55 protein-coding genes, 1 pseudogene and 1 riboswitch (1 of these 57 running past the window's edge) are annotated in these 55,901 nt (G+C 71.8%); of the genes and pseudogenes, 32 read left to right on the plus strand and 24 right to left on the minus strand.

Translation table 11 applies throughout. The features are described from left to right. Positions 1 to 276: 276 nt before the first annotated feature. Positions 277 to 990, plus strand: a complete 714-nt coding sequence (locus DY218_RS21560) for a TetR family transcriptional regulator (protein WP_128557815.1) — start codon at positions 277 to 279, stop codon at positions 988 to 990. Positions 991 to 1,104: 114 nt separating this feature from the next. Continuing rightward, a complete protein-coding gene (locus DY218_RS21565) occupies positions 1,105 to 1,482 on the plus strand; it encodes a Zn-ribbon domain-containing OB-fold protein (protein WP_233521775.1) in 378 nt (125 codons plus the stop codon). Between the two features lie 45 nt (positions 1,483 to 1,527). Here DY218_RS21565 and DY218_RS21570 read toward each other — a convergent pair whose 3' ends face one another. From DY218_RS21570 to ligD, 3 genes are all read right to left on the minus strand, one after another. Beyond that, positions 1,528 to 1,995 carry a universal stress protein gene (locus DY218_RS21570; protein ID WP_128557763.1) on the minus strand — a complete coding sequence of 156 codons (468 nt, stop codon included), beginning with the start codon at positions 1,993 to 1,995 and terminating at the stop codon, positions 1,528 to 1,530. A gap of 83 nt (positions 1,996 to 2,078) precedes the next feature. Further along, positions 2,079 to 2,282 carry a DUF2180 family protein gene (locus DY218_RS21575; protein WP_128557764.1) on the minus strand — a complete coding sequence of 68 codons (204 nt, stop codon included), beginning with the start codon at positions 2,280 to 2,282 and terminating at the stop codon, positions 2,079 to 2,081. 100 nt (positions 2,283 to 2,382) lie between these two features. Beyond that, positions 2,383 to 3,309: a non-homologous end-joining DNA ligase gene (gene ligD / locus DY218_RS21580; protein WP_128557765.1), complete on the minus strand. Its 927-nt coding sequence runs from the start codon at positions 3,307 to 3,309 to the stop codon at positions 2,383 to 2,385. Between the two features lie 173 nt (positions 3,310 to 3,482). On the opposite strand from ligD, the gene DY218_RS21585 reads away from it, so the two are divergent. Then, a complete protein-coding gene (locus DY218_RS21585; protein WP_128557766.1) occupies positions 3,483 to 4,961 on the plus strand; it encodes an aminotransferase class I/II-fold pyridoxal phosphate-dependent enzyme in 1,479 nt (492 codons plus the stop codon). Between the two features lie 13 nt (positions 4,962 to 4,974). On the opposite strand, the gene DY218_RS21590 is transcribed toward DY218_RS21585, so the two are convergent. From DY218_RS21590 to DY218_RS21630, 9 genes and pseudogenes are all read right to left on the minus strand, one after another. Next, positions 4,975 to 5,238 carry a hypothetical protein gene (locus tag DY218_RS21590; RefSeq protein ID WP_128557767.1) on the minus strand — a complete coding sequence of 88 codons (264 nt, stop codon included), beginning with the start codon at positions 5,236 to 5,238 and terminating at the stop codon, positions 4,975 to 4,977. A 41-nt stretch (positions 5,239 to 5,279) separates the two neighbouring features. Then, positions 5,280 to 5,462 carry a hypothetical protein gene (locus DY218_RS21595; RefSeq protein WP_128557768.1) on the minus strand — a complete coding sequence of 61 codons (183 nt, stop codon included), beginning with the start codon at positions 5,460 to 5,462 and terminating at the stop codon, positions 5,280 to 5,282. A 64-nt stretch (positions 5,463 to 5,526) separates the two neighbouring features. Continuing rightward, positions 5,527 to 5,853, minus strand: a complete 327-nt coding sequence (locus DY218_RS21600; RefSeq protein WP_128557769.1) for a plasmid stabilization protein — start codon at positions 5,851 to 5,853, stop codon at positions 5,527 to 5,529. Between the two features lie 94 nt (positions 5,854 to 5,947). After that, positions 5,948 to 6,961 carry an iron-containing redox enzyme family protein gene (locus DY218_RS21605; RefSeq protein ID WP_233521776.1) on the minus strand — a complete coding sequence of 338 codons (1,014 nt, stop codon included), beginning with the start codon at positions 6,959 to 6,961 and terminating at the stop codon, positions 5,948 to 5,950. 3 nt (positions 6,962 to 6,964) lie between these two features. Further along, the gene (locus tag DY218_RS21610) at positions 6,965 to 7,225 is read right to left on the minus strand and encodes a CDGSH iron-sulfur domain-containing protein (RefSeq protein WP_407703670.1); all 261 of its coding nucleotides are present in this window, start codon (positions 7,223 to 7,225) and stop codon (positions 6,965 to 6,967) included. After that, positions 7,209 to 7,933 (minus strand): annotated as a pseudogene (locus tag DY218_RS21615) (HemK2/MTQ2 family protein methyltransferase). Before DY218_RS21615 ends, DY218_RS21610 begins: the two are co-directional and overlap by 17 nt. 42 nt (positions 7,934 to 7,975) lie before the next feature. After that, positions 7,976 to 8,377: a DUF6479 family protein gene (locus tag DY218_RS21620; protein ID WP_128557770.1), complete on the minus strand. Its 402-nt coding sequence runs from the start codon at positions 8,375 to 8,377 to the stop codon at positions 7,976 to 7,978. Between the two features lie 28 nt (positions 8,378 to 8,405). Further along, positions 8,406 to 9,254: a SigB/SigF/SigG family RNA polymerase sigma factor gene (locus DY218_RS21625; RefSeq protein WP_128557771.1), complete on the minus strand. Its 849-nt coding sequence runs from the start codon at positions 9,252 to 9,254 to the stop codon at positions 8,406 to 8,408. Positions 9,255 to 9,406: 152 nt separating this feature from the next. Beyond that, positions 9,407 to 10,063, minus strand: coding sequence for an endonuclease (locus DY218_RS21630; RefSeq protein WP_128557772.1), 657 nt, complete (start codon positions 10,061 to 10,063; stop codon positions 9,407 to 9,409). A 289-nt stretch (positions 10,064 to 10,352) separates the two neighbouring features. Here DY218_RS21630 and DY218_RS21635 point away from each other — a divergent pair, with 289 nt between their 5' ends. From DY218_RS21635 to DY218_RS21660, 6 genes are all read left to right on the plus strand, one after another. Further along, a complete protein-coding gene (locus DY218_RS21635; RefSeq protein WP_128557773.1) occupies positions 10,353 to 11,537 on the plus strand; it encodes an alcohol dehydrogenase catalytic domain-containing protein in 1,185 nt (394 codons plus the stop codon). 75 nt (positions 11,538 to 11,612) lie between these two features. Next, on the plus strand, positions 11,613 to 12,500 hold the full coding sequence (locus DY218_RS21640) for an SDR family oxidoreductase (protein WP_128557774.1): 888 nt from the start codon (positions 11,613 to 11,615) through the stop codon (positions 12,498 to 12,500). 38 nt (positions 12,501 to 12,538) lie between these two features. After that, a complete protein-coding gene (locus DY218_RS21645) occupies positions 12,539 to 13,780 on the plus strand; it encodes a cytochrome P450 (RefSeq protein ID WP_128557775.1) in 1,242 nt (413 codons plus the stop codon). 119 nt (positions 13,781 to 13,899) lie between these two features. Continuing rightward, positions 13,900 to 14,910: a helix-turn-helix domain-containing protein gene (locus DY218_RS21650; RefSeq protein ID WP_128557818.1), complete on the plus strand. Its 1,011-nt coding sequence runs from the start codon at positions 13,900 to 13,902 to the stop codon at positions 14,908 to 14,910. A 275-nt stretch (positions 14,911 to 15,185) separates the two neighbouring features. After that, positions 15,186 to 15,869, plus strand: a complete 684-nt coding sequence (locus DY218_RS21655; protein ID WP_128557776.1) for a peptidoglycan-binding protein — start codon at positions 15,186 to 15,188, stop codon at positions 15,867 to 15,869. Between the two features lie 52 nt (positions 15,870 to 15,921). Beyond that, positions 15,922 to 16,635, plus strand: coding sequence for a C39 family peptidase (locus DY218_RS21660; protein WP_128557777.1), 714 nt, complete (start codon positions 15,922 to 15,924; stop codon positions 16,633 to 16,635). A gap of 85 nt (positions 16,636 to 16,720) precedes the next feature. Here the strand turns inward: DY218_RS21660 and DY218_RS21665 are convergent, their stop codons facing one another. Continuing rightward, a complete protein-coding gene (locus DY218_RS21665) occupies positions 16,721 to 18,262 on the minus strand; it encodes a serine/threonine-protein kinase (protein ID WP_233521790.1) in 1,542 nt (513 codons plus the stop codon). 401 nt (positions 18,263 to 18,663) lie between these two features. Here DY218_RS21665 and DY218_RS21670 point away from each other — a divergent pair, with 401 nt between their 5' ends. Continuing rightward, the gene (locus DY218_RS21670; RefSeq protein WP_128557779.1) at positions 18,664 to 19,728 is read left to right on the plus strand and encodes an enoyl-CoA hydratase/isomerase family protein; all 1,065 of its coding nucleotides are present in this window, start codon (positions 18,664 to 18,666) and stop codon (positions 19,726 to 19,728) included. On the opposite strand, the gene meaB is transcribed toward DY218_RS21670, so the two are convergent. The 3 genes from meaB to DY218_RS21685 are packed head-to-tail and all read right to left on the minus strand — an operon-like array spanning position 19,729 to position 24,705. Continuing rightward, on the minus strand, positions 19,729 to 20,709 hold the full coding sequence (gene meaB / locus DY218_RS21675; protein ID WP_128557819.1) for a methylmalonyl Co-A mutase-associated GTPase MeaB: 981 nt from the start codon (positions 20,707 to 20,709) through the stop codon (positions 19,729 to 19,731). 10 nt (positions 20,710 to 20,719) lie between these two features. After that, complete coding sequence (gene scpA, locus DY218_RS21680) at positions 20,720 to 22,897, minus strand: methylmalonyl-CoA mutase (protein WP_128557780.1); 2,178 nt, start codon at positions 22,895 to 22,897, stop codon at positions 20,720 to 20,722. Further along, positions 22,897 to 24,705: a methylmalonyl-CoA mutase subunit beta gene (locus DY218_RS21685; RefSeq protein WP_128557781.1), complete on the minus strand. Its 1,809-nt coding sequence runs from the start codon at positions 24,703 to 24,705 to the stop codon at positions 22,897 to 22,899. Before DY218_RS21685 ends, scpA begins: the two co-directional genes overlap by 1 nt. 245 nt (positions 24,706 to 24,950) lie before the next feature. After that, positions 24,951 to 25,081: riboswitch (cobalamin riboswitch) on the plus strand. Between the two features lie 62 nt (positions 25,082 to 25,143). Between DY218_RS21685 and DY218_RS21690 the strand changes: the two genes are divergently transcribed. Continuing rightward, the gene (locus DY218_RS21690) at positions 25,144 to 25,554 is read left to right on the plus strand and encodes a (2Fe-2S) ferredoxin domain-containing protein (RefSeq protein ID WP_128557782.1); all 411 of its coding nucleotides are present in this window, start codon (positions 25,144 to 25,146) and stop codon (positions 25,552 to 25,554) included. An 86-nt stretch (positions 25,555 to 25,640) separates the two neighbouring features. Here DY218_RS21690 and DY218_RS21695 read toward each other — a convergent pair whose 3' ends face one another. Beyond that, entirely contained in the window at positions 25,641 to 27,194 is a 1,554-nt protein-coding gene (locus DY218_RS21695) for a peptidoglycan-binding protein (protein WP_128557783.1), read from the minus strand. Between the two features lie 301 nt (positions 27,195 to 27,495). Here DY218_RS21695 and DY218_RS21700 point away from each other — a divergent pair, with 301 nt between their 5' ends. Then, positions 27,496 to 27,903, plus strand: a complete 408-nt coding sequence (locus tag DY218_RS21700) for an STAS domain-containing protein (protein WP_128557784.1) — start codon at positions 27,496 to 27,498, stop codon at positions 27,901 to 27,903. Between the two features lie 33 nt (positions 27,904 to 27,936). Here the strand turns inward: DY218_RS21700 and DY218_RS21705 are convergent, their stop codons facing one another. The 3 genes from DY218_RS21705 to DY218_RS21715 form a co-directional block, all read right to left on the minus strand. After that, positions 27,937 to 28,845, minus strand: coding sequence for a TIGR03619 family F420-dependent LLM class oxidoreductase (locus DY218_RS21705; RefSeq protein ID WP_128557785.1), 909 nt, complete (start codon positions 28,843 to 28,845; stop codon positions 27,937 to 27,939). Positions 28,846 to 28,987: 142 nt separating this feature from the next. Beyond that, complete coding sequence (locus tag DY218_RS21710; protein ID WP_325052015.1) at positions 28,988 to 29,761, minus strand: enoyl-CoA hydratase-related protein; 774 nt, start codon at positions 29,759 to 29,761, stop codon at positions 28,988 to 28,990. Between the two features lie 147 nt (positions 29,762 to 29,908). Continuing rightward, on the minus strand, positions 29,909 to 31,174 hold the full coding sequence (locus DY218_RS21715; protein ID WP_128557820.1) for a hypothetical protein: 1,266 nt from the start codon (positions 31,172 to 31,174) through the stop codon (positions 29,909 to 29,911). Between the two features lie 563 nt (positions 31,175 to 31,737). On the opposite strand from DY218_RS21715, the gene DY218_RS21720 reads away from it, so the two are divergent. From DY218_RS21720 to DY218_RS21730, 3 genes are read left to right on the plus strand one after another with little or no spacing between them, the layout of a single operon-like run. After that, the gene (locus DY218_RS21720) at positions 31,738 to 32,409 is read left to right on the plus strand and encodes an ABC transporter permease (RefSeq protein ID WP_128557787.1); all 672 of its coding nucleotides are present in this window, start codon (positions 31,738 to 31,740) and stop codon (positions 32,407 to 32,409) included. After that, positions 32,406 to 33,083 (plus strand): ABC transporter permease, encoded by a 678-nt coding sequence (locus DY218_RS21725; RefSeq protein WP_128557788.1) that lies wholly within the window; start codon positions 32,406 to 32,408, stop codon positions 33,081 to 33,083. The genes DY218_RS21720 and DY218_RS21725 overlap by 4 nt, the downstream gene beginning before the upstream one ends. Further along, on the plus strand, positions 33,080 to 34,021 hold the full coding sequence (locus tag DY218_RS21730) for an ABC transporter substrate-binding protein (RefSeq protein WP_128557789.1): 942 nt from the start codon (positions 33,080 to 33,082) through the stop codon (positions 34,019 to 34,021). The genes DY218_RS21725 and DY218_RS21730 overlap by 4 nt, the downstream gene beginning before the upstream one ends. Here the strand turns inward: DY218_RS21730 and DY218_RS21735 are convergent. Beyond that, the gene (locus DY218_RS21735) at positions 33,994 to 34,551 is read right to left on the minus strand and encodes an anthrone oxygenase family protein (protein WP_128557790.1); all 558 of its coding nucleotides are present in this window, start codon (positions 34,549 to 34,551) and stop codon (positions 33,994 to 33,996) included. The two genes, DY218_RS21730 and DY218_RS21735, sit on opposite strands and share 28 nt — an antisense overlap. Positions 34,552 to 34,661: 110 nt before the next feature. Beyond that, a complete protein-coding gene (locus DY218_RS21740) occupies positions 34,662 to 35,825 on the minus strand; it encodes an ABC transporter ATP-binding protein (protein WP_128557791.1) in 1,164 nt (387 codons plus the stop codon). 142 nt (positions 35,826 to 35,967) lie between these two features. Between DY218_RS21740 and DY218_RS21745 the strand changes: the two genes are divergently transcribed. The 3 genes from DY218_RS21745 (at position 35,968) to DY218_RS21755 (ending at position 38,950) form a co-directional block, all read left to right on the plus strand. Beyond that, positions 35,968 to 37,266 (plus strand): alpha/beta fold hydrolase, encoded by a 1,299-nt coding sequence (locus DY218_RS21745; RefSeq protein ID WP_128557792.1) that lies wholly within the window; start codon positions 35,968 to 35,970, stop codon positions 37,264 to 37,266. 71 nt (positions 37,267 to 37,337) lie between these two features. Further along, complete coding sequence (locus DY218_RS21750) at positions 37,338 to 38,069, plus strand: PIG-L deacetylase family protein (protein ID WP_128557793.1); 732 nt, start codon at positions 37,338 to 37,340, stop codon at positions 38,067 to 38,069. 47 nt (positions 38,070 to 38,116) lie between these two features. Beyond that, complete coding sequence (locus tag DY218_RS21755) at positions 38,117 to 38,950, plus strand: enoyl-CoA hydratase/isomerase family protein (protein WP_128557794.1); 834 nt, start codon at positions 38,117 to 38,119, stop codon at positions 38,948 to 38,950. Positions 38,951 to 38,993: 43 nt separating this feature from the next. Here the strand turns inward: DY218_RS21755 and DY218_RS21760 are convergent, their stop codons facing one another. Then, positions 38,994 to 39,899: an SDR family oxidoreductase gene (locus DY218_RS21760; protein WP_128557795.1), complete on the minus strand. Its 906-nt coding sequence runs from the start codon at positions 39,897 to 39,899 to the stop codon at positions 38,994 to 38,996. Positions 39,900 to 40,073: 174 nt separating this feature from the next. Here DY218_RS21760 and DY218_RS21765 point away from each other — a divergent pair, with 174 nt between their 5' ends. The 7 genes from DY218_RS21765 to DY218_RS21795 all read left to right on the plus strand — a co-directional run bounded on the left by DY218_RS21765 (position 40,074) and on the right by DY218_RS21795 (position 47,010). Then, the gene (locus DY218_RS21765; RefSeq protein WP_128557796.1) at positions 40,074 to 40,613 is read left to right on the plus strand and encodes a PH domain-containing protein; all 540 of its coding nucleotides are present in this window, start codon (positions 40,074 to 40,076) and stop codon (positions 40,611 to 40,613) included. After that, complete coding sequence (locus DY218_RS21770; RefSeq protein WP_128557797.1) at positions 40,610 to 42,307, plus strand: PH domain-containing protein; 1,698 nt, start codon at positions 40,610 to 40,612, stop codon at positions 42,305 to 42,307. The genes DY218_RS21765 and DY218_RS21770 overlap by 4 nt, the downstream gene beginning before the upstream one ends. Before the next feature lie 2 nt (positions 42,308 to 42,309). After that, the gene (locus DY218_RS21775; RefSeq protein ID WP_158574080.1) at positions 42,310 to 42,921 is read left to right on the plus strand and encodes a TetR/AcrR family transcriptional regulator; all 612 of its coding nucleotides are present in this window, start codon (positions 42,310 to 42,312) and stop codon (positions 42,919 to 42,921) included. 63 nt (positions 42,922 to 42,984) lie between these two features. Further along, complete coding sequence (locus DY218_RS21780; RefSeq protein WP_128557799.1) at positions 42,985 to 43,641, plus strand: helix-turn-helix domain-containing protein; 657 nt, start codon at positions 42,985 to 42,987, stop codon at positions 43,639 to 43,641. 95 nt (positions 43,642 to 43,736) lie between these two features. Beyond that, a complete protein-coding gene (locus DY218_RS21785; protein ID WP_128557800.1) occupies positions 43,737 to 44,705 on the plus strand; it encodes an NADPH:quinone oxidoreductase family protein in 969 nt (322 codons plus the stop codon). After that, positions 44,702 to 45,892, plus strand: coding sequence for an acyl-CoA dehydrogenase family protein (locus DY218_RS21790; protein ID WP_128557801.1), 1,191 nt, complete (start codon positions 44,702 to 44,704; stop codon positions 45,890 to 45,892). Before DY218_RS21785 ends, DY218_RS21790 begins: the two co-directional genes overlap by 4 nt. Then, a complete protein-coding gene (locus DY218_RS21795; RefSeq protein ID WP_128557802.1) occupies positions 45,889 to 47,010 on the plus strand; it encodes an acyl-CoA dehydrogenase family protein in 1,122 nt (373 codons plus the stop codon). The genes DY218_RS21790 and DY218_RS21795 overlap by 4 nt, the downstream gene beginning before the upstream one ends. A 37-nt stretch (positions 47,011 to 47,047) precedes the next feature. Here DY218_RS21795 and DY218_RS21800 read toward each other — a convergent pair whose 3' ends face one another. After that, positions 47,048 to 48,178: a glycoside hydrolase family 43 protein gene (locus tag DY218_RS21800; protein ID WP_128557803.1), complete on the minus strand. Its 1,131-nt coding sequence runs from the start codon at positions 48,176 to 48,178 to the stop codon at positions 47,048 to 47,050. Between the two features lie 247 nt (positions 48,179 to 48,425). On the opposite strand from DY218_RS21800, the gene DY218_RS21805 reads away from it, so the two are divergent. From DY218_RS21805 to DY218_RS21835, 7 genes are all read left to right on the plus strand, one after another. Beyond that, complete coding sequence (locus tag DY218_RS21805) at positions 48,426 to 50,021, plus strand: ABC transporter substrate-binding protein (RefSeq protein ID WP_128557804.1); 1,596 nt, start codon at positions 48,426 to 48,428, stop codon at positions 50,019 to 50,021. 35 nt (positions 50,022 to 50,056) lie between these two features. Further along, the gene (locus tag DY218_RS21810; protein ID WP_128557822.1) at positions 50,057 to 51,022 is read left to right on the plus strand and encodes an ABC transporter permease; all 966 of its coding nucleotides are present in this window, start codon (positions 50,057 to 50,059) and stop codon (positions 51,020 to 51,022) included. Next, on the plus strand, positions 51,015 to 51,881 hold the full coding sequence (locus DY218_RS21815) for an ABC transporter permease (RefSeq protein ID WP_128557805.1): 867 nt from the start codon (positions 51,015 to 51,017) through the stop codon (positions 51,879 to 51,881). The genes DY218_RS21810 and DY218_RS21815 overlap by 8 nt, the downstream gene beginning before the upstream one ends. After that, the gene (locus DY218_RS21820; RefSeq protein WP_233521779.1) at positions 51,878 to 52,846 is read left to right on the plus strand and encodes an ABC transporter ATP-binding protein; all 969 of its coding nucleotides are present in this window, start codon (positions 51,878 to 51,880) and stop codon (positions 52,844 to 52,846) included. The genes DY218_RS21815 and DY218_RS21820 overlap by 4 nt, the downstream gene beginning before the upstream one ends. After that, positions 52,839 to 53,558, plus strand: a complete 720-nt coding sequence (locus DY218_RS21825; protein WP_128557806.1) for an ABC transporter ATP-binding protein — start codon at positions 52,839 to 52,841, stop codon at positions 53,556 to 53,558. The genes DY218_RS21820 and DY218_RS21825 overlap by 8 nt, the downstream gene beginning before the upstream one ends. Before the next feature lie 170 nt (positions 53,559 to 53,728). After that, on the plus strand, positions 53,729 to 55,177 hold the full coding sequence (locus DY218_RS21830) for a basic amino acid/polyamine antiporter (RefSeq protein ID WP_128557807.1): 1,449 nt from the start codon (positions 53,729 to 53,731) through the stop codon (positions 55,175 to 55,177). Between the two features lie 67 nt (positions 55,178 to 55,244). Next, positions 55,245 to 55,901, plus strand: partial view of an arginine deiminase gene (locus tag DY218_RS21835; protein ID WP_128557808.1) — the 5' portion only. 603 nt of this gene lie beyond the right edge of the window; 657 of the gene's 1,260 nt are visible here — the first part of the coding sequence; the start codon lies at positions 55,245 to 55,247; the stop codon falls past the right edge of the window.

The following is a 55,901-nucleotide window of genomic DNA, read 5'->3' on the forward strand; positions in this document are numbered from 1 at the left end:
CGTCAGATCATCCGCGAACTGACGGTCACCGGTGGCGTCCGGCACATACTTCACACAGACAACGATCCTCAAGCTCACGCCGGTACTCCCTGCTCACTGGACGGTCCCACCTCGTGCGAGTGGCTCGCCGGATCAGGCTATGGCACTCAGTACCCTGTGTAAAGGTACCCAGTGCCAAAACCCTGCTTCCGGTGCTACGGTCCCGGCATGACTGAGGTGCGCAGACGGCGTGGGACGGGCGTCGGAAAGGCAGGTGCCGAACCGGTCAAACTGCCCATGCGGGAGGCGCTCGCGCAAGCCGCGTTCGAGCTCTTCACGGAGCGCGGGTACGAGCAGACGACGGTCGACGACATCGTGGCGCGGGCCGGGGTGGGCCGGCGCTCGTTCTTCCGCTACTTCCCGTCGAAGGAGGACGCGGTCTTCCCCGACCACGACCGCTGCCTGGACGACATGACCGCCTTCCTGAAGGCCAATCCGGGTGACGATCCGGTGGCCGCGGTCTGCGACGCGGCCCGCATCGTGCTGCGGATGTACACCGCGAATCCGGACTTCTCGGTGCAGCGCTACCGCCTCACCCGGGAGGTCCCGGGCCTCAGGACGTACGAACTCTCCGTGGTCCGGCGCTATGAACGCGCCCTCGCCGGCTATCTGCGCCGCCGGTTCGCGGACGCCCCGGACGGCTCGCTGCGCGCCGAGGTGATCGCTGCCGCGGTGGTCGCCGCGCACAACAACGGCCTGCGCTCCTGGCTGCGTTCGGGCGGTGAGGAGGATCCGGAGGCCGAGGTCGACCGGGCGCTGTCGTTCGTCCGGGACGTGTGGGCCGATGCGGCGAACGGCGACGGAGTGGGGCCGTCCGGATCCGGAACGGGCGTGCTGCGCAAGGGGGTTGGCGACGGTGCGGACGGCGAGGTGATCGTGATGGTCGCGCCGCGCAACGCCCCGATGTGGCGGGTCATCCAGAGCATCGAGTCGACCCTGTCGGAGAACTGACGGAACGAAGTGGCACCCGGTACCTTTACGTCCTGGCACTGAGTGCCATATGGTGCTTGCGCGGCGATGCAGTGGGCGTCGCGCAATCCGGGCCGAGTGCAGGGGAGTCGAGACGTGTCCCAGACGAAAGCCGGCGCCGCGCCGACGGCGCAGGACGAAACCGGACTCATCTTCCAGCGCTGCCGCTGGTGCGCCACTCCGTCCTTCCGACGACTGCTCTGTCCGGTGTGCGCCTCCAGCGACCTGGACGCCGAACGCAGCACGGGAGAAGGCGTGGTGGTCGAGTCGCACGTCGTGCACCGCTACACCTCCGTGGCGCGCAACGAATCGCTCGTCCGCTTCCCCGAAGGCTTCGTGTACCGCTGCCGGGTGATCGGCACCGACCCGCAGCGCGTCTACGTCGGTGCCCGGGTGCGGCCCGCGACCGACGCGGACCCCGGCGCGGGCGAGGTGGTCGTGGAGATCTGCGACGAGATCTGGGGCACCGTCTGACACGCCCCGAGACGACGCCGTGCGTATCCCGCGCCAGTGCGCTCCTCAGCCCTCGGGTTCGTGATCCGGACGCACCACGACGACCGGGCACGAGGCGTGCTGGGCGCAGCGCTGACTGACCGAGCCCAACAGGGCTCGGGTGAAGGCGCCCCGGCCGCGGCGCCCGACCACCAGCAGCTCGGCGTCCTCGGCGGCCCGGATCAGTACGTCGGAGGGGTCGCCCTCGACGAGATGCTCGCGCACCTCCACCGGAGGAGGGTCCGCCAGTGCCGCCCGCAGTTCCGCCGCGAACTGCTCCCGCGCCTGCTCGAGATCGAAGGTCGGGTCCACGGCGGGCCCGGCCCAGCCCACTGCCGAAGGCGTGTCCCAGGCATACACGACGTCCACCGCACCGCCGATCAGTTCGGCCTGCCGGACGGCCCAGCGCACAGCAGCGTACGAAGAGGAAGATCCGTCCACGCCCACGACCACGCGGGGCGCAGCTGCTGAAGACGTCATGGTCACCTCACCCATCGGTCCAGGTTGTTGTCTCCACGCTGCCCGTGTCCGGGGCGGCGCGCCAGCGGAGGCGGGTCGGGACGGCCCACCGGGCCTGCTCAGCTGAGCTCGGCGGCGTGACAGAGCTTGCAGGTGAGCCGGCGGGCCGGGTCGGGGCGGGCGGCGGTCCCCGTACCGGTCACCTCATGCACCTCACGCGGCCCCTCGTGGAGATGCCCGGGACAGACCCCTGCTCCGCAGTAGGTGCATACGGCCACGGCCGGTGTGACGGTGCCGGCCCGGTGACAGTCGTAGCAGTTCATCGGTGCTTCCTTCCTGTCGTGCACGCGTACGCCGAGTCGTTCGCGAACACGCGGACCGGGTCCCCCGGCCGGGCCGCGGCAAACAGCGCCGAGTCCCGGCTCACCGCGTCCGGTTCTTGCGCCGCAGTCTGCGGCGGGCCGCGTCCAGGGAACGGCCCCGGCCGAGCAGCCCGGCCCACGGCTCGGTACGTGCCTGGTCGAGTGCGTCCGTGACGGTCCAGCGGCGTGAGGTGAGCGCCGGGTCGTCGAGCTGCTCCCAGGACACCGGGGCTGCCACCGGGCCGCCGGGTTTCGCACGCACCGAGTAGGGAGCGACCGACGTCTGCGCGTACGCGTTGCGCTGGATGTCCAGATAGAGGCGTGCACCGCGCTCCTTCTTGCGTGCGGCGGTGGTCAGTTCGTCCGGGTGGGCTGCTGCCAGGCTCTCCGCGATCTCCCCTGCGAAGGCGCGTACGCCGTCGAAACCGGTGCGCCGGTCGAGCGGCACCAGGACATGCAGTCCGCGCGATCCCGTGGTCATCGCCGCGCACGGCAGGCCTGCCTCGTCGAGCAGCTCACGCACCTGCAGGGCGGCCCGCCGCACCGTGCCGAAGTCCGCACCGTCGGGCGGGTCCAGGTCGAAGACGAGGCGGTCCGGGTGGTCGGGCCGGTCGGTGCGGGACTCCCAGCGATGCAGTGTGATGCAGGCCTGATCGGCCAGGAACACCAAGGTGGCGGTGGAGTCGCAGACGGTGTGCAGGACCGTGCCGCCCTCCTTGGGCACCTCGACCCGGGTGATCCACTCCGGGTAGTGGTCGGGTGTGTTCTTCTGCATGAAGCGCGGTCCGTCGGTGCCGTCCGGATGCCGCTCCAGCATCAGCGGCCGGTCACGCAGATGCGGCAGCATGTACGGCGCGATCCGCCGGTGGTACGCGACGAGTTCGCCCTTGGTCACGGCGCCACCGCCGTCCCCCGGGAGCAGCGCCTTGCCGGTCCGATGCACTTCCACGGACCGCCGCCCCACACGGAGGGTCTCGGTGCCGGTCATGGTCGTCACCCTCCCTCGGTTCCTCGCGGCGCGGTCGGCTGCATGCGCACGGGCAGGTGCATGGCACCGAGTACCCAGGACGGCGGCGGGCATCCGCGGCGATCGAGTGTCCCGGCAGCCGGACGGATCACCCCTGGAGTTTTCGCCCGCGCCGTGCCGGGAACCGGCACAGAATGGATCATTCGAGGGCGCCGGTACTCGAAGCGCTGACGGCCTACCACAGGCAGGGGCACCTGCCCTTCACCCCGCCCGGACACAAGCAGGGCCGTGGCGCGGATCCCCGGGTGGTGGAGGTGCTCGGCGAGGCCGTGTTCGCCGCGGACGTGCTCGCGGTGGCCGGACTCGACGACCGTACGCTGGCCGGACAAGTCCTCGCCCGGGCCGAGGAGTTGATGGCCGACGCGGTGCGCGCCGAGCACACCTTCTTCTCCACCTGCGGCAGTTCGCTGTCGGTCAAGGCCGCGATGCTCGCCGTCGCCGGACCGCACGAGAAGCTGCTCGTCGGACGCGACGTCCACAAGTCCGTGGTGTCCGGGCTGATCCTCGCCGGCATCCATCCTGTATGGGTCGAACCCCAGTGGGACACCGACCGGCATCTGGCCCACCCGCCGTCCGCCGAGGCGTACCGCGCCGAGTTCGAGGCCCATCCGGATGCTCGGGGTGCCCTCCTCACCAGCCCCACTCCGTACGGCGCCTGCGCCGATATCGCAGCGGTCGCGCGAGCGTGTCACGACCGAGGCCTGCCGCTGATCGTCGACGAGGCCTGGGGTGCACATCTTCCCTTCCACCCGGATCTTCCCACCTGGGCCATGGACGCCGGCGCCGATGTCTGCGTGACGTCCGTGCACAAGATGGGTTCGGGCCTCGAGCAGGGCTCGGTGTTCCACCTGCAGGGAGACCTTGTCACCGCCGACACCCTGGCCTCCCGGGCCGATCTGCTCGGTACCACCAGTCCGTCCGTCCTCGTCTACGCGGCCCTGGACGGCTGGCGTCGCCAGATGGTCCAACAGGGCCGCCGGTTGATGGACCGTGCCCTGGCAACGGCAGAGCGCGTCCGACGCACAGTCGAGGAGATCGACGGTCTGCACGTGGAGGACCGAGCGGACTTCTGCGGCCCGGGACGCGCCCACGATCTCGACCCGCTGCAGATCTTCGTCGATCTCCAGGACCTGCCGTTCAGCGGCTACGACGCGGCGGACTGGATGCGCCGGCAGCATCGCATCAACCTGCACACCAGTGACCACCGGCGCATCAACGCCCAGATCACGCACGCCGACGACGCCGGCACCACGGACCGGCTGATCGCGGGACTGCGCGACCTCGCAGCGCACGCGAACTCGCTGCCCACCGCACCGCACATCGCCGTCCCCGATCCGGGCGAACTCCGGCTGCCACAGGTGATGCTGCCGCGGGACGCCTACTTCGGGCAGGTCGAGCGGATTCCGGTGGAACAGGCGGCCGGACGGGTCTGTGCCGAGATGCTCACCCCCTACCCGCCCGGGATCCCGGCAGCCCTGCCGGGTGAGCGACTAGACGGGGCGGTCCTCGACTACCTGCGTACGGGTGTGCGTGCGGGCATGCTCGTCCCGGACGCGGCGGACGGCCGCATCGACACGGTCCGCGTGGCCGTGCAGGAGGCGGGCGCCGACTGAGACCGACCGGCGGTCAGCCCGGTGACTCGTCGGGTTCCGGGTTGGCCGGTGGAGCCTCGGTGGCAGGTCGCGAGCCGCGGCGGGCCGTGCCGGCCTCGTCGGTCTCGGGTACGTCGTCCTCCTGCGGCGCATCGGAGCCCCGGCCGTCGGGCTCGGGGATGTCCACTTCCCAGGGGTCCTCACCGTTCTGCTCGGTGCCGGCCTGCTGATCGGGCGGGTCGTGCGGGACGGGCCCAACCTCGTTGTCGTCAGCACCGGTTCGGCGATCGGCAGCCATAGAGGGCTCCTTTCCTGCGGGCCGGGCGGCACATCGGTCTGTCACCGCCCGCGGGACTCCCGGCGCGCGGACTTCGCGCGCTCCTCCGCGCTGCGCGCGGCCTCTCCCTCGCGGCGGCCCTCGTCCCTGAGGCGCTCGCGTCCGAGCGCCTCGCCGTCCGTCTTCTTCTTCGCGGCCTTCAGCCGGGCGAGCTTCGCTTTCAGGACGTCCTTCTGGCTGGTCATCGTGTCCATGGCTCCTTCGTGCGCCGACCCCTGCGGCCCGCCGCACGCGTCGGCTCTCCGTCGGTCAGTAGCCGAGCGCGCGGCGCAGCTCCTGCTTGTTCATTCCGGAGCGCCCTTCGACGTTCTTCTTCCGGGCCTCGGCGTACAGCTGGTCCTTGGTGGGACCCTCGGCTCCCGAGTGCGAGCGTCGCCCGCCGCGTTCCGGAGCGGACTTCGGGTCCTTGGTGGACGTGCGGCTCGCGCTGCGGGACTCGCCGGTACGGGCGCGCTCCTTGTTGACCGTGCGCGCGGCGATCTCCTTCGCGCGACGCTCGGAGGTGCCGCGCTTCTCGGCCCCCTCCTTGATGTACTCGTACTGGCGCTCTCGCTTGGCGTTCGATCCGGCAGGCATCTGGGTCTGCCCCTTCCGTGCGGTGACGGACGCCCCGTGCGGCACGGTGCGTCCGGTGTACGGGAAGCCGGGTACCCGTGACGTGGTGGGTGAATCACACCGGAAGGACGGGGCCGCGCAGCGCGCTCCCGCCCTCCTGCCAGTGACTCAGTGTCCGCTCGGCGAACCGGTCCTCGACCAGCGCGGTCGCCCCGATCCCGAAGGCGACGTCGGCGGCCAGCTCCGGCTCCTCCTCGAGCAGCCCACCGACCACCTGGTGCCGTACGACCTGCTCGTGTACCGCGTCGGCCTCGACATGCTCGGCGTAGAACCGGACGGCGGCTGCTCCTGCGCCCACCCGGCGCAGGGCCGCGGCGAGCCGGCGCGAGGCCGGCGAGGACGTCGTCTCGACATGGGCGAAGTGGCCGGCCAGTGCGCCGCGCAGCGACCGGTGCAGCCCGAAGAGGGACATCAGGTTGACGCTCGCCAGCATGGTGGCCGGCGCCTGCTCCAGATAGCGGCCGTAGGTGGAGTCGAGGCCCAGGTCCTCCATCAGGTCCGCGAAGAGCCGGGCGTGAATGTCCTCTGCGCGGCCCGCACCGAACTCGTCGAACTCCACGGCGACCATCGCGGCCTTGGCCGTACCGGTGAGCCGGGGGATGACCCAGGCATGCGGGTCGGCCTCTTTGAGGTGGTAGAGGGAGCGCATGGCCGCGTACTCGCGCAGATCGGCGAGGGTGCCGTGCCGGGCGAGATGGTCACTCAGGCTCGGGGGCTCCCCACGGGCCGGCTCGTCGAGGAGACCGTCGAGCGCCTGCGTCATGTCCGCCGCCGGTACGGAGGCCCGCAGCGCGGCGAGGTATCGGTGCTCCAGGGCGCGGCGCAGTGTCAGCAGCTCCGGGCTCCACTCCAGCTCCTCGTCGACCGCTTCGAATCCCCGGTAGTGCAGTTCGTACAGCATGTACAGGGCCAGCTGCAGGTCCTCGCCCCAGGGGTCCGTCGCTTCTCCCGCGGCTTCCGTCCCGCCGGGCATTCCCGAGGTTCGCAGGGCGTGCAGGACGGCCCGGGAGAGCGGTCCGCGAGGGGTGGGGAGCGGTGGGCCCGGCTGCCTGCCAGGGATCTGGGGCACGGCTCAACTCCCCTCCGTCCGGCCGGAGTCGGCGTCCTGCCTGCGCTGCAGATGCCGATGCGTCGTGTCGCACCACGGATAGGCCGCACTGCGGCGACAGGTGCACACCGCCACCACGAAGCGGTCGGACACCACGCTCGTGCCGTCCGCCAGGCGGAACTCGACGGGCCCCTCCACGAGCAGCGGGCCGTCCTCCTCCGCCCACACCCTGCGGGTCGTACGCACCCGATCGGATCCGGTGATCGCATCACGGCCGCTGTGCACGGATCACCACCAGTTCCTCGGTGACCGCCGGACCCGTCCGCCGACCGGCCCGAGCGGTCCCGTCCGCCAGCAGCCCGCGCGCCGCCAGCCAGTCGCGCCGTTTGCGCAGCACAGGGCCGAGCGGAATCCGCGCATGCCCGTCGATCTCCGCGTCCAGACCGGCCGACCGCAACCGGTCGAGCGAGGCGCCCGGGCGCGCAAGGGCCGACTGGACGAGCAGCAGCACGCCGCCCGGTACGAGCGCATCCGGTGCCCCGGCGCAGACCCGGTCGAGCACCGCCCGGCCGTCGCGCCCCGCGTCCCAGGCGAAGGCGGCGCGGTGCTGCGACGGCGGCCGGCCACCGGACGGCACATGGGCGGATTGCAGACGACCATCCGGTAGCGCTCGCCGCGTACGGCGGCGAACAGGTCTCCGTGCCGGGTCCGTACCCGCACCCGGGCCAGGCGGGCATTGAACCGCGTCGTCAGGACGGCGCTCCAGGCCAGATCCACCGCTGTCACCTCGGCACCGAGACGAGCCGCGGCCACCGCGAGTGTTCCGCTGCCGGACCCCATGTCGAGCAGCGGAGTGCCCCGGACGACCCCCTCGTGCTCCATGGCCTCCAGGAGGAGCCGGGTGTCGTCCTGCGGCGCGTACACACCGGGCAGTCGCCGCACCGGCCCGGTGCGGGCATCGGGCCCGGCGGGTATCGACTGGCGTACGAACATGGATGTTCCGTCCTGCGTGATGGCACTCGGATGGCGCGGCACTCAGGTGCCGTGGCCGCCGCTGCCGAAGGCTCCGCTGGAGCCGCCCCGCTTGCGGTTGCGGTGCCGGCCCGATGTGGGGCGGCTGCCGATGTTGCCGTAGCCCTTCATCTCGTGGGGGAGACGGCGGTGCTCGTCGTCGGCGTCGAAGTCGTCGGCCTCGCGGGTCGTCGACGTCTCGCGCACCGGACCGTCCCGCGGCAGCGTCGGCTGCTCCTCCGGCTTCGGCGGACGCGGCTCCCGCCGCCGTATCCGCATCCCGAGCCAGACCGCCCAGATCAGGGCGCCGGCGATGGCGATGCCGAGCAGCAGGAACGGCAGCATGCCGATGGAAGGTTCGGCCGCGGTGGGCAGTGCGCCGGCCGTGTGCCGGACGGGGGCGTCGAAAGCGTCGTGGACAGTCATGGCCGCCGAGTACCCCGGTCGGGTCGGGTCACGCCCTGCTCGCGGCCGCCTCGGTCCCGGTTTCGGTCTCGGCAGGGGCCGCGCCGTCCGTCCCGGACTCGCCGAGCGCCTCGGCCCATACGCGGCGGCAGGACCGCGAGATCAGGCGGGACACATGCATCTGCGAGATGCCGAGCTCCTCGGCGATCCGGCTCTGCGTCATGTCCTCGAAGAAGCGCAGATAGAGCACGCGCTTCTCGCGCTTCGGCAGGTGGCGCAGCCCCTGCCTGGCGGCCTGTCGGTCCGCCACGAGGTCGAATCCGCCGTCGTCGTCGCCGAGGGTGTCGGCGATGCTGAAGCCGTCGTCCGACTCCGCGTCCAGGGACAGCGAGCGGTAGCTGGTCAGGGCGTCGAGCCCCTGCCGCACCTCGTCCTCGCTGCGGCCGGTGTGCACGGCCAGCTGCGCGGTCGTCGGCTCGTGGCTCCCCGGCGTGAGCATCAGCTCGCGGCGGGCGCGGCGCACCGTGTTGCGCAGCTCCTGCACCCGGCGGGGCACCCGCACGTCCCAGGTGTGGTCGCGGAAGTGCCGGCGCAGCTCACCGGTGATCGTCGGCACGGCGTAACTGATGAACGGTCCGCGCCCCGGGTCGTAACGTCGCACGGCCTTGACCAGACCGACCGCCGCGACCTGGCGCAGATCGTCCATGTTCTCGCCCCGGTCGCGGAACTTGGCGGCGATCCGGTGCGCCATCGGAAGCCAGTCGCGCACCAGCTGCTCGTACAGCAAGTCCCGCTCGGGGCCTCGTCCGAGCCCGGCGGCATGCCGGAAGGCCGCTGCAGTGTCGGGGGTGTCGTCGTGGGTGCGGCGCACCCGCGGTCCTGAGGTCTCGACGGGCATGGAGAAGTCACTCCTCGGTTGTCTTCTCGCTCCCACGGTTTCTCTCTCTTCCCACCGTCCGCTTGTTGCGGCCGTTCCGCAGTGTGGAGCGTCACGCCCGGTGACGGGCGGCTGCGTGGTGTCAGGTGGCGTGCGTCGTCGTGCCCTGCGGATCAGGCCCGGCCGGCCGCCCGCTCCCGGCACTCCTCGACCACCGAGCGCTCCAGGGCGGCGCGGACCAGGGCCGCGGCGAATACCCCGGTGGGCGTGTCCCCGGCCGCTTCGGTCAGTGCGGACACCTCCCGGGGCAGACCCAGACGTTCCGCACCCTGCAAGGTCTTCGCGTCGAGGTAGGGGGCGTACTCGGGCCATACGTCCTGCACTTCGCGCAGGAAGATGTCCACCCCGGTCGGGCCGAGCCCCGGGACGCGGCGCAGACGCTCGGCGACCGCGGCCTTGTCGCCGTCCGCCTCGTCGCGCAGCCGGCGCAGGTCCCCGCCCCAGGAGTCGAGCAACAGCTGGGCCCCGTCGCCGAGTTGGGTTGCCGTCCGTTCGTCGTAGCGCCGGTATCCGCCCCGGCCGAGTGCGTCCACGCGCTGCTGCCAGGTGGCGTCGGCCATCTGCCGCGGGCCGCGCAGCCCCGCGTCGTACAGGGCGCGCGAGGTGGCCACCGCGACCGAGGCCCGGATACGGGCACTGAGCAGACAGGCCAGGACGAGCGTCCGGTAGAGCGGCTGCGGGGTGTCGGCCGAGCGGATGCCCGCCTCATGGGCGTACGTCTCTCCGGCGACGTCGAGCAGGGCGCGGACGACCGCCTTGTCGCTCGCCATGATGTCTCACCTCCGATAGTGCGACGTGCTGCACCGACCGGTCCGGCACGGTCCCGGACGCCGGTCACGCATTGCCCCCGCCACCTCGCCGCCGCTGATGCCGCGTACCCGCACCGGGTCACCCGGGGACGGCCGGACAAACGCCTGACACCTCCCGTACGGCGAACGACCGGCCGATGCATAGCGCCGGCCCGTCGGGAGACCCGTGGGGTGGCCTCCGCAGCGGAGACCGGAAGAAGCCCCGAGACACCGAGCGGCCGCCGCCGGGCGGATGACGAAGGAGACCGGCATGCGTGCACTGACATGGCAGGGCAGGCGGGACGTGAGCGTCGAGACCGTCGCCGACCCCCGGATCGAGGAACCGACGGACATCGTCGTACGGGTCACTTCCACCGGGATCTGCGGATCCGACCTGCACCTGTACGAGGTCATGGGGCCCTACATCGACCCCGGCGACATCCTGGGCCACGAGGCGATGGGCATCGTCGAGGAGGCCGGCCCCGAAGTCACCGGACTCCGGCCCGGTGACCGGGTCGTCGTGCCCTTCAACATCTCCTGCGGCGACTGTTACATGTGCGACCGCGGACTCCACTCCCAGTGCGAGACCACCCAGGTCAGGGAGCGCGGTACCGGCGCTGCGCTGTTCGGCTACACCAAGCTCTACGGTCAAGTGCCGGGCGGGCAGGCCGAGTTGCTCCGGGTGCCGTTCGGGAACACGCTGCCGGTCAAGGTGCCGGACGGGCCCGCCGACGACCGCTTCGTCTTCCTCTCCGACGTACTGCCCACCGCCTGGCAGGCCGTCGAGTACGCGGACATCCCGCCGGACGGCACGGTCACCGTCCTCGGGCTCGGGCCGATCGGTGCGATGGCGGCGCGGATCGCTCTGCACCGGGGCGCAAGCCTCGTCGTGGGCGTCGACCTGGTACCCGAACGCCTCAGCCGCTCCCACCAGGACGGCGTGAAGTGCCTGGACCTGCGCCGCCACGGCAAGGACCTGGGTGACGTGATACGTGACCTGACCGACGGCCGCGGCACCGACGCCGTCATCGACGCGGTCGGCATGGAGGCGCACGGCGCCACGCTGGCCAAGGCGGCCCAGCGCGGAGTCGGGCTGCTCCCCGACGCGATGGCCGAGAAGCTCATGGAGCGGGCGGGCGTCGACAGGCTGGGCGCGCTGCACGCGGCCTTCGACATCGTCCGGCGCGGCGGCACCGTGTCCGTGTCCGGCGTCTACGGCGGCGCCCTCGACCCGATGCCGCTGCTCACCATGTTCGACAAACAGGTCCAGGTGCGCATGGGGCAGGCCAACGTCCGCCGCTGGGTGGACGATCTGCTGCCTCTGCTCACCGATGCCGATCCGCTCGGCGTGGACGGCTTCGCCACCCACCATCTGCCCCTCGAGGACGGCCCGAAGGCGTACCGCATGTTCCAGGACAAGGAAGACGGAATGATCAAGACGCTGCTGCGTCCCTGAACTGCGCTCGCGCCAACGGCCGTTCGATCACCCGAGTAGTACGCCGCACCCAGCCCGCCGAAGAGGACGGACCCGATGAACGGCACACCACGGTCCGAGGACCCGACGACCCGGTACCCCCGCCCCGACTTCCCGGACCAGTACCAGGAGCCTCCCGGCTGGACCGGCCCCATGGATCCGCCGCCGGACCACGGCGAGCAGACCTACCGCGGCAGCGGACTGCTCCACGACCGCGCGACCGTGGTGACGGGCGGCGACTCCGGCATCGGCCGGGCGGTGGCGCTCGCCTACGCGCGCGAGGGCGCCGACGTGCTCTTCACCCACCTCTCTCAGGAGTCGGCCGAGGCCCGCGAGACCTCGCGCCTCGTCGAGGAGGCCGGCCGCAAGGCCGTGCCGGTGGCCTGCGACATCCGTGACGAGGAGCAGTGCGATCAGGTCGTGGAGCGCGCCGTCGGCGCATTCGGCCGGATCGACGTCCTGGTGAACAACGCGGCCCATCAGATGTCACAGCCGGACGGCATCCGGGCCGTCACCACCGAGCAGTTCGACACCGTGATGCGCACCAACCTGTACGCCATGCTCTGGCTCTGCCGCGCCGCGACACCGCACATGCCGCCCGGCGGATCGATCGTCAACACCACATCCGTACAGGCCTACAAGCCGAGCCCGCACCTGCTGGACTACGCGATGACCAAGGGCGCCATCGTCACCTTCACCCAGGGACTCGCCCGGATGCTGCTCGACGACGGGATCCGGGTGAACGCGGTGGCACCCGGTCCGGTGTGGACGCCGCTGATTCCCGCCACGCTCCCGGACACCACCGAGTTCGGCCGCCAGGCGCCGATCGGCCGGCCGGCCCAACCCGCCGAAATGGCACCGGCGTTCGTGTTCCTCGCCTCCCAGCAGGCGAGCTTCATCACCGCCGAGATCATGAACGCCACCGGCGGCACCCCGCTGCCGTAGATGTCCGGCCTGTGACCGGCCTGTGAAGGGAGCGCTCGATGTGGGACAACACGTTCAGCCTGCTCGGCCAGGGCTACGCCTGGCTGCCGGACCTGGCTCGCCGGCAGGGCCACGGACCCGTACGCACCAGACTCCTGGGCAAGCCGGCGCTCGCGCTGCGCGGTCCCGCCGCGGTCCGCTTCTTCTACGACGAGGACCATGTACGCCGGCACACCGCGCTGCCCGAACCGGTCCTGAGCACCCTCTTCGGCAAAGGCGCGGTGCACACCCTGGACGGCCCCGAACACCGCGCCCGCAAGGCGCTGTTCGTATCGCTCCTGCGCGACGCCGACGGCGTCCGCGACCTGACGGAGCGGGTCGGAACGGAATGGGACCGCGCCGTGGTGGACTGGCGCGAGCGCCCGCAGGTCACGCTCTTCGACGAGGTGAGTCTGCTGCTCACCCGCGCCGTCTGCGGCTGGGCGGGGATTCCACCGGGCCGTCAGAATCCCTCGGAAATGAGGGAGTTGGCGGACGACCTGGTGGCCATGGTGGACGGCTTCGCCACCGCGGGCCCCCGGCACCTGCGGGCCCGCCGTGCGCGCCGCCGCCAGGAGGAGCGGTTCGCCCAGGTCGTCGAGGAGACCCGGCGCACCCGCGTACCGGCAGGCGGCACCGGTGTCGTCCACGCCGTCGCCGCCCACCGGGACGCGGACGGGATGCCCTTGGACGCCAGGACAGCCGCCGTGGAGCTCCTCAACGTCCTGCGGCCCACCGTCGCCATCACCTGGTTCACCGTCTTCGGTGCCCACGCCCTGCACCGCAATCCGCACCTGCGCGAACGCCTTGCCCGCGAGCGCGATGCCCTGCCCCGCGCCTTCGCCCACGAGGTGCGCCGCTTCTACCCGTTCGCGCCCTTCACCGCAGGTCTGGCGTCGCGCCCCCTGGAGTGGCAGGGTGCCACCCTGCCCGAAGGCGGTCTCGTCCTGCTCGACCTCTACGGTCAGAATCACGACCCCGAACTCTGGGACTCTCCCTACACGTTCGACCCCGAGCGCTTCACCGGCCGCGAACCGGGCCGTGACGAACTGGTCCCGCAGGGCGGCGGCGAGACCTCCGCAGGGCACCGCTGCCCCGGCGAGGACATCACCCTGGCCGTACTGACCTGCCTGCTGCCCCGTCTTGCCCGCCTCGACCACCGCGTCCCGGCGCAGGATCTGCGCATCCCGCTGCGCCGCGTCCCGACCCGCCCCCGCAGCGGTTTCGTCGTCAGCGAGGTGGCGCGGCGCGTCCCGGCGTAGCGGCCCGCCGGCGGCCCTCGGGCCCTTGACACAGCCCCCCAACCGGCGGTCCGCTGGTGTGCCGGACGCCCGGGGCCGGGCTCGAGTGGATGTATGCAGAGGCGGGGGTGGACGTGCCGGTGTTACGGGTGCACTTCGCCGCCGAGGATCTCGGGCGGGTGCGGGTGGCGGCGGGACCGGACCATCTGTGGGAGCTCAGCAACAGCGTGCAGACACTTCAACGCCGCGACGGCGAAGGGGTGTTCGGCCGCTGGCGCCGCTGGGTGCGGCCACGGCTCCCGGCCAGCTGCCGCTTCCTGTCCCCGCTGCTCCCGCCGCACGGCAGCTCTCCCGACTTCCTCACCCCCACCGTCGGTGGCGGCGAGACCTTCAAGGCCGCGGTCGACACGCTCGTACGCACTCCGGAACCGCGACTGCGCAGGGACCTGCAGCGGGTCGCGGCCGCCCGCCCGCTGCCGGACTGGACGCGGGCCCTGGCCCTCGGTGACGGTGGCGCACTGCTGCGCCTCGGGCAGGCGCTGCGGGCCTACCACGAAGAGGCACTCGCGCCGTTCTGGCCGAGGATCCACGCCCAGATCGACGCCGACCGGATCCGGCGGCTGCGGGGCCTGCTCGACGGCGGCACGGAGGGCCTCCTCATGGGACTCGGCCCACGCTTCAGATGGCGGCCGCCGGTGCTCGAGGTCGACTATCCGGTGGACCACGAGCTGCATCTCCACGGCCGTGGCCTGACGCTGCAGCCGTCGTTCTTCTGCTGGCCCACCGCCATCACACTCGCCGACGACAGCCTGCCGCCCGTGCTCGTCCACCCCATCGAGCACGATCCGGACTGGATCCTGCCCGCCGCCACGGGCGCGGCCGACGGGGGAGGAGCGCTCGGCCAACTCCTGGGCCACACCCGGGCATCCGTGCTGCGCGCGGTGCGCACCGGCGCCTCCACGATGGAGCTCGCCCGGCTGCTCGGCGTGACCCATCCGGCGATCAGCCAGCACATGAAGGTGCTACGGGAGGCCGGCCTTGTGGTCACCGTCCGCAAGGACGGCCGGTCCCTGCACGTGGCGACCGCGGCGGGTCGTGACCTGGTGCGCAGCAGTGAGCCTCAAGTCGCCGGCCCCGTACCGGACTTCTGAGGTGGGGGCGGCGGGGGCACGCCCACCCTCGGTCCGTAAGCCTGTGCTTTCAGGCCTTGTGTGTGACATGGCCATGCCCTGATCCTGGCGGCGTGCCGTCACACCCTCGACGACCAACGAGTGCGTTGCATACGGCACTTGCATGACCCCATCCCCCCACCGTCCCCCGCCCGCTCACCCCATATACCGCCCAACTACGCGCGTCGACCGCACCGGTCCGGCGCCGTAGGGGGGCGGACGGACGAGGACGACGATCCGGACAAGGAGATGACGCAGTGGCACGCACTGCCCTCACCCGCCCGGCCGCCGCGGCCGCCGTACTCGGCGTCGCCGGCGCCCTGTTCGCAGGCCCCGGACTCGCCCAGGCCGCTCCGGCCCAGACCGCCACGGCCGAACAGGCCGCCCCCGGACAGGGCTTGGAGACCTTCCAGGCCCGCCACGGACTCCCCGCGACCGGCCAGGTCGACCGGAGAACCGCGGCCGCCCTGCAGGACGCCACCGACACCGAACTGCGCGCCACCTTCCGCACCGCGGCCGACCTCGGCCCCGAGGAACTCGCCAACGCCCGCACCGTGATAGGCGTCGGCAAGGGCGCGGGAATCTCCGAACAGGGCCAGGTCATCGCCCTGATGACGGCCATGCAGGAGTCCAAGTTCGTCAACTACCTGACCCCGGTGGACCACGACTCGCTCGGCATCTTCCAGCAGCGCCCCAGCACCGGCTGGGGCACACCGGAACAGATCACGCACGTGCCCACCTCCTCCAAGTCCTTCTACGGAGTGGCCCCGTTCGGCAGCAATCCGGGTCTGATCCAGATCGCCGGCTGGGAGACGATGCCGCCCGGTGACGTCTGCCAGGCCGTCCAGCGCTCCGCCTACCCCGACCGCTATGCGCAGTGGGAGCAGTTCGCCCGCGACCTGCTGGCCAGCGAGAGCCCGACCGTGCCGCCGATCCCCTGACCGGACCCGCAGGAATCCCGCTCCCCGTCCCTCTCCTCCGTCAGGAGCCCGTATGCGCAAGAGACTTCTCGCCACCGCCGTGGCCACCGCCGCCGTCGGCGCACTGGTCAGCCCGACCGCCGTCGCCCAGGCGGCACCCGCCGAACCGAGCCCGGTGTCCGTGCTCGACCACGGATCCACATCCGGGACCGCGGTGGTCAGCGGGCAGAACGAGCCCGGCACCCGGCTGGAGATCGACGGCGTGCACACCAAGGACGCCCACACCCTGCCGGTCGACTACCAGGTCCAGGAGACCGGCTACTGGTGCGGGCCCGCCGCGACTCGTATCGCCCTCTCGGCCCGTGTCACGCCGCCCAGCCAGGCCGATCTCGCGGTGCAGCTCGGCACGACGGAGGCCGGCACGGACCACATCAGCCAGGTCACCGGCGTACTCAACGCGAATCTCGGCACCGGCTGGTACGAGACCAAGGAGATGCCGAACGACCCGCCCACGCAGGGCCAGAAGGACCTGCTGTGGAACGACATCGTCCTGGACATCGACAACAACTACCCGCTGGTGACGAACATCGTCGCCCCGCCGGGGAACCAGCCGCCCGGCTACCCGCCGGACCAGACGATCTACCACTACTTCACGGTGATCGGCTACGACGACGCCAACCGCACCGTACTCATCGCCGACCCCGCCTCCTTCGGCGGCAACCAGATCTACTGGCTGTCCTTCGACCAGCTCGCCTCGCTGATCCCGCCGAAGGGCTACGCGGCCTGAACGGCACACCCCACGGCCGACTCGGGGCCGGGGCGGGAGCACACGACTCCCGTCCCGGCCCCGGCGCGTGCCGGTGCCGTGCGCCTCACGTCCGGGGCGCCGCGTCGGGCCAGACCGCGAGGGTGAACGAGGCGTGCTGCGCCGGTACGACCTCGCGCAGCGTGACCAGGGCGGCATGCCCGTCCTGGGTGAAGACGCAGATCTGACGTCCGGACCCGACGCCGTCGAGGGCGATGTCCTTCGCGAAGGTCACCTGCTTGCGGCAGACCGCAAGCGACCCCTCGCGCCGGTCGGCAAGCAGGGCCAGACGGTTCCCGTCGCGGGTGCGCAGCCGCCCGTCGTGGTACCGGACGTCGATCTCGTCCTTGTTCCAGGAGCCCGAACGGACCGGCTCGAGCGGGGACTTGTCCAGCTCGACGTGCCAGCCGTGCGGCAGCCGCACGGTGCCGCGCGCCGTCGGATCGGGGTCGGGCGGGGGAGTGGTCGGGCTCTGTGCGGGGTCCTGCGTGGGATTGCTCGTACGGTCCTTCGCGGGGCCTTCGTCCGCGGTGGCGCTCGGCGCCGGACGAGGGTCGGAGCCCGCCCGGTCGGAGCCGTCCGAGTCGCCCGACGCGAGTACGTACCCGCCGCCCGCCGCGAGCAGCAGACCCGCACAGGCGGCGGCGACCAGCCACGCGCGGCGGCGCGGGGCGGACGCGGGAGCGGCGGCCGGGGTGACGACCACCGGCGGATCGCCGTCCGCCGCGCGTGGCTGGTCGCCGCCGCCTGCATCCGAGTCGGCCGCGGGCTGCGGTGTGCCGTCGTCTTCCTCCGCGCCCCGCTCGAGCGCTGACGAAAACGCCGCGGTGAGCGACGCAGGCAGCCACTGCCCGGGCCGCCCGAGCTCCGTCGCCACATCCACCGCCGCCCGGCATTCGGCCATGATCTCGGCCGGCGAAGGGCGCTCGGCGGGCTCCTTGTGCAGACAGCGCGCCACCAGAGCGTGCAGCGGCTCCGGCACCCGAGAGATGTCCGGCGTCTCGTGCACCACCCGGTACAGCACGGCCTGCACACTGCCGTCGCCGAAGGCCGGCGCACCGGTCACCGCGTACGCCGCGATCTGGCCGAGCGCGAACACATCACTGGCCGGCCCTACGGCCCCCGACGCCGTGGCCTGCTCCGGGGACATGTACGCCGGCGTCCCCACCACGTACCCGCCGGCGGTCAGCGCCGTCGCCTCCGCGGCGCGGGCGATCCCGAAGTCGATCACCCGCGGACCATCCGCCGCGAGCAGCACATTGGACGGCTTGAGATCGCGATGCACGATGCCGGCCGCATGCACGGACTGCAACGCCTCGGCGACGCCGGCCAGAAGCAGCAGCACCGTGTCGGCCGGCAGCGCGCCGTGCCGCGCGACCGCCTCCGCGAGCGAGGGGCCCGGTACATACGCGGTGGCCAGCCACGGGCTCGGCGCCTCCGGATCGCTGTCGATCACCGACGCGGTGAACAGCCCGTGCACCCGCGTGGCCGCCCGCACCTCCTGCCGGAACCGGCGCCGGAACCCCTCGTCGTCCGCCAGCTCCCGCCGTACGACCTTGACGGCGACCGCCCGTCCTCCCGGCGTGTACGCGAGATACACCCGGCCCATTCCGCCGCTGCCGATCCTGCCCCGCAGCCGGTATCCGGAGATCTCCGCCGGANATACACCCGGCCCATTCCGCCGCTGCCGATCCTGCCCCGCAGCCGGTATCCGGAGATCTCCGCCGGATCGTCGTCCGTGAGCGCCTGCAGGCGTACACCTTCCGCCGCCTCGTACCCGGTCATCGCCGTACCCCCGTGCCCCACCGTCCGAACCCGGAGAACGCTACCCAACCCGACGTACCCGGCGCGAACGGACGGCCCAGGCGCTCGACGTCCACGCGCAGGCAGGTCCCGCGCCCCGGGCCCCCGCGCGTGCGTGCCAGAGTGGGCACGTACCGCCCGCGAAACGGAAGGAACGAACGACACCATGCGCGTCACCGTCGCCCCGACCCGGGCGGAGCACTGCCGATGAGCGGCACCGAGGAACCCGTCCTGCTCGACACCCGCGGACGGGCCGCCCACCTCACCCTCAACCGCCCCCGCGCGCTCAACGCCCTGAACCACACCATGGTGCGCCGCATCGACGAGGCCCTCACCGCCTGGGAGCACGACCCGGCCGTGCATGCCGTCGTGATCACCGGGGCCGGCGAGCGCGGCCTGTGCGCGGGCGGCGACATCCGCGCGGTGCACGACGACGCACGCGACAGCGACGGAGCCGAGTCGGCGCTGTTCTGGCGCGACGAGTACCACCTCAATGCGCGCATCGCCCGCTACCCCAAGCCGTACGTCGCCGTGATGGACGGCATCGTGATGGGCGGCGGCGTCGGCGTCTCCGCACACGGCAGCGTGCGCCTGGTCACCGAGCGGTCCCGGGTCGCCATGCCGGAGACCGGCATCGGCTTCGTACCGGACATCGGCGGTACGTATCTGCTGGCGCGTGCGCCCGGCGAGCTGGGCACCCACCTGGCCCTGACGGGGACTCACATCGGTGCAGGAGACGCCCTGTTGTGCGGGCTCGCCGACCACTTCCTGCCGTCGGACGCCGTCGACGCCTTCGTCACCGACCTCGGGGACCTGCCGGTCGAGGAGGCCGTCGAACGGCACACCCGACCCGCCCCGGGGGCCGAACTGGCCGAGCACCGCGAGTGGATCGACAGCTGCTACTCCGCCGACACCGTCGAGGAGATCCGCCGGCGCCTGCTCGCACACGGCGACCCGGCCGCGAAGGAGGCCGCGGAGACCCTGCACGCCAAGTCGCCCACTTCCCTCAAGGTCACGCTGGCCGCGCTCCGCAGGGCCAGGCGGCTCGACTCCCTCGAGAGCGTGCTCGACCAGGAGTACCGCGTCTCCTGCGCCGCACTCACCCGCCCGGACCTCGTCGAGGGCGTACGCGCCCAGATCATCGACAAGGACCGCAACCCCCGCTGGACGCCCGCATCGCTCGCCGACGTCACCGACGACGATGTGGAGCGCTTCTTCGAGCCCCTGGGCGAACGGGAGTTGGGCCTTTCGAAGCCGAACAGCACCAGGTGACTACGGCTCCCGGAACGCCCCGAGGATCCGCTCCGCGGCCAGCGTGGCCGTCAACTCTCCGTCGCGAACCCGGCGTTCCAGATCGGGCGCGATGCGCCGTACCGCCGGATCGGCCTGCAGACGGCCGAGCAGCTCGTCGCGCACCATGGCCCAGGTCCAGTCGACCTGCTGGTCACGACGGCGCTCCGCGAGACGCCCAGTCGACTCGAGCAGCGTCCGGTGCTGCTCGAGCCGGTCGCGCACCTCCTCGAGCCCCGACCCCTCGCGGGCGCTGCAACTGAGCACCGGAGGCGTCCAGAAGGCGTCCTTTCCGTGCATCAGGCGCAGCGCGCCCGAGAGTTCACGCGCCGCTCCGCGCGCCTCGCGCTCGTGCGGACCGTCCGCCTTGTTCACGGCGATGACGTCCGCGAGTTCGAGCACGCCCTTCTTGATGCCCTGCAGCTGGTCGCCGGTACGGGCCAGGGTGAGCAGCAGGAAGGAATCGACCATGTTCGCCACGGCCGTCTCGGACTGGCCGACCCCCACGGTCTCCACGAGCACCACGTCGTAACCGGCCGCCTCCATCACCACGATGGACTCCCGGGTCGCCTTCGCGACCCCGCCGAGCGTCCCGGCCGTGGGGGAGGGGCGTACGAACGCGGCCGGGTCGACGGCGAGACGCTCCATCCGCGTCTTGTCGCCGAGGATCGACCCGCCCGTCCGGCTGGACGACGGGTCGACGGCCAGCACCGCCACCCGGTGACCGAGCCCCGTGAGCAGCGTGCCGAAGGCGTCGATGAACGTCGACTTGCCCACCCCCGGCACACCGCTGATGCCGATCCGCCGCGCATGGCCGCTGTGCGGCAGCAGCCGCGTCAGCAACTCCTGTGCCAGCGCCCGGTGTTGGGGCCGGGTGGACTCGACAAGGGTGATCGCCCGGGAGACGATCGCCCGCTTCCCGTCGAGTACTCCCTTGACGTACGCGTCGAGCTCGATGGCCATCGTCACCGGCTCACAGGTCGCCGTGGCCGAGCTCGGCCGCGAGCCGCGCCACCAGGTCACGGGCCGCGTCCGGGATGACCGTGCCGGGCGGGAAGACCGCCGCCGCGCCCATCTCCAGGAGCGTGTCCACGTCCTGCGGCGGGATCACCCCGCCGACCACGACCATGATGTCCTCGCGCCCCTCCTCGGCCAGCGCCTCCCGCAGGGCCGGGACGAGGGTGAGATGCCCGGCGGCGAGCGAGGACACCCCGACGATGTGCACATCCGCCTCCACCGCCTGCCGCGCCACCTCGCCCGGCGTCTGGAACAGCGGGCCGACATCCACGTCGAAGCCCAGGTCGGCGAAGGCGGTCGCGATCACCTTCTGCCCGCGGTCGTGCCCGTCCTGGCCCATCTTGGCCACCAGGATGCGCGGGCGCCGGCCCTCGGCCTCGGCGAAGGCGTCCACCACCGACCGGGTCCGGTCCACGGACGACGACTCACCTGCTTCGTTGCGGTACACACCGGAGATCGTACGGATCTGGCCAGCGTGCCGCCCGTACACCTTCTCCAGGGCGTAACTGATCTCGCCGACCGTCGCCTTGGCCCGGGCCGCCCGTACCGCCAGATCGAGCAGATTGCCCGTCGACTCGGCCGCCCGGGTCAGGGCGTCCAGGGCGTCCTGGCAGGCCGTCTCGTCGCGCTCCTCGCGCAGCCGCCGCAGCTTGTCGATCTGCTGGGCGCGCACCGAGGAGTTGTCGACCTTGAGGACATCGATCTCCTCGTCGGTCTCCACCCGGTACTTATTGACCCCGATCACCGGCTGCCGGCCCGAGTCGATCCGCGCCTGCGTCCTGGCCGCGGCCTCCTCCACGCGCAGCTTCGGGATGCCTGCGTCGATCGCCTGCGCCATCCCGCCGGCCCGCTCCACCTCCTGGATGTGCTGCCAGGCCCGGCGCGCCAGATCGTAGGTGAGCCGCTCCACGTACGCACTGCCGCCCCACGGGTCGATCACCCGGGTCGTCCCCGACTCCTGCTGGATGAGGAGCTGGGTGTTGCGGGCGATCCGCGCCGAGAAGTCGGTGGGCAGCGCAAGCGCCTCGTCCAGCGCATTGGTGTGCAGCGACTGGGTGTGGCCCTGCGTCGCGGCCATCGCCTCGACACACGTACGCGTCACGTTGTTGAACACGTCCTGCGCGGTCAGCGACCAGCCGGACGTCTGTGAATGGGTGCGCAGCGAAAGGGACTTGGCGTTCTTCGGATCGAACTGCCCGACCAGCTTCGCCCAGAGCAGGCGCGCCGCGCGGAGCTTGGCGACCTCCATGAAGAAGTTCATGCCGATCGCCCAGAAGAACGACAGCCGCGGCGCGAACGCGTCCACGTCCAGGCCCGCCTCCCGACCCGCCCGGATGTACTCCACCCCGTCCGCGAGCGTGTACGCCAGCTCCAAGTCGGCCGTCGCACCCGCCTCCTGGATGTGATAGCCGGAGATCGAGATCGAGTTGTACCGCGGCATCCGCTGCGAGGTGTACGCGAAGATGTCGGAGATGATCCGCATCGACGGCTTCGGCGGATAGATGTAGGTGTTGCGGACCATGAACTCCTTGAGGATGTCGTTCTGGATGGTCCCGGCCAACTTCTCGGGCGGCACGCCCTGTTCCTCGGCGGCCACGATGTACAGCGCGAGCACCGGAAGCACCGCGCCGTTCATGGTCATCGACACCGACATCCGGTCCAGCGGGATGCCGTCGAAGAGCTGACGCATGTCGTAGATCGAGTCGATCGCCACACCGGCCATGCCGACGTCACCCGTCACCCGCGGATGGTCGCTGTCGTAACCCCGGTGCGTGGGCAGGTCGAAGGCCACCGAAAGGCCCTTCTGACCGGCCGCCAGATTGCGCCGGTAGAAGGCGTTGGACTCCTCGGCCGTGGAGAAGCCCGCGTACTGCCGGATCGTCCAGGGCTGGTTGACGTACATCGTCGGGTACGGGCCGCGCAGATACGGTGCGATGCCGGGGAAGGTGTCCAGGAAGTCGAGGCCCTCCAGGTCCTGCCCGGTGTAGAGCGGCTTGACGGTGATGCCCTCGGGCGTCTCCCACAGCAGGTCGTCGCCGCCCGCGGACTTCTTGACCGCCGAACGCCAGTCGTCGGCGCCCGAGTCCGCCGTGGGCGTGCCCAGATCGATCGCGGAGAAGTCGGGGATGGACATCAGGACACTCCCATGCGGTCGAGCGTGGCGGTGAGCACGGCGACGGCGTCGCAGCCGGCGAAGACATATGTGTCGACCCCGTCGTACGACCCCGGCCGCCCGGCGAGGAACACATGCTGCGCGCCCGCGTCCCGCAGCTCGCGGACCGCGGCCCCCGCCTGCTCCTCGTACACCGCGTCGCTGGAGCACAGGCAGGCCTCCCGGGCGCCGCTCTCCTGATACGTGCCCTCGGTGACCGGCTCGATGCCGCCGGCCTGGAACAGGTTCGCGGCGAAGGTGAGACGCGCGGTGTGTGCGGCGGCCGGGCCGAGTGCCGCCAGATACACCCGCGGGCGACTGCCGGTCGCGGCGAGATGTGCGTCGGAGCGGGCGCGCAGCGCCTCGTACGCCTCGTCACGGCGCACCCGCGGGAGCCCGCCGGCGGGCGGCTCGGGCGCGGGCTCCCGTACGACCGGCTTCTCGGCCAGATTCGGGAACTCGCTGACACCCGTGACCGGTTCACGGCGCTCGGCCAGCTTCGCGCTGCGCGCCGCCCAGGTCGCGGCGATCCGCTCGCGCACCAGACCGGACCGCAGCGCCGCGGCCTGACCGCCGGCCCGCTCGATCTCCTGGAAGAACTCCCAGCCCGCACGGGCCAGTTCATCGGTGAGCCGCTCCACGTACCAGGAGCCGCCCGCAGGATCGACGACCCGGGCCAGATGCGACTCCTCGATCAGAATGGTGGAGGTGTTGCGCGCGATCCTGCGCGCGAACGCGTCCGGCAGACCGATCGCCTCGTCGAAGGGCAGCACGGTCACCGCGTCCGCGCCGCCCACTCCGGCGGCGAGCGTGGCGACGGTGCCGCGCAGCATGTTCACCCATGGGTCGCGACGGGTCGTCATCACCGTCGAGGTCACCGCGTGCTGGCGCTGCGCGCCCGCGGCGGGCGCCCCGCACACCTCCGCGACCCGCGCCCACAGCCGGCGGGCCGCGCGCAGCTTGGCCACCGTGAGGAACTGGTCGGCGGTCGCGGCATACCGGAACTCCAGCTGGGCGCAGGCCTGTTCGGCAGTCAGGCCGTGCTCGGTGAGCTCCCGCAGACAGGCGACCGCGGTGGCCAGGGAGCAGCCGAGCTCCTCGGCGGCCGAGCCACCCGCCTCGTGGTACGGCAGCGCATCGACCGTCAGGGCACGCAGGCCCGGGTGGCGTTCGGCGCACTCCCGGGCGAGGGCGGCCACCGGAGCCCAGTCGTAGGAGCGGCCGGTGCGGGCCTCGTGGCCGAGCGGGTCGGCGCCCAGATTGCCGCGGGCGGCGTGCGGGGCGACGCCCCGCTCCTCGTAGAGCCCGAGCAGCCGGCGCGCGGCCGCCTCGGTCTCCTCGCCCGCGTCCAGGACCACCGGAGCGAGATCGAGATAGACGCCGTCCAGCACCCGGTCGAGTGCGTCGACGGGGATGCCGCCGGAGCCGACCGTGAGCCACAGCGAGGTGACCCCGTTCTCCAGGTCGGCGAGGACCGTGGCGTTGTCCGGGACCGCGTGCCGCTGGCGCACGTCCCAGCCGCTCACGGCGTTGCCCTCGGGCCGGCCGCCGCGCACGAAGGGCGCGAAGCCCGGCAGGCCGGGGCTCGGGGCGGCGTCTTGCGCCGTGTACAGGGGCAGCGTGTGCAGCCCGTCCTCCAACGGAGTGGAGAGGGCTCGCTCCGCCTCGGCCTCGTCGACTTCCTTGCCCGACTTGCGCAGCACACCGAGCACGAGGTGCCGCCACTGTTCACGTGTCGCGTCAGGGAATTCGGTCGCCAAGGAGAGGTCGTCGTCTGGCAGGACCGTCATGCTCGGATGCTAGGCCAACGGGCCAGATGTGCAGCCCCTGACCGGCTGTGACGTTCTTCTCGCCTGGTGGGGGATGCAATTCGCCCAGCGAGTGGGTACGGGAGGTGACTTGGCCTTCTCGGTGGTGGGACGGCCGCTGCACCGTGCCGTGACGACGCTCCCGGGTGCTGCGACGCCGTCCCGTCCCGCCCGAAGGACGCGTTGGGCCGATGGGATGATGTACTGCGACAAGGCGACTGCGGCCCGAGGAAGCCGGTGCGAATCCGGCGCGGTCCCGCCACTGTGATCGGCGAGCGACTCCCGACATGGTCACTGCCCGTGCAGCCGTACGGGTGGGAAGGCCCGGAGAAGCGTCGACCCGAGAGCCAGGAGACTCACGCGGTCGCCACCTCGACACGACACCGGGGCGGATCTCCCCGGACGGAGGTGGATGGCGCGGTGCATGCGACTCCCGGCACTGAGCTCGGCACGGCGGCGGACGGCGGTACGGACACCGGCGGGAGGGGGCCCGTGCCCTGCCGGGTGGTGGTGTGCCGCGACTGCTGCTGCGGCACGGCGAAGATCCCCGGCGTGGATCACCGGGCGCAGACGGAGCGACTGCGGTCCGAGGTCCCGGTCCGGATCTCCGAGTGCCTGGACGTCTGCGAGCAGGCGAATGTCGTGGTCGTACAGCCGTCCGCGGCGGGACGCGCCGCCGGCGGCAGGCCGGTGTGGCTGGGCCTGGTCAACGACGCAGCCGCGACCGAGGACATCGTCGCCTGGGTGCGCGCGGGCGGACCGGGCGTGGCTCCGCTGCCGGAGATCCTGGAGCTCCACACCTTCGCGCAGCCGCGGCGTACCCCGGCCTGAGACAGCACGGCGGGCGCGCGCGAAGGCGCCGCGGACGGACGGATCCGCGGCGCCCGGTGCGGGGGCGTACCCAGTTGCGAGTGGTCTCAGCGGCCGGCCTGCAGTGCCTCCCAGGTGGCGTCGCCGACCGCACCGTCCACGGTCAGCCCACGGCTCTCCTGATAGCTGCGCACCGCGGTGTCCGTCCTGTCGCCGAACTCGCCGTCGATGCCGACGGCGGAGCCGAGCGCCGCGGTCAGCGCCCGCTGCACCCGCTTCACCGCATCGCCCGAACTGCCCTTGCTCACCGCCGGCTTGGAGCCGGCCGACAGGAGCGCGGTCCAGGTCCTCGCGCCCACGACACCGTCCGCCTCGAGGCCGACGTCCTGCTGGAAGGCCTGCACCGCGGCCAGCGTGGCCGGACCGAAGTCGCCGTCCGCAGCCCCGGCCTCGTACCCGTGCTTGCTGAGCAGCGACTGCACGGCCGTCACCTGAGCCCCCGTCGAACCGCTGCGCTGCGTCTCGTACGAGGAGAAGCTCAGGCCGTCGCTCGGGGTGCCGCCGCCGGAGTCGCCGCCGACGAGCTCCATGTAGTACTCCCAGTTCCAGTGCGGACCCGGGTCGGTGTGGTCGTTGCCGGGGACCTCGACATGGCCGACGATGTGCTCCCGGTCCTTCGGGATCCCGTAGCGCTCGCACAGGTGCTTGGTGAGGGCGGCCGACGACCGGTACATCGAGTTGGTGAACCAGCTCGGATCGTCGACGTACCCCTCGTGCTCGATGCCGAGCGAGGAGGCGTTCGCACTGCGCGCGTGCCACGCGGTGTCCGCGTCGCGCACCATCTGGGTGACCTCGCCGTCCGACGAGCGCACCACGTAGTGCGAGCTGGTCTCCGCCTCCGGGTTCTGGAACCAGCTGATCGTGCCCGCGTACGAGCCCTGGGTGACGTGGATCACGACCTGGCTGATGGTCGCCGAGCGCCCGGACGCGTAGTTGCTCGTCGAGGCGGGGACCCAGAGCGCGGGCGGGTAGTCCTCGCTCTGCGCGTCGATCTCGGCCTTCGCGAGCGAGCCGCGGGCGGGGGAGACCTTGCGGCCGTCGACGGTGATCTCCTCGCCGTCGACGGTGGTGGTCAGGCCCTCGGCGAGGAAGTCGTAGACGGTGTCCGCGTAGAGCTTGGCCGTGGCGCCCTCGGTGTTGCCGTAGCGGGCGACCGCCGGGTACCAGGCGTTGATGTCGCCGCGCTCCGCCCGGTCGAGCCCGAGTGCGTCGGCGTGCGCACGCAGGACGGCCGCGCCGCCCTCGATGTTCGCCTCGGTGTCGCGCCGCAGCTCGGCAGTGCTGCGGCCGGTGATCCCGGCGGCCTGCCGCAGCGAGCGGTGGCTGGGGTTGTCCACCAGGTGCATGACGCCGTATCCGCGGGCCTGGCTCGGGCGGCCGTCGTGGTCGTCCAGATGGGTCTCGCCGTAGCCGACCGCGGTCAGCAGGTCCCGTGGCACGCCGTACTTGTCGGAGGCCTGCTCAAAGGCCCGGTTCATCGGGGCGTCGGCCCGCTCGGGTGCCGCGGACGCCTGCAGTCCGGTGACCGACAGGGCGCTGACGACGACCGCTGCCAGCACCGACGTGCGGACGCGCGCCGCCGGCGGGATGCGTTCGAGCATGGTGGCTCCTGATCCGTGGGGGGAGAGGAACGGCCACCGTAGCTGGCTTGTTCCGGCCATGACAGCTACCGCCAGTACCAACTGGGTCTGCCGGTACGGGAGTTGCGCACGGAAGTTGCGACGGTGCTGCGCGGTGCGTGTCAAGCAGTTCCTGTCGACTTCCTCCCCACGAGTGCATTTGGAGTTGCGGGGATCGTTTCTGCAGGGCAGGAACCGCGCTGTTCTTCCTACCCTCGCCGGAGCGAACGACCGGCCGCGCGCCGGTGCCCCGGCCAGGCCGACCCACCGAGGTGAACGCGCCATGCCGCTTCCCGAAGTCCCCTACGGAACGCCCCGGTTACACACCCACCGCGCCCGCGGCCGGACCGTCCTCGAGCTGGCCGGAGAGATCGACATCGCCGCCGCGCTCGCCATCGGTCCGAGTCTCGACCGCATGACCGCCGCCCCCGAACCCCTCGTGGTCATCGACCTCACGCCCGCGACGTTCTTCGACTGCTCCGGACTGCGGATGCTGCGCCGCGCACACCGCCGCATCACGGAACGCCACGGCGATCTGCGGATCGTCTGTCCGCACCGGCTCACCGGACGCCTCCTCGCCGCGGCCGGACCGCCCCGGCTGCCCGCCGTCCACGCCACGCTGGACGGCGCGCTCGGACCCGCACTCACCGACCACGCCGGAAGCCACGCCCCACCGCCTCGCACCGGCTGAACTCCCGTGCTTCGGCCACTGGTTGCGCCCGGCTCAGAGGCCGAACGTGTCCGCGTACCGCCGCAGCGCCTCCACCGCCGCACCCACCGAACTCCCCGGCAGCCGCAGCACGAACGACGTCACCCCGGCCTGCGCAAGCTGCCCGAGGTGGTCCCGGTGCCGCTCCACGGACCCGCCGTCCACCGGCCAGGAACCCTCCGGCGTCTGCACCTGCACCTCCACCCGCGCCCCCGCACCGCGCAACTCGACCGCCGACTCCCGCACCGAGCCGACGAGCCGGGCCAGCTCCGCCACCGACGCGAGGGCGGGCGTACGGGCCGTACGGGCGACCTCATCGGAGACCATCATCGGGCTCCAGCCCTGGTGGCGGGCGGCGCGCCGGCGGGCGAGCGCGCTGTTCCCGCCGATCCACAGCGGCGGCCCGCCGGCCTGCACGGGCGGCGGGACCTGGGCGACACCACCCGCCTCGAAATGCCGACCGCGATAGGCGTACGGAGTCGTCGACCACACCCCGCGGAGCACCTCCGCGGCCTCGTCGAAAAGCGCGTTCCGTTCGTCGAAGTCCACGCCGAGAGCACGGAATTCGGACCGCAGATAGCCCGTACCCGCGACCACCGTGACCCGCCCGCCGGACAGCACGTCCACCGTCCCGAGCGCCTTCGCCGCGGCCAGCGGATTGTGGTACGGCAGCACCAGGAGATAGGTCATGAGCCGGATCCGCTCGGTGGCAGCCGCGCAGAAGCCGAGCGCCGCGATCGCGTCGAACGTGGCGTGGCCGCCCGCATCCAGCCACTTCCGGGACGGGGCCGGATGCTCGGTGAAGGCGATCGCGTCATAGCCGCACTGCTCGGCGGCCCGCACGATCTCCAGCACCCCCGCGCCGGAGGCGACCGCCGGGTCGTGACCGGCTGCGCTGATCGGGTACTCGACGGTGAACTGCAACGGCGGGCTCCTCGCGGCTCGGTCGACGGCCTGACACCCCCTGCGGCTGAGGCCGGGACACCGTACGCGAACGGGCCGCAAAGGTCACCGGCGAGCGCGAAATCCGTTCGCGCGGCGGCTCGTCGGCGCCCGGTACGGAGATTCAGCGGCCCTTCCAGACCGGCGCGCGCTTCTCGAGGAACGCGGCAACTCCCTCCGCCAGATCGTCCGACGCCTCCACCGTGGCCACCGCCTCCGCCGTGGCACGCCACCCGAGCGGGTCCTCCGCGGTGAGCCAGCGGTCCATGGCGACCAGACTCGCCCGTACCGCCACGGGCGCGTTCCGAGCGACCCGCGCCGCCAGGGCGACCGCTGCGTCCAGGGCCGCGCCCTCGGCCGTGAGCCGGTTGACCAGACCTGCCTCGTACGCACGGTCCGCATCGAACGGGTCACCGGTCAGGGCGAGTTCACGTGCCAGATTCACCGGCAGCGCCCGCGGCCCACGGAACAGACCGGCACAGGCCGGCACCAGGCCACGGCGCACCTCGGGCAGCCCGAACACCGCGGTCGCCGAGGCGACCACCAGATCGCAGGCCAGCACCAGCTCCAGGCCACCACCGAGCGCGGGACCCTCCACGGCGGCGACCAGCGGCGTGCTGCGCCGCCGCCGGATCAGTCCGTACGCACCGCCGCGCTCCGTGACGTAATCGCCGTCCGCGGTCAGATCGCTGCCCGCAGAGAACACCCCGTCCGATCCGGTCAGCACACCGGCGCGCAGCTCGGGATCGTCGTCCAGGGTGTTGAACGCCTCGTCCAGCGCGTCGGCCAGGGCCCGGTCCACCGCATTGCGCTTGTGCGCACGGCACATCCGGATCACCAGCACGTGGCCGCGCCGCTCGGTGCGGACCAGGGCGGACGGGGTACCCGCGGATTCCACGGCCAAGACATGCCTCCCGAAGTCGGGCCCGCGGCGGGGGTGCGACCGGGGTCCGGCCGGCCGGGGCCGCCGCCGAACGTAGCGCACCCCGCTCGACATACCCCCGGCCGTCCCTGCCCCCCGGCTATCCCTGCCCCCCCCCGCGGTTCAGTGCTCAATGCCCACACCGTCCAGACGCGACCACGCCTTCTCCTGCGCCGCGGTCATCGCGGGCCAGTGCAGACCGCCCGGCCGCGGATACACCCGGGACGAGTAACTGCCCGGCCGGTAGCGGGGCTTGATGAAGCAGCCGGTGCCGTACGTGTCGTCGGCATCGGCGCACCGCTCCGCCACCCGGCCGGGCGTCGGCCGCCGCCCCGAGTCCACCCAGGCGGCGAGCGACCGCACCGCGGCCGCGTACCCCGAGTCGCTCAGCGAACTGTGCTCGCTCTCCTGGGTGAACGTCTGCACCAGCAGACGCCCCCGGCCCGCATTGCGGACCGCGGCACGATAGGCCGACTCGTGCTCCACGAACACCGTCGGATCGTCGATCGCATGCAGCGTCAGCACCGGCACCCGGATCCGCCCGGTGAGATCGCTGTCGTACGACAGGTCCCGGCGGGCACCCGGATCGGCCGAGAACCGCTGCACCCCGGCATTCAGCGCCTTGTCGTCAGGCGAACCGGAGTACCGGACCCCGCGGTTCCCGAACGGATTCCGGCCGTCCAGACGCTCGTGCACGATGTCCCGGAACGTGAACGTCGCGAAGTTCAGATGCGACACCAGCGTCCGCTCCGGCACCTGCACCACACCGAGGATGGCCGACAGGTTCTTCCGCTGACGCGCGGTGCGCTCCTCGGGCGCGGACTCGACACCTGTGCACTCCTGGACCCGCGCCTTCAGATCGGCCGAGGTCATCGTGGAATCGGCGGGCAGCCCCTGCCACAGCGGGTACTGGGGCTCGGACGGCCGGGGATGATTACGGCAGTAGTACTGGTAGACCACCCGCAGGTCCACCCGGTAGTCGTAGCCCCGACTCCCGCCCCCGACCAGGCCGTTGGTGAGCAGCACTCCGTCGTAGACCGGCCGCTTGCCGCGCGCGCCGTAGGTCTCCGCGGCCTTCGCGGCGACATCGCCGCCCCAGGACTGGCCGTGCAGCAGGGTGCGGTCGGGCTTCGCGAAGTCCGCGCCGAACAGACGGCGCAGATTCTCCGTGTCCTCCGCGGCCATCCGCGCCCCGTAACCGCCCCTGCGGTACGAGGAACCGGCCCAGGCGTAGCCCTCCTTGACCATCACCGTCCAGCGCTCCAGATCCTCCGCGCTGCGCTCCGGCCCCGGAGCGCCCAGGTCCGGTCCGCCGTGCGCGTGCAGCACCAGGTCCCCGTTCCACTGCTCGGGGACGGCGACGGTGTAGTAGGCGCCGTTCTCGTCCATCCCCGCATAGCAGGAGGCGATCTGCGCGAGGTTGTCCGGACACGGCGTCGGCTCGGCGGACGACCCCTCGGCCGGCCGCACCGGATGCACGGCCGACACGTTCTGCGTGTTCGTCGCGCCGGCCGCGGGCTCCGCCCGCCCGTTGGCGTCCGTGACGGACGTCAGTCCGGCGAGCAGACCGGCACCGAGCACGGCGGCAAGGACGGCGCGCGTCGTGCGGCGAGCACGCGGGGCGCCGGCAGGTGACGCCGGCTCAGGAGGGGGAGGCGGGCCTGGATGATGCGGTTGCACGTGCGGGCTGTGCTCGGACACGGCGGCTCCTCGTGTTCACGTCCCGTTGGATGCGGTGACGCTAGTCAGCGCGCTGCCGCCAGCCGAGGTTGTGACCATAAAGTGCGCTGCGGCCGGCCGTCGGCGCCCCGGCACCCTCGACCTCGACCTCGACCTGAAGGTCAGGTCGAGGTCGACGTCGAGGCCGCCCGCGCCGTTCGGACACCGGCCCCCACCCCTCGTACGGCCCATGCGAACGAGCCCCGGCCACCGCACCGGGCTCCAATGGACGAGTGACCGCGCCCCCGGACGACTGCCTCGCGCGCAACGCATGGATCTGCGGCAAGTACCTGAGCACCCGCCGCGGGATCCTCACCGACGCGGTCCTGCAGCACCTGGAGCTGACCGGCCTCTCGGTCCTCATCGCCCTGGTCGTCGCCGTGCCGCTCGCCGTGCTCGCCCGCCGGCTGCGCGCCGCGGCCGGCCCCGTGCTCGCCCTCACCACCGTGCTCTACACGATCCCGTCCCTCGCGATGTTCTCGCTGCTGCTGCCCCTGTACGGCCTCTCCGCATCGCTGGTCGTGGCCGGACTCGTGCTGTACTCACTGACCCTGCTCGTACGGAACATCCTGGCCGGACTGCGCGCCGTCCCCGAGGAGACCCGGCAGGCCGCCCGCGGCATGGGCTACGGGCCGCTGCGCCTGCTGCTCACCGTCGAACTGCCACTCGCGCTGCCCTCCGCGATGGCCGGTCTGCGCATCGCCACCGTGTCCGCGGTCTCGCTCGTCACCATCGGCGCCATCGTCGGCCACGGCGGACTCGGCAATCTGATCTACACCGGCATGAACACCTACTTCAAGGCGCAGGTCCTCACCGCATCGGTGCTCTGCGTCGTCATCGCCGTCGCCGCCGACCTGCTCCTGCTCGGCGTGCAGCGACTCCTCACCCCCTGGCAGCGCGCATGACCACGCTCACCGACGCCTGGCACTGGCTGACCGACGGTGCCCACTGGTCCGGTGCCGACGGAATCTGGCACCGGCTCGTCGAGCACCTCGTCCTCACCGTGGTCTGCCTGATCCTCAGCTGCCTGATCGCTCTGCCGGTCGCGCTGGTACTCGGCCACCTCGGCAAGGGCGGCGCCCTGGCCGTCAACATCTCCAACATCGGCCGTGCCGTCCCCACCTTCGCCGTCCTCGTCCTGCTGCTGCTCACCCCGCTCGGCCAGTACGCCGAGGGCCCCACCGTCGTGGCGCTCGTCCTGTTCGCCGTACCGCCGCTGCTGACCAACGCCTACGTCGGCATGCGCGGCGTGGACCCCGACGTGGTGCGGGCCGCACGCGGCATGGGGATGACGGGCAGCCAGATGCTGTGGCGCGTCGAGGTCCCGCTCGCACTGCCGATGATCCTCAACGGTGTGCGCATCGCCGCCGTCCAGCTCGTCGCCACCGCCACCATCGCCGCCCTGGCCGGCGGCGGCGGCCTCGGCCGGATCATCACCGCGGGCTTCAATCTCGCCTCCACCCCGCAGGTCGTCGCCGGGGCCGTACTCGTCGCCGCCTTCGCCCTCCTCGTGGAAGGGCTCTTCGAGCTCGGAGAACGCCTGGCACCCGGGCATCTGCGCGACAGGAGCACCCCGTGACGCGCCGCACCGCCACCCTCGTGGCCACCCTGCTCCTGCTCATCGCCGGCTGCACCACCGGACCGTCCCTGGAGAACCAGGGCGAGGTCACCGCCCCGCCCGGCGACAGCCACCACCTCACCATCGGATCGGCCGGCTTCACGGAGAGCGACCTGCTCGCGCAGATGTACGCCCTGCTGCTCCGCAAGGCCGGCTACGACACCGAGATCCTCTCCGTCGCCAACCGCGAACTGTACGAACCGGCCCTGGAATCCGGCCAGATCGACGTGGTCCCCGAATACGCCGCGACCTTCGCCGACTGGCTGGGCGCCAAGGCCGACGGGGCCGATGCCGAGCCGGTCGGCTCACCCGATCTGGCCGCCACCATGTCCGCACTGCGGGGACTCGCCGCCCCGCGCGGCCTCACCGTCCTGGACGCGGGCCGCGCGGTCGACCAGAACGCCTTCGCCGTGGACGCCGGCTTCGCCCGCAAGCACGGCCTGAAGACCCTCTCCGACCTGGGCGCCTCGAAGCTGCGCGTACGCCTGGCAGCGGGCGACGAGTGCGTGGCCCGCCCGTACTGTCTGCCCGGCCTCAGGGACGTCTACGGCATCGACGTCAGCGGCGTCGACCCGAAGGGCGTCGGCACCACCCAGGCCAAGAAGGCCGTACAGAGCGGCCAGGACCAGATGGTGCTCACCACGACCACCGACGCCACCCTCGACGAGTTCGGACTCGTCCTGCTCGAGGACGACAAGAAGCTGCAGAACGCCGACTACATCGTCCCCGTGGTCAACCGCGCGCGAGCCGGCGGCCGGCGGGTGGTGGACGCGCTCGGCGCCCTCAACCCGGTCCTCACCACCGCCGACCTCGCCTCCCTCAACCAGCAGGTGGACAGCTGGCGGCGGCTTCCCGAGGACGTGGCCCGCGCCTACCTCGAGGACAAGGGCCTGCTCTGACCCCGCAGCCCGAACGCCAGGACCAGGCAGCCGAACGACAGCGTGGCCGCCAGGGCCCGCACCGTGTTCCAGGCCGTCCACGCCGACTCGTCGAGCAACTCACGCGCCTCGGCCGCGGCCGCCGCGCTCTGCGGCACACCGGCGTCACCGATGTCCTCGTTCAGCGGCAGATGCACACCGAAGGTGATCACGGCCACGACCAGGTAGCACAGCAGCCCGCCGAGGATCCACCACAGCACCGGCCGCTGCCCGGCACGCACCTGCAGCACCGCACACAGCGCGATGAGCAGCGGCGCGACGGTGAACGCGCCCAGGAACAGCGGATTGTTGATCGCGTCGTCGAGCGACTGGAACGCCAGGACGAAGGTGCGGTCGTCGAGGTCGCCCAGACCGGGCATGATCGTGTTCGACCAGTCGGCGAAAACACCCGCGAGCAGTCCGGTCACGATGATCGACAGGAACAGGATCCCGGCCCGTCCGGCGCCGCTGTCGACGCGCTGCGGGATCGGGTGCGAGGTGTCGTATGTCATGACATCGAGTACAGCAGCGGCCGCGGGCGACCGCCATGCGCCGCCGTCTCAGGCCCATGCGCATCCGTCCACGGCACGCGCCGGGCGCTCAGCGGGGGCACAGCGCAAGGTCAGGCGTCCGCCACCGAGTCGAAGTCGACCTCGTCGCGCGCCACGCCCTGCGCGTCCGCGTCCACCGAGCGCCGCAGCGCCTCGTGCAGCTTCGCCGGTGTCAGTACGCCCAGGAACCGTGCTCCGTCGAGGACGGCCACCCAGCCCGCGTCGTGCTGGAGCATCACCCCGAACGCCTGCTTGAGCGGTGCACCCACCGGCACCCAGGAGTTCATCCGGTGCGCAAGCTCGCCCACCGTGCCCTCGGGGCCGGCGAGCGCCAGCTCGTCCACGCCCGCCCAGCCGTGCAGTTCACCCTCCGCGTCCAGGACCACCGTCCACCGGGCGCCCTCCGCACGCAGCCGGGCCGCGGCCGCCTCCGCCCGCTCGTCCTGACCGGCCACCGGCGGCTGATCCAGGTCGTCCGCCTCGATCGCGGTGACCGACAGCCGCTTCAGGCCCCGGTCCGCGCCCACGAACTCCGCCACGTACGGAGTCGCCGGGCTGCCGAGCACCGCGCCCGGGGTGTCGAACTGCTCGATCCTGCCCTGCCCGTAGACCGCGATCCGGTCGCCGAGCCGGACCGCCTCCTCGATGTCGTGCGTGACCATCAGGACCGTCTTGCGCACCGCGGCCTGCATCCGCAGGAACTCGTCCTGCAGCTGCTCGCGCACCACCGGGTCGACCGCACCGAACGGCTCGTCCATCAGCAGCACCGGGGGATCGGCGGCCAACGCCCGGGCCACTCCCACCCGCTGACGCTGGCCGCCGGACAACTGCGCCGGATACCGCGGCCCGTACGTCTTCGGATCCAGCCCGACCAGTTCGAGCAGCTCCGCCGCCCGCGCCTTGGCCCTCGACCGCTTCCAGCCGATCAGGGCCGGCACGGTCGCCGTGTTGTCGAGGATCGTGCGGTGCGGGAAGAGGCCGACCTGCTGGATGACATAACCGATGCGGCGCCGCAGCCGCACCGGATCGACACCCGAGATGTCCTCGCCGTCGACCAGGATCCGGCCGCCGGTCGGCTCGATCAGCCGGTTCACCATCATCATCGTGGTCGTCTTGCCGCAGCCCGACGGGCCGACCAGGGTGACGAGTTCGCCCTCGCCCACCTCGAAGGACAGCTCGTCCACGGCGACGGTCCCGTCCGGATACCGCTTGCTGACCTGCTCGAACCGGATCACCCCGTCACGCTAAGCGGCCCCGCGACCCGTCGCACACCGGCCGCGCCTGTACGAGTCACCGTCCGCGGAATGCCCCGTACCGGTGTGATGAACTGGCCCGACGTCCACAGCCACGACGAATCCACCCCGAGCAGGAGCAGCCTTGACCACCTACCGGCAGCCCGGCGTCGTCCTCACCGACCGTCACTTCCGCGTGCCCCTCGACCACGCGCGCCCCGACGGTGAGCAGATCGAGCTGTACGCGCGCGAGGTCGTCGCGAGCGACCGGACACATGCCGGACTCCCGTGGCTCCTGTACCTGGAGGGCGGGCCCGGCTTCGGCGCGCGCCGCTTCGTCGGCAGGCAGGCCTGGCTCGGCCGCGCGCTCCAGGACTACCGCGTCCTCCTCCTCGACCAGCGCGGCACCGGCCGCTCCACCCCGGCCGACCGGCAGACCCTCCCGCTGCGCGGCGGACCGCGCGAACAGGCCGACCACCTCGCCCACTTCCGGGCGGACTCCATCGTGCGGGACTGCGAGACCATCCGGCCGCAGGTCACCGGCGGCGCCCCCTGGACCGTGCTCGGCCAGAGCTTCGGCGGCTTCTGTGCCACCCGCTACCTGTCCTCGGCGCCCGAGGGCCTGAGCGCCGCCCTGTTCACCGGCGGCCTGCCGGCGCTCGACGCCCATGCGGACGACGTGTACCGCGCCGCGTACCCGCGGATCGAACGCAAGGTCGCCGCGCACTACGCCCGCTACCCGCAGGACGTCGCCCGCGCCCGCCGGATCGCCGAGCACCTCGCCGAGCGCGGCCACATCGTCATCGGCGGCGGCTACAAGCTGACCGTCCAGGCCTTCCAGTCCCTCGGCATCCTGCTCGGCTCCGGCGACGGCAGCCACCACCTGCACTACCTCCTGGAGAACGCCTTCGTCACCACACCGCACGGCCCCGAACTCTCCGACGGCTTCAAGGAACAGGTGCACGCGCAGCTCTCGTACGCCGGACATCCGCTGTACGCCCTGGTGCACGAATCGATCTACGCCCAGGATGAGCGGCCCACCGACTGGGCCGCCGAGCGGGTGCGCGGCGAGTTCCCGCAGTTCGACGCGGCGGCGACGCTGGACGGAGACGGCCCGCTGCTGTTCACCGGCGAGACCGTGCACCCGTGGACGTTCGACTGCGACCCCTCGCTCGCACCGCTGCGCGAGTGCGCCGAGCTCCTCGCCTCCCGCACCGACTGGCCGCGCCTCTACGACACCGACCGCCTCGCCGCGAACACGGTCCCCGCCGCGGCCGCCATCTACCACGACGACATGTACGTCCACACCCCCCACTCCCTGCACACCGCCGAAGCCATCCGGGGCCTGCGCCCCTGGATCACCAACGAATACGAACACGACGGCGTCCGTGCGGGCGGCCCTCACGTCCTGGACCACCTCCTGAACCTGGTCCGTAACGCGTAGCCACCATTTCAGCCCGTCCGGCAACGAGGACGCCCCCAGCGGTGCAGGCCACCACCACATAGCCTGCCCTCATGACCGACCAACTTGCCCCCATGCCCACCGACTGGCACCGCGCCCTGGCGGTCGTCGCCCACCCAGACGACCTCGAATACGGCTGCGCGGGCGCGATCGCCGGCTGGACCGACGGCGGACGCGAGGTCGCCTATCTCCTCGCCACCCGAGGCGAGGCCGGAATCGACACCGTCGACCCCGACCGCTGCGCCGCCGTGCGCGAACGCGAGCAGCGGGCGAGCGCGGCCGTCGTCGGAGTGTCCAGTGTGGAGTTCCTCGACCACCGCGACGGTGTGATCGAGTACGGCATCGACCTGCGCCGCGACGTCGCCGCCGCGATCCGCCGCCACCGCCCCGAGCTGGTCATCACGCTCAACCACCGGGAGACCTTCGGCGGCGTGTACTGGAACACCCCGGACCATGTCGCCGTGGGCCGCGCCACCCTGGACGCGGCCGCCGACGCGGGAAACCGCTGGATCTTCCCGGAGCTCGCCGAGCAGGGCCTCGAGCCCTGGGGCGGAGTCCGCTGGGTGGCCGTCGCCGCATCCCCGCACCCGACCCATGCGGTGGACGCGGGCCCCGGCTTCGAGCACGCCGTCCGCTCCCTGCTCGAACACCGCGCCTATATCGAGGCCCTCACGGACGAGGAACCCGAGGCATACGTACGGAAGTTCCTCACCGAGACCACGGCGAGCTCGTCCGAGCAGTTCGGCGGCCGGCCGGCCGTCACGTTCGAACTCTTCAGTCGGTGACCGCCCCCGCCTAAGCTGACACAACGTCAGAATCGTAGGGGGGGGCAGTGATCGACACCACGAGCACCGAGATCGCACCCGGCGATGAGCGCATCCGGCTCGACGTGGCGGACGGTCTGGCCCTGGTCACCCTGTGCCGGCCGGACACCCTCAACGGCTGGAGCTGGGAGTCGACCAGACAGCTCGGCCTGGTGGCGGACCGGATCCGCTTCGACGACGCGGTGCGGGCCGTGCTGCTCAGGGCCGAGGGCCGGGCGTTCTGCGCAGGCATAGACGTCACGGCCCCGGGCGGTGGCATCACCGGCCGCTCCGGGGCCGAACGCACCCGCAACTACCAGGAAGGGCTGCGCTGGGCACATGAGCGATTCCGGGCCTTCGCCCGTCTCCCGCAGCCCGTCGTCGCCGCCGTGCAGGGCTACTGCCTCGGCTTCGGCTTCGAACTCGCCCTTCTCGCCGACGTCCGTATCGCCACCCATGATGCCGTGTTTGCCCTGCCCGAGGCGCAGTTGGGAGTGGCCGTCGACGCCGGCGGCGACCTGCGGATCGCCCGTGACGCGGGCGCCGGATGGGCGAAGTTCCTCGCCCTCACCGGCCGCCGTATCGACGCATCCACCGCCGAACGCCTCGGCCTGGTCCAACTCCTCGTAAATCCCTCTGAGTTGGAGCACGATGCGCGATCGCTCGCCGAGGAGATCGCGGCCAATGCGCCCCTGGCCGTGCAGGGCATCAAACGCGACATCGACGCCTTCGCCGACGCCGGCCTGGACGACGCCCTGCGGCACACCGCCGCCACCGCCGCCCTGACCCTGGCATCCGACGACATCCGCGAGGGCTATGCGGCGAAGGCGGCCCGCAGAACGCCCCGCTTCGACGGACGCTGACCCCGCCCTGGACGACGGGTTTCACGCGTCGGACGGCGAGGTCTCATGCGTCGGCGTCCCGCTCCCCGTACCCCAACTGCTCCCGCACCGGCGTCACCGGCGGGCTGACGACCTGTCGTCGCTGCCAGTTCGCCCCGTCCACCACCAGGGTGTGCCCCGTGATGAAGCGGGCGAAAGGGGAGGCCAGGAACGTTGCCGCCCAGCCGAGTTCGCGCGGCGCGCCCACCCGTAGTGCCGGCTGCAGTCGGTCCTTGTCGTGCTCCGCCCGGTCCAGGCCGCCGCGGATGTCGGCGGTCATGTCCTCGTGCGGCATCAGGCCGGGCACCAGACCGTTGACGCGGATGCCGTACGGGCCCCACTCCACGGCGAGCGTCTCCACCAGGTTCCGTACGCCCGCCTTGGCCGCCGCGCTGTGTGCGAACCCGGGGCCGCCGGTCCAGGCGTACGAGGCGCCGACGTTGATGATCGAGCCGGAGGAGCCCGCGGCGAGGTGGCGCCGGGCGAACTCACGGCTCGTCAGAAAGGTTCCGTTCAGGGTGATGTCGACGACGGTGCGCCAGGCGTTCGGTGACATCTCCTCGGCGGGTACGGGGAAGTTCGCGGCCGCGTTGTTGATGAGGATGTCCGGCAGGCCGCACGCCTCCTGCGCGGCGTCGAAGGCCTCGGCGATCCGGCCGGGGTCGCGGATGTCGCAGGCCGCGATGACGATCCGGCCCCCGAGCGTCGCCAACTCCTCCTGTGCCGACCGGAGTCGGGCCGCCTTGCGGCTCACCAGGACGAGCGTCGCACCGAGCCGGGCGAACTCCGCGGCCACCGCCTTGCCGAGCCCCGTACCGCCACCCGTCACCAGGACGACCGAACCGTCGTACGTGCCCGCCGGTAGCGCGCTCGTCCCGGCCGGGGGAGGGGCCGGAAGCCCCGGGGCGCTGGGTGCCGATGGCTCAGTCATGGGCGCATCCCTACCTCCTGCGGCGCGAATCCGCCATGGCCCCGTGGGCGCGGAACTCTCCTCGGCCGCATCCCTGTCGCACCTGAACCGACCGGTATAGGATTAGACCGTACGGTCAAGACGCAAACCGATCGGTCAAACTCCAAGCGGCGGTCGAGGTCAGGAGAAGTGCTCATGGAAACCCTCCCCGTGACGCAGTCCCCGCCGGATCCGGAGCCGGGCCCCGACGGGGTGCGCGTACGTCTCCCGCGCCTGCGGGTGGAGCGCCGCGCCATGCTCTGGTGGGTGCTGCGCGCCCTCCTGCAGTGGGGCCTGCTGCTCGCGGCACTCGTCGTGGCCCGGTCGCTGTGGGAGCCCGCGCGGGTCTGGTTGCTGGCGCCGGCGATCGCGGTGGCGGCGATCGTCGCGGTCAAGCTGGCCGTCGAACCGTGGTGGCGCTACCACGTCCACCGCTGGGAGATCACCGAGCAGGCCACGTACGCGGCCTCCGGCTGGCTGGTGCGGGAGTGGCGGGTCGCGCCGACCTCCCGTATCCAGACCGTCGACGCCGTACGAGGGCCGCTCGAGCAGCTCCTCGGCCTGTCCACGCTGCGGGTGACGACCGCCTCGTCGTCCGGTGCGATCACCGTCCAGGGGCTCGACCGCAGGATCGCCGAGGAGGCGGCGACGCGGCTGGCGGCCGTCGCCGAGCTGGTCGAGGGGGACGCGACATGAGTGCCGCGACGGGGCCCGGGACGGGGTCCGCGACCGGGGCGGGCCCCGGGCCCGTGCCCGAGGCCGCGCCCGCCACCCCGGCATCGACTGACTGGCAGCGTCTGAACCCTCGGGTCGTCTGGGTCGACCTGGCTCAGAGCGTGCTCTCGCTCGCGCCCAGCCTGGTCGCCATCCATTTCGTCGGTCTCGAACCCTCGCTGTCCGCCCTGTGGCCGTTGGCCTTGGTCGCGGTGGTCGGTGTGATCGGCGCCGTGGCCGACATGGTGCGCTGGATGTTCACGCGCTACCGGATCACCGCCACGGACGTGGAACGCCGCACCGGTGTCCTGGTCCGCCGGCACCGCACCATGCGGCGCGACCGGGTCCGCAGCGTCGACACCCACGCCAAGCTCCGGCACCGCGTCACCGGCCTCAGGGTCGTCACGATCGGCGCCGGTCAGCAGACCGGGGCCGGCGAATCGGCCCTGTTCCTCGACGCGTTGACGAAGGGCGAGGCGGCACGGCTGCGGGCGCTGCTCCTCGACCGCCGGTCCCCGGCCGAACGGGAGGCCGTGCAGAGCGCGGACCGGACGGGTGAGGCCCCGGCACCCGCGCATGCCCCGTCCGAGCCGGCTGCCGACGGCGGGCCTCGGACCGACCGCGACGCCGAAGTCTTCGCAACGCTCCGCCCCTGGTGGGTCGTTCACAACATGTTCAGCATCTGGGCCTACCTCATGGCCGCCGGCCTGCTCTGGAGTCTGTACTGGTTCTTCGCCATGCTCGGCATCGATCTGCTCGACATCGCGACCGCCGTCGCCGACCGGGCTTCCCTCGGCCGCGCGGGCACCGTCGCCCTCGCCGTGATCGTCGTCGGACTCATCGGCGCCCTGGCGATGGGCGTCAACTTCCTCACCTCGTACTGGAACTTCGAACTCGCCCGCGTCCGCACCGGCGACACCAGCCAACTGCGCACCCGCCGCGGCCTGTTCAGCACACGCGAGGTCGGCCGGGACGAGTCGCGGATGCGCGGGCTGTCCATCGGCGAGCCACTCCTGTGGCGCTGGATGGGCATGTCCGACACGAACGTCATCACCACCGGACTCAGCCTGTGGAACATGGAGCAGCCCACCGCGATCCTGCCGCGCGGTCCGATCCGGGTCGCCCACGCGGTCGCCGCCCGGGTGCTCGGATCGCCGAGCCCTTTCGACGCACCGCTCGCGGCGCATCCGCCGGCCGCCCTGCGCAGGCGCCTGTGGTGGGCGACCTGGGTGGCCGCCGTTCCCGCGACGGCCGTCGCCGTGCCGGTCGCGTCCGACGCCGCCCCGACGTGGCTGCTCTGGGCGGCGCTCGCCCTCTGGCCGGTCGCCCTGCTCGGCGCAGTCATCGCCTACCGTGCGCTCGGCCACGCCGTCGTCGGTGACCATCTCGTCGTACGCGCAGGCCTGTTGAGCCGTACGACCTCGGTGCTGCGGCGCGACGCGGTGAGCACCATCGCCGTACGCCAGTCGCTGCTGCAACGCCGGCTCGGGCTCAGCACCGTGTCCGCGAAGACGGCCGCGGGTTGGGGCGCGTACGAAGTGCCCGATCTCGCCGCGCACGAGGCGGTCGCCTTCGCCGCGCGGGCCGCGCCGGGCGTGCTGGACGAGTTCGTGGTCGGTGCGCCCGAACCGGAGGAGCCCGTGGCCGGCGCGTCGGGACAGGGGAGAGGATGGTGACCATGTCGTCATCCTCCGGCGCGGCGCCGACCTTCACCGAGACCGCACGACGCGCGCAGATCGTGCAGGCCGCCATCACCACGGTCAACGAACTGGGCTACCCGCGGGCCTCGCTCGCCGAGATCGCCCGCCGCGCGGGAGTCGCCAAGAGCGCGATCGTCTACTACTTCGCCTCCAAGGACATGCTCCTGCTGCACGTCGTCGAGCACGTCTTCACCGCGCTCGACGACGTACGGGACAAGGCGGTCGCCGCGCACACGGACCCCGCCGCACAACTCCGTGCGTACGTCGGAAGCCACCTCGCCCACGTCGACGGACACCGGCCCGAGATCACCGCGGGCATCGAGATCGTGGTATCCCACCGGGGGCCCGACGGCATCCCGCTCTACCTCACCGCGACCGACGAGGACACCGCCCTGCTGCGCCGCATCCTCGGCGACGGCATGGCGCAGGGTGTGTTCCGGCAGCTGCCGCTGCGGCTCGCCGTCGACGTGGTCGAGGCGCTGCTCGACACGGTGACCACCCAGCTCCAGCGCGACCCGACCGCGGATCTCGGCACCCTGCGCGAGGAGATCCCCACGATCGTCTTCCGCGCTCTGGCGGCGCCGGAGTGACCACCCGCCTCGGCCGCGCGTCGCCGGATTGACACGGCGTATTGCCGGAACTGCAATGTCTCGATGGATGCTCAGGACACCGATGCCGCCGACTCCACCGACACGGTCCTCGCCGAGGTCGGCCCGCGCCTGCGCCGCCTCCGCAAGGACCGCGGAGCCACCCTCGCCGGCCTCTCCGAGAAGACCGGAATCTCCGTCAGTACGCTGTCCCGCCTCGAATCGGGCCGGCGCAGACCGAGCCTGGAACTGCTCCTGCCGATCGCCCGCGCCCACAAGGTGCCGCTGGACGAACTGGTCGGAGCACCCCCGGTGGACGACCCCCGGGTCCGTACCCGCCCGATCGTCCGCAACGGCCGCACCGTGCTCCCGCTCAGCAGACGCCCCGGAGGCCTGCAGGCGTACAAGATGATCCTGCCGCCGACCACCGCAGACCCCGACCCGCGCACGCACGAGGGCTACGAATGGCTGTACGTCCTCTCCGGGCGACTGCGCCTCGTGCTCGCCGAACACGATGTGGTCCTCGGATCCGGCGAGGCGGCCGAGTTCGACACCCGCGTGCCGCACTGGTTCGGTGCCGTCGGCGACGAGGCGACGGAGTGCCTGGTCCTGTTCGGACCGCAGGGCGAGCGGATGCACGTACGGGCACGGCCCGCCCGTCGTAAGGGGGAGCGGGAGGCCGATGACGGGGCGGGGGAGGGGAGTGCGGAAGAGGCCGGTTGAGACGGTTCCGCTCGGGCAAGCGACCGCTTAGTATGCGAAGGGTCGGGCTCCGCGAGCCAGGCGCAACGACTTCCGACCCTCCGTGGAGGCCCCGCATGCAGGCATGGCGAGTGCACGAGAACGGCGAGCCGAGCGAGGTGATGCGCCTCGAGGAGGTCCCCGAGCCGGTACCGGGCGAGGGGCAGGTCTTGGTCAAGGTGCGGGCCGCGAACATCAACTTCCCCGATGCCCTGCTCTGTCGCGGGCAGTACCAGGTGCGGCCGCCGCTGCCGTTCACCCCCGGGGTGGAGATCTGCGCCGAGACCGAGGACGGCCGCCGGGTGATGGCCACCGCAGGCCTGCCGCACGGCGGCTTCGCCGAATACGCCCTGGCCGACGCGGCGGGGATGCTCCCCGCACCCGATTCGCTCGACGACGCCGAGGCCGCCGCCCTGCACATCGGGTACCAGACCGGCTGGTTCGGGCTGCACCGCCGCGCGCACCTCCAGGAGGGCGAGACGCTCCTGGTGCACGCCGCGGCGGGCGGCGTCGGCAGCGCCGCCGTACAGCTCGGCAAGGCCGCGGGCGCCAAGGTCATCGGAGTCGTCGGCGGCGAGGCCAAGGCCCGGGTCGCCCGCGAGCTCGGCTGCGACCTCGTCCTGGACCGGCGCTCCGACGACATCATCGCCCGCGTCAAGGAGGCCACCGGCGGGCGCGGTGCCGACGTGATCTACGACCCGGTCGGCGGCGACGCCTACGCCAAGTCCGTCAAGTGCATCGCCTTCGAGGGCCGACTGCTCGTCGTCGGCTTCGCGAGCGGCGCGATCCCCACCCCCGCGCTCAACCACGCCCTGGTGAAGAACTACTCGATCGTCGGCCTGCACTGGGGCCTGTACAACTCCAAGGACCCGCAGGCGGTACTCCGCTGCCACCAGGAGTTGACCGAGCTCGCGGCGAAGGGCGCCATCAAGCCGCTGGTCAGCGAGCGCGTCGGCCTCGACGGTGCGGCCGCCGCAGTGCAGCGCGTCGCCGACGGCGTCACCACCGGCCGCGTCACCGTGGTCCCCGGGGAGGCAGCCGCATGACCGACGCCACCGAACTGCGCACCAGGACAAGGGAGTTCCTCGCCGAGCACCCGCCGGCGAGCACACCGCGCGAGGAGTTCCTGCGCGCCCGCTTCGACGCCGGCCTCGCCTGGGTGCACTACCCGCAGGGCCTGGGCGGCCTCGGCGTACCCCGCGCGCTGCAGGCCGTCGTCGACGCCGAACTCGAAGCCGCCGGCGCACCGGACAACGACCCGCGCCGTATCGGCATCGGCCTCGGCATGGCCGCACCGACCATCCTCGCCTTCGGTACCGACGAGCAGAAGCAGCGCCTCCTTCGCCCTCTGTGGACCGGCGACGAGGTCTGGTGCCAGCTGTTCAGCGAGCCCGGCGCCGGCTCCGACCTGGCCGCGCTCGCCACCCGGGCGATCCCCGCGAGCGACGGCTCCGGCGACTGGATCGTCAACGGCCAGAAGGTGTGGACGTCCAACGCGCACAACGCCCGCTGGGCCATCCTCATCGCCCGCACCGACCCCGACCTGCCCAAGCACCGGGGCATCAGCTACTTCCTCTGCGACATGACCGACCCGGGTGTCGAGGTGCGCCCGCTGCGCCAGATCACCGGCGAGGCCGAGTTCAACGAGGTCTTCCTCACCGACGTACGCATCCCCGACGCGATGCGCCTCGGCGGGATCGGCGACGGCTGGAAGGTCGCCCAGACGACCCTGATGAACGAACGCGTCGCCATCGGCGGATCCCGCATCCCACGCGAGGGCGGCATGATCGCCTCCACCGCCGCCCTCTGGCGCGAACGCCCCGACCTGCGCACCCACGACCTCCACCAGCGCCTGCTCGAACTCTGGGTCGAGGCCGAGGTGGCGCGCCTCACCGGCGAGCGGCTGCGCCAGCAGCTCGTCGCGGGCCAGCCGGGCCCCGAGGGCTCCGGCATGAAGCTCGGCTTCGCCCGCCTCAACCAGCGCATCAGCGGCCTCGAGGTCGAACTCCTGGGCGAGGAGGGCCTGTTGTACGACGACTGGACCCTGCGCCGGCCCGAGATCGTCGACTTCACCGGCCGCGAGGCCGGCTACCGCTATCTGCGCTCCAAGGGCAACAGCATCGAGGGCGGCACCAGCGAGGTGCTCCTGAACATCGTCGCCGAGCGCGTCCTCGGACTGCCGTCCGAACCACGTACCGACAAGGACGTCGCATGGAAGGACCTCGCCCGATGAGTGCCACGCCCGACCTGCTGTACTCGGACACCGAGGACGAACTGCGCTCGGCCCTGCGCGGACTGCTCACCGACCGCTGCGACCCGGCCGCGGTGATCGCCCGCACCGAGACCGGCGAGCCACACGACCCGGCCCTGTGGAAGGCGCTCGCCGCCGACATGGGCCTCGCCGGCCTCCTGATCCCCGAGGACCTCGGTGGCCAGGGCGCCACCCATCGCGAAGTAGCGGTCGTACTGGAGGAGTTGGGCCGTGCGATCGCTCCCGTCCCGTATCTGACCAGTGCCGTGATCGCCACCGAGACGCTGCTCGCCGGCGACACGACGAAGGGCGGCGTCGCAGCCGGCCTCCTCGCCGAGCTCGCCGCCGGCCGCCGCGTCGCCGTACTCGCCCTGCCCTGGACGACCGCGCCCGGCGGCGCTCCGTACGCCGGAGTGGAGCAGCGGGACGGGCAGCTGCACGGGCGCGTCACCGGGGTCGCCGACGCCCTCGCCGCGGACGTCCTGCTCGTACCGGCGGACGGGCTCCTGTACGCCGTGGAGACCGCAGCCGAAGGGGTGGCCGTCACCGCGCAGACCGCACTCGACCTGACCCGCCCCACCGCGGTGGTCGAACTGACCGGCGCTCCCGCGCGCCCGCTCACCGGCGACCCGGCAGCCACCCGACTCGCCCTGGACAAGGGCCTGTCGGCAGGCGCCGGACTGCTCGCCTCCGAGCAACTCGGCCTCGCCGACTGGTGCTTGACGGAGACCGTCCGCCACACCCGCGAACGCAACCAGTTCAACCGGCCCGTCGGCTCCTTCCAGGCACTCAAGCACCGCATGGCCGAACTCTGGCTCGAGGTGGTCAACTCCCGCGCAGCCGCCCGCAATGCGGCCGACGTCCTGGCCACCGGAGGCGACGAGCGGGCGCTCGCCGCCTCCCTCGCCCAGTCCTACTGCGCACCGGTCGCCGTCCGGGTCGCCGAGGAAGCGCTGCAACTGCACGGCGGCATCGGCATGACCTGGGAACACCCCGTCCACCTCTACCTCAAGCGCGCCAAGTCCGACTCCCTGGCCCTCGGCAGCGCGGGCCGCCACCGGGAGCTCATCGCCGACCTGGTGGACCTCCCCGCGCCCTGAGCGGGACGGCAGCCGTCAGCCGCCGGACCCACCACCGTCACTCGAAGAACTTCAGGCCCCAGCCCGTGTCGGAGGTGGGTCCCGGAACATTCGCACGCTGGTACGTCGTGTCGCCCCACCACAGGAACGACCCGATGTACCAGTGGCGGTTCTCCCAGGAGTACGGAGTGCCCTTCTCGACCGCGTGGAACATGGACGGGAAGTGCTCGCCCGCCGGCGGGGACGTGCCGATGTCCCCGTCGAGGAGCACGAAGGTGTGGTGACCCGGCCCGTCCACGTACAGAGTCGGGTCCCAGCCGGACATCATCGTGTCGCCGTGCGAGCCGAAGAGGCAGCCGTTCGACTTGTACCAGTCCCACACATAGGTGGGGTCGCCGCCGGCCCGCAGGCGCAGGTCGGCCATGCAGTACTGGTCGCTCCAACTGCCGTTGGCCGAATACACGATATGCAGCTGCCCGTTCGGATCCTTGATGGGCTCAGGGGCCTCGTTGATGTACGGGTCGCCCACCACCCGCTCCCAGCTCTCGCGCGGCTGCGAGATGATGTGCCGCTCGCCGGTGGGTGTGGTCGGATCGCTCATGCGGGCGATGTAGAGGTTCTGCTCCACATTCGTGTCACCCTCCCAGCCCGACCAGACGAACCAGCGCTGCCCCTCGAAGGTGAACAGGGCGCCGTCGATCGCCCACTTGTCGTCCGGCAGCGCCAGCTTCTGCGCCTCGCCGTAACCCGTGTCCGGGCTGTCCGAGCTGATGACGTACATCCGGTGGGCGGCTCCGGTGCCGGCCGCGAAGTAGATGTAGTAGCGGCCGCCGTCCCGGACGATCTCCGGGGCCCACACCTCGCCGAGCCCGCCCTCGTCCCGCCACACCGTCGTCGCGGGCGCCGAGGCCAGGCCGTCGAGGGACGAGGCCTGCCGCACGACGATGCCGCCGTCGCCCGTCTTGACCGCCACATAGGTGCTGCCGACCCGCAGCACGCTGGGATCGGCGCCGGCCAGGCCGGTCGGGCCGCGCGGGGCCTCGGCCGCCTTCCCCACCGATTCCGCTTCGGCCTGCGCCCTGCCGTCCCCGGAGTTCGCCGCGCCGGACGACGGCACCGACAGGAAGAGCGCGAGAGCGACACCCAGAGCGAGGGCGCCGAGTCCGAAGGGTCGTCGCAGCAGTGCCATGAGCCCATTCCTCTCCGCGCCTCCACCGCACCGCGTCAGGTGCCGGCCGTACGGCGCGTCCGTTACAACGTTGGAACGATGCGTCCTCAGCGTCCCGAAGGGCTTGGAGTCCTGTCAACGGCCGTGCAGTGGAAGCGAGTTGGCTTCACATGGCTATGTCGACAAGGGGACTGCACGCCGCGTTGTGCCGTACGGCATAATTGCGAGCTGTTCGCAACAACTATCGATCTTGAACAGAGGTGTGTCCATGACGGGCCGTTGGATACGGGGAACCGGCGCGACCGCGGCCGCAGCCGCACTCGCGGTCACCGCCGCGGCCTGCTCGGCCCCCGGCGGCGACTCCGGATCGGACGGCGCGAAGACCTCCGCCGTGGTCGGTATCGCCTACGAACCGGACAGCCTCAGCCCACTCCTCGGCTACGGCAAGGACGGCAACTCCAAGATCTTCGACGGCCTGCTCACCCACGACGGCGACATGAAGCTGAAGCCGGCACTCGCCACCGAACTGCCCAAGATCAGCGACGACGGCCGTACCTACACCTACAAGCTCCGCAAGGACGTCGAGTTCAGCGACGGCGAACCCCTCACCGCCGACGACGTCGTCTTCACCTACGAGACCATCCTCGACAAGAAGACCAACAACCCCTCCAAGACGGAACTCGACGCCGTCGAAAGCGTCGAGGCCAAGGACGAACAGACGGTGGTCTTCCACCTCGACTACCCCTACGCGCCGTTCGCCGAGCGGACCGTCCTGCCCATCGCCCCGAAGCACATCGCAGGCAAGCAGAACGTCAACACCGGCGCCTTCACCACCAAGCCCGTCGGCACCGGCCCGTACAAGCTCGTCAAGTGGTCCAAGGGCGAGAAGCTCACCTTCAAGGCCAACCCGCACTACTGGGGCGGCGCGCCCAAGGTGAAGGACTTCACCATGGCGATCATCAAGGACGACGACGTCCGCGCCACCCGCCTGCGCAGCGGCGACCTGGACGGCGCGATCCTGCCGCCCAACCTCGCGAGGACCTTCACCGAGGACAGCGACAAGCAGACCCTTGCGGCCAAGAGCTTCGACTACCGCGTGGTCACCCTGCCCACCGGCAACAAGGTCGCAGGCGACACCGACGTACGCCGCGCCCTCGACATCGCCGTCGACCGCAAGGCCATGGTCGACTCCATCCTCTACGGCGCAGGCAAGGCCGCCTACGGCCCGGTCCCCACCGACAGCGAGTGGTTCACCAAGGGCACCGAACGCCGCCACGACCTCGAGAAGGCCGAGCAGATCCTCGACGACGCCGGCTGGAAGAAGGGCTCCGACGGCATCCGCCGCAAGAACGGCATCAAGGCCTCCTTCCCGCTCTGGTACCTCTCCGGCGACAAGCTCCGCCAGGACCACGCACTCGCCTACGCCTCCGACGCCAAGAAGGCCGGCATCCAGATCAAGGTCCAGGCAGGCACCTGGGAGGTCATCCAGCCGCGGATGAAGTCCGACGCCGTCCTCGCCGGCGGCGGCGCACCCGCCGACCCCGACTTCGACCAGTACACGCTGCTCAAGTCCGACCTCGCGGGCGACGGCTTCAACAACATGGCGCACTACGACAACCCGGCCGTCGACAAGGACCTCGACAAGGCCCGCCGTACCGACGACCGCGCCGCCCGCAAGTCCGCGTACGACAGCATCCAGCGCGCCCTGGTCAAGAACCCCGGCTACACCTTCCTCACCCACATCGACCACGCGTACGTCGTCGACAAGAAGTACGGCGAGCTGAGCACCCAGGTCGAGCCGCACGACCACGGCTTCGCGACCGGCCCCTGGTGGAACGTCGAGGACTGGCAGCCCGGCAAGTGAAGACCACCGTCGTCCGGGGCCTGCCCTGGGGAGCCATGGGCCGCATGACCCTGCGGCGGGCCCTGTTCGCCGTCCCGGTGATCGTCGCCGTGACCTTCGGGGTCTTCGCGATCGCCGAGGCGTCACCCTTCGACCCGGTCAAGGCCTACGCCGGCACGGCGGGCCTGACCGCGTCGCAGGAGAACCTCGACCAGCTGCGCGTCAACCTCGGCGTCGACCAGCCCCTGGTCACCCGCTGGTGGGACTGGCTGACCTCGGCCCTGCACGGCGACCTCGGCGACTCCGGAGTGATGCGCCAGCCCGTCGCCGACGTCATCACCGAACGCCTCGGCTGGTCCGTGCTGCTCGCCGCGGTCGCCTTCGCCGCCGCCGTCCTCCTCGGCACCCTGCTCGGCGTGCTCGCCGCCCGCCGGCAGGGCGGCTGGCTCGACCGCGCGGTCAGCTCCCTCGCCTACACCCTGGAGGCCGCACCGCCGTTCTGGCTCGGACTGCTCGCCGTCTGGCTCTTCGCCCTCAAGCTGGGCGTCCTGCCCGCCGGCGGACTGACCGACACCGGCAGCAGCACCGTCTCCGCAGGCCAGGTCCTCAGTCATCTCGCCCTGCCCGCGGCCGTCCTCGCCGTCTCCCAACTGCCCTGGTTCCTGCTGTACGTACGCCAGGGCGTCGCCGAGGCGCTCGAGGAGGACCCCGTACGCGGCGCACGTGCCCGCGGCCTCGCACCCCGCACCGTCCTGACCGGCCACGCCCTGCGCTCCGGCATGCTGCCCGTGCTCACCCTGATCGGATCCCGGGTGCCCGAACTCATCACCGGCGCACTCCTGGTGGAGACGGTCTTCAGCTGGCCCGGCATCGCCGCCGCCACCGTGGAGGCCGCCACCTCCGTCGACTTCCCGCTGCTCGCCGCCCTGACCGTGCTCGCCACCGTCGCCGTCCTGCTCGGCAACCTGCTCGCCGATCTGCTCTACGGCCTCGCCGACCCGAGGGTGGGCTTCGATGGCTGACCTCACCTGGCGCGCCACCGCCGCGCCCCGCCGCTCCACCCGCACCTGGCGGGTCAGCACCTCCGCCGTCGTGGTCGGCCTGGTGGTCCTCGCCGTCCTGGTCGTACCGCCCCTGGTGAACCTCGACGAACAGGCCGTCGACCTCGGTGCGAAACTCCAACCACCCTCCTGGGCACACCCGTTCGGCACCGACGACGTCGGCCGCGATCTTCTCCTGCGCTGCGTCTACGGCCTACGGGTCTCCCTCCTCGTCGGCGTGGTCGCCGCCGTGGTGGCCACCGTCATCGGCACCGCCGTCGGCGCGGCCGCAGCTGCCTTCGGCGGCTGGGCCGACCGCGTCGTCATGCGTCTGGTGGACCTCTTCTCGTCCGTACCGCACCTGCTGCTCGGCATCTTCATCGTCGCCATGTTCCGGCCCGGGGTGTGGCCGGTGGTGATCTCGGTGGGACTCACCCACTGGCTGTCCACCGCCCGCATCGTGCGCGCCGAGGTGCTCTCACTGCGCTCGCGCCCCTACGTCGACGCGGCCATCTCCGGCGGCGCCTCGAGGTGGCGGGTCACCGTGCGCCACCTGGTGCCGGGCGTACTGCCGCAGGCGGGCCTCGCCGCCGTCCTGATGGTGCCGCACGCGATCTGGCACGAGTCGGCGCTGTCGTTCCTCGGCCTCGGCCTGCCCACCCACCAGGCCAGCCTCGGCACCCTCGTGCAGAGCGCGCGCGGGTCGCTGCTCGCGGGGGACTGGTGGCCGACGCTCTTCCCGGGCCTGTTCATCATCGTGCCGACCCTTGCCATCGCCGGTCTCGCGGGCGCCTGGCGCGAACGCCTCAACCCCCGCCGCCGATCGGAGCTCATGCTGTGACTCCCGACGCCCCCGCCACCCCCGACCCGGTGCTCGCCGTCCGCGGGCTCTCGGTGCGCTTCCGGATGCGCGGCGACACCTTCGTACGCGCCGTCACGGACGCCTCCTTCGACCTGCGCCTCGGCGAATGTCTCGCCCTGGTCGGCGAGAGCGGCTGCGGCAAGTCCGTCCTCGCCTCCGCACTCCTCGGACTCCTGCCGGGCAACGCCGAGACCGCCGGATCCGCGCACCTCGGCGACACCGACCTGATGACCGCCGGCGAGAACGTCCTGGCCCGCTCCGTACGAGGACGGCGCATCGGCCTCGTACCCCAGTCACCCGCCGCCCACCTCACCCCCGTACGCACCGTGCGCTCCCAGCTCGAGGAGACCGTGCGCGAACTCACCGGCCCACCGCGCGCGGAAGTACGCGCCGCAGCCGAACGGGCCGCGGAACGCGCCGCGTTCCCCGCCGACCACCTGGACCGCCACCCGCACGAACTCTCCGGCGGACTCGCCCAGCGCGCCGCCACCGCCCTCGCCCTCATCGGCGACGCCCCACTGCTCCTCGCCGACGAACCCACCACCGGCCTCGACCGCGACCTGGTCGAGCGCACCGTCGACGAGCTCAAGCGGCACACCGGCGACAGCCGGGCCCTCCTGATGATCACCCACGACCTGGCGGCCGCCGAGCGGATCGCCGACCGCGTCGCCGTGATGTACGCGGGCCGCATCGTGGAGATCGCCGACGCAGGCGACTTCTTCGGCGCCCGCGGCCCCCGCCACCCTTACGCCGGACGCCTCCTGGACGCCCTGCCCGAGCGGGAGTTCACCCCGATCCCGGGCATGCCGCCGGAGCTCACCGCACTGCCCGACGGCTGCGCCTTCGCGGCCCGCTGTACGCGGGCGACCGAGCGCTGCGACCGGCTCCCCGCCTTCGAGAACTCGGTGGCCTGCCATCACACCCTGGAGGTCCAGCGTGCTTGAACTGAGCGCCGTCACCGCCGGATACGAGCCACGCCGCCCCGTACTGCGCGATATCGACCTGGACGTCGAGCAGGGCGAATCCGTCGGCCTGCTCGGCCCGAGCGGCTGCGGCAAATCCACCCTCGCCCGGGTCGCCGCCCTGCTGCACCGCCCCGAGTCGGGACACGTCGTCGTCGACGGCGAGACCGTGCACGACTGGCGCTACCGCGCACCCCGCGAGCTGCGCACCGCCTTCGGCGTGGTGTTCCAGCAGCCCCGGCTCAGCGCCGACCCGCGCCTTCGCCTCGCGGCCCTGATCGCTGAGCCGCTACGGGCCGTCGGCCGCACCGGCGAGATCCCGCGACGTGTCGAGGAGCTCGCCGCGACGGTCGGCCTGGGCGCCGAACTGCTCGCACGCCGGCCCCACGAGGTCAGCGACGGTCAGCTCCAACGCGCCTGCCTGGCCCGGGCGTTGGTGCTGCGCCCGCGCTATCTGGTGTGCGACGAGATGACGGCCATGCTGGACGCGTCCACCACTGCAGCCCTGGTGGCGGTCGTCGAGGACTACCGGCGCGAGAGCGGCGCGGGCCTGCTCGCGGTCGGCCACGACCGGACCCTCCTGGAGCGCTGGTGCGGCCGTACGGTCCACTGGTCGCAACTGACCGGCGACCGGGGCGGCGACCGGGCCCAGGACCTCGAGCCGGCCGGCCGGACCGCACCCGGAACCGCCTGAGCGGGACCGCCCCCTTCCGCCCATCGGCACATCCCAGCGCGCGCATCCGCCCGTTTCGTCCTTAATGTGGCCTTGATTGTCCCGGCCGGGGGAGTCCCCTTCCCCGGCGACGCCCGCGACCGGGCCAGGCTCCGACGAGCCGAGCCCCGATCGCGCCGACGAGGGGTGACATGGCCGACGCCGACACCACGGGCCCGAGCGCCGCCGCGCCCCCGGCCGCCAAGCTGACGCTGCTCACGCTCACCGCGATGGTCGTCGGCTCGATGGTCGGCGCCGGTGTCTTCTCGCTGCCCGGCCGCTTCGCCGCCGAGACCGGAGTGGCCGGCGCCCTGATCGCCTGGGCCATCGCCGGCGTCGGCATGCTGATGCTGGCCTTCGTCTTCCAGGCGCTCGCCCTGCGCCGACCACAGCTCGACGCCGGCGTCTACGCCTACGCGAAGGCCGGCTTCGGCGAGTACCTCGGCTTCTTCGCCGCCTTCGGCTACTGGGCCAGCGCCTGCGTGGGCAACGTGACCTACTGGGTCCTGATCATGTCCACCATCGGCGCGATCTGGCCGGCCCTCGGCGACGGCGACACCGTGCTCGCCGTCGTCCTGTCCTCGGTCGGCCTCTGGCTCTTCTTCTCCCTGATCAGCCGCGGAGTGAAGGAAGCCGCCGCGATCAACCGGATCGTCACCGTCGCCAAGATCGTGCCGATCATCGTCTTCGTCCTGCTCGCCGTCATCTACTTCGAGCCCTCGGTGTTCGCCGACAACTTCACCGGAGCCGACTACGCCGGATCCCTGTTCCAGCAGGTCAAGGGCACCATGCTGGTGACCGTCTTCGTGTTCCTCGGAGTCGAGGGCGCCAGCGTCTACTCCCGGCACGCGAAGCGCCGCGAAGACGTCGGACGCGCCACCGTCCTCGGCTTCCTCAGCGTCTTCGCGATCTTCGCATCGGTCACCATCGTCTCGTACGGCATCCTCCCCATGGGCGAGATCGCCGAGCTGCGCCAGCCCTCCATGGCCGGCGTACTCGAAGAGGCCGTCGGCACCTGGGGCAAGGTCTTCATCAGCGTCGGCCTCATCGTCTCCGTACTCGGCGCCTACCTGGCCTGGACCCTGATGTCCGCCGAAGTGCTCTACGTGGCCGCCCGCGACAAGGACATGCCGCGTTTCCTGGGCCGGGCCACCGATGCCGACGTGCCGGTCCCCGCGCTCATCATGACGACCTGCCTCACCCAGATCGTCCTCGTCGTCACCTACTTCTCCGACGACGCCTTCAACTTCGCGCTCGACCTGACCAGTTCACTCACCCTCATCCCCTTCCTGCTCGCCGCCGCATACGCCGTGAAGATCCTGCGCGGCCCCGACCCCGGCGACATCGGCGGACGCGGCCGCGACCTGACCGTCAGCATCCTGGCCACGCTCTACACCGCATTCCTGATCTACGCCGCCGGACTCAAGTACCTCCTGGTCTCACTGATCATCTACGCACCCGCCACGATCCTGTTCGTGATGGCCCGCCGCGAACAGGGCCGCCGCGTCTTCGCACCGCGCGAACTGGTCATCCTCGCCGTCTCCGTGGCCGGCGCAGCGGTGGGCGTCATCGCCCTCGCCCTCGGCTGGATCAGCCTGTGACCCGCCCGCCGTACCACCCGCAGCAGCATCGCCGAGGCGCCCCGGCGCGTACCAGGAAAGGCAGCCGATGACCCAGGACAGTACGCCCGCCACCTCCTACGGCGTCCACTCCGAGGTGGGCAGACTGCGCAAGGTACTGGTCTGCGCCCCGGGCCTCGCGCACCGACGCCTCACCCCGTCCAATGCCGGTGAGCTGCTCTTCGACGACGTGATGTGGGTGGAAAACGCACAGCGCGACCACGCCGACTTCGTGGAGAAGCTGACCGTACGCGGCGTCGAGGTCGTCGAACTGCACGATCTGCTCACCCAGACCATGGCCATCGACACCGCGAGGAACTGGCTCCTCGACCGCAAGATCGTCGCCAATGAGGTGGGCCTCGGCCTCATCGACGGCACCCGCGCCTTCCTGGAGTCCCTCGACCCGCGCCGACTCGCCGAGTTCCTCATCGGCGGACTCGCCACCACCGACCTCCCCGAGGACTACCGCACCGGCTACATCGCCCTCGCCCGCGAATCCAGCGGCGTCCGCGAATACCTGATGCCACCCCTGCCCAACACCCTCTACACCCGCGACACCACCTGCTGGCTCTACGGCGGAGTCACCCTCAACCCGCTCTACTGGCCGGCCCGCCGCGACGAGACCCTCCTGATGAAGGCCATCTACCGCTTCCACCCCGACTTCGTCGGCTCCACGATCTGGTGGGGCGACCCGGAGACCGAGTGG

The organism is Streptomyces triticagri (genome assembly GCF_003429565.1).
In the GTDB taxonomy this organism is placed as follows: Bacteria; Actinomycetota; Actinomycetes; order Streptomycetales; family Streptomycetaceae; genus Streptomyces; species Streptomyces triticagri.

Coding starts and splice junctions, on each gene's coding strand:
- DY218_RS21785 (WP_128557800.1), top strand. CDS start 43,737: ATGCAGGCATGGCGAGTGCACGAGAACGGCGAGCCGAGCGAGGTGATG.
- DY218_RS21750 (WP_128557793.1), top strand. CDS start 37,338: ATGACCGACCAACTTGCCCCCATGCCCACCGACTGGCACCGCGCCCTG.
- DY218_RS21805 (WP_128557804.1), top strand. CDS start 48,426: ATGACGGGCCGTTGGATACGGGGAACCGGCGCGACCGCGGCCGCAGCC.
- scpA (WP_128557780.1), bottom strand. CDS start 22,897: ATGTCCATCCCCGACTTCTCCGCGATCGATCTGGGCACGCCCACGGCG.
- ligD (WP_128557765.1), bottom strand. CDS start 3,309: ATGACCGGCACCGAGACCCTCCGTGTGGGGCGGCGGTCCGTGGAAGTG.
- DY218_RS21590 (WP_128557767.1), bottom strand. CDS start 5,238: ATGGCTGCCGATCGCCGAACCGGTGCTGACGACAACGAGGTTGGGCCC.
- DY218_RS21570 (WP_128557763.1), bottom strand. CDS start 1,995: ATGGGTGAGGTGACCATGACGTCTTCAGCAGCTGCGCCCCGCGTGGTC.
- DY218_RS21815 (WP_128557805.1), top strand. CDS start 51,015: ATGGCTGACCTCACCTGGCGCGCCACCGCCGCGCCCCGCCGCTCCACC.
- DY218_RS21800 (WP_128557803.1), bottom strand. CDS start 48,178: ATGGCACTGCTGCGACGACCCTTCGGACTCGGCGCCCTCGCTCTGGGT.
- DY218_RS21600 (WP_128557769.1), bottom strand. CDS start 5,853: ATGCCTGCCGGATCGAACGCCAAGCGAGAGCGCCAGTACGAGTACATC.
- DY218_RS21625 (WP_128557771.1), bottom strand. CDS start 9,254: ATGCCCGTCGAGACCTCAGGACCGCGGGTGCGCCGCACCCACGACGAC.
- meaB (WP_128557819.1), bottom strand. CDS start 20,709: ATGGCCATCGAGCTCGACGCGTACGTCAAGGGAGTACTCGACGGGAAG.
- DY218_RS21795 (WP_128557802.1), top strand. CDS start 45,889: ATGAGTGCCACGCCCGACCTGCTGTACTCGGACACCGAGGACGAACTG.
- DY218_RS21735 (WP_128557790.1), bottom strand. CDS start 34,551: ATGACATACGACACCTCGCACCCGATCCCGCAGCGCGTCGACAGCGGC.
- DY218_RS21620 (WP_128557770.1), bottom strand. CDS start 8,377: ATGACTGTCCACGACGCTTTCGACGCCCCCGTCCGGCACACGGCCGGC.
- DY218_RS21660 (WP_128557777.1), top strand. CDS start 15,922: ATGCGCAAGAGACTTCTCGCCACCGCCGTGGCCACCGCCGCCGTCGGC.
- DY218_RS21775 (WP_158574080.1), top strand. CDS start 42,310: ATGTCGTCATCCTCCGGCGCGGCGCCGACCTTCACCGAGACCGCACGA.
- DY218_RS21585 (WP_128557766.1), top strand. CDS start 3,483: ATGGATCATTCGAGGGCGCCGGTACTCGAAGCGCTGACGGCCTACCAC.
- DY218_RS21640 (WP_128557774.1), top strand. CDS start 11,613: ATGAACGGCACACCACGGTCCGAGGACCCGACGACCCGGTACCCCCGC.
- DY218_RS21810 (WP_128557822.1), top strand. CDS start 50,057: ATGGGCCGCATGACCCTGCGGCGGGCCCTGTTCGCCGTCCCGGTGATC.
- DY218_RS21595 (WP_128557768.1), bottom strand. CDS start 5,462: ATGACCAGCCAGAAGGACGTCCTGAAAGCGAAGCTCGCCCGGCTGAAG.
- DY218_RS21645 (WP_128557775.1), top strand. CDS start 12,539: ATGTGGGACAACACGTTCAGCCTGCTCGGCCAGGGCTACGCCTGGCTG.
- DY218_RS21780 (WP_128557799.1), top strand. CDS start 42,985: ATGGATGCTCAGGACACCGATGCCGCCGACTCCACCGACACGGTCCTC.
- DY218_RS21725 (WP_128557788.1), top strand. CDS start 32,406: ATGACCACGCTCACCGACGCCTGGCACTGGCTGACCGACGGTGCCCAC.
- DY218_RS21685 (WP_128557781.1), bottom strand. CDS start 24,705: ATGACGGTCCTGCCAGACGACGACCTCTCCTTGGCGACCGAATTCCCT.
- DY218_RS21765 (WP_128557796.1), top strand. CDS start 40,074: ATGGAAACCCTCCCCGTGACGCAGTCCCCGCCGGATCCGGAGCCGGGC.
- DY218_RS21760 (WP_128557795.1), bottom strand. CDS start 39,899: ATGACTGAGCCATCGGCACCCAGCGCCCCGGGGCTTCCGGCCCCTCCC.
- DY218_RS21695 (WP_128557783.1), bottom strand. CDS start 27,194: ATGCTCGAACGCATCCCGCCGGCGGCGCGCGTCCGCACGTCGGTGCTG.
- DY218_RS21830 (WP_128557807.1), top strand. CDS start 53,729: ATGGCCGACGCCGACACCACGGGCCCGAGCGCCGCCGCGCCCCCGGCC.
- DY218_RS21665 (WP_233521790.1), bottom strand. CDS start 18,262: ATGGGCCGGGTGTATCTCGCGTACACGCCGGGAGGACGGGCGGTCGCC.
- DY218_RS21790 (WP_128557801.1), top strand. CDS start 44,702: ATGACCGACGCCACCGAACTGCGCACCAGGACAAGGGAGTTCCTCGCC.
- DY218_RS21630 (WP_128557772.1), bottom strand. CDS start 10,063: ATGGCGAGCGACAAGGCGGTCGTCCGCGCCCTGCTCGACGTCGCCGGA.
- DY218_RS21560 (WP_128557815.1), top strand. CDS start 277: ATGCGGGAGGCGCTCGCGCAAGCCGCGTTCGAGCTCTTCACGGAGCGC.
- DY218_RS21770 (WP_128557797.1), top strand. CDS start 40,610: ATGAGTGCCGCGACGGGGCCCGGGACGGGGTCCGCGACCGGGGCGGGC.
- DY218_RS21635 (WP_128557773.1), top strand. CDS start 10,353: ATGCGTGCACTGACATGGCAGGGCAGGCGGGACGTGAGCGTCGAGACC.
- DY218_RS21575 (WP_128557764.1), bottom strand. CDS start 2,282: ATGAACTGCTACGACTGTCACCGGGCCGGCACCGTCACACCGGCCGTG.
- DY218_RS21670 (WP_128557779.1), top strand. CDS start 18,664: ATGAGCGGCACCGAGGAACCCGTCCTGCTCGACACCCGCGGACGGGCC.
- DY218_RS21715 (WP_128557820.1), bottom strand. CDS start 31,174: ATGGACGAGAACGGCGCCTACTACACCGTCGCCGTCCCCGAGCAGTGG.
- DY218_RS21700 (WP_128557784.1), top strand. CDS start 27,496: ATGCCGCTTCCCGAAGTCCCCTACGGAACGCCCCGGTTACACACCCAC.